The organism is Mesorhizobium sp. P3_B5 (genome assembly GCF_056402815.1).
The window spans coordinates 1-54,213 of sequence record NZ_JBFUGR010000017.1; the positions used below are offsets into that span (position 1 = coordinate 1).

The window sequence follows — 54,213 nt, forward strand, 5'->3', positions numbered from 1 at the left end:
GAAATGAAATGTTCCGCAAGCTGCTCGATCAGGGCCAGGCCGGCGACAACATCGGCGCGCTGCTGCGCGGCGTTGACCGTGAAGGTGTCGAGCGCGGCCAGGTTCTGGCCAAGCCCGGTACGGTCAAGCCGCACAAGAAGTTCGTGGCCGAAGCGTACATCCTGACCAAGGACGAAGGTGGCCGTCACACGCCGTTCTTCACCAACTACCGTCCGCAGTTCTATTTCCGAACGACGGACGTGACCGGCATCGTGTCGCTGCCGGAAGGCACCGAGATGGTGATGCCGGGCGACAACATCACGGTCGATGTCGAGCTGATCGTGCCGATCGCCATGGAAGAGAAGCTGCGCTTCGCCATCCGTGAAGGCGGCCGCACCGTCGGTGCCGGCATCGTCGTCACCATCAAAGAGTAACTTGGACTTAAACCGATCTGTCGCGGGCGCAGGATATGCCCGCGCCGCGCCAGAACAAGGAAGTGACGCATGAACGGACAGAATATCCGCATCCGCCTGAAGGCGTTTGATCACCGCGTGCTCGACGCCTCGACGAAGGAAATCGTGTCGACGGCCAAGCGCACCGGTGCCAACGTCCGCGGCCCCATTCCGCTGCCGACGCGGATCGAAAAGTTCACGGTCAACAGGTCGCCTCACGTCGACAAGAAGAGCCGCGAGCAGTTCGAGATGCGCACGCACAAGCGTCTGCTCGACATCGTCGATCCGACCCCGCAGACGGTCGATGCTTTGATGAAGCTCGATCTGGCCGCCGGTGTCGACGTCGAGATCAAGCTCTAAGGAACGAGAGCGAGCGAGGAAGGGGCGGTGCCCCTGGCCCGGAACTCTAAAGGAATTGAACCGATGCGTTCAGGTGTGATTGCAAAGAAGGTGGGAATGACCCGCATCTATAACGATGCCGGGGAACATGTTCCCGTCACCGTTCTCCAGATGGAGAACTGCCAGGTCGTGGCGCAGCGCACGCAGGAGAAGAACGGCTATACCGCCGTCCAGCTCGGCGTTGGCCTTGCCAAGGTGAAGAACACGTCGAAGGCGATGCGCGGCCATTTCGCGACCGCTTCCGTCGAGCCCAAGGCCAAGGTTGCCGAGTTCCGCGTCTCGGCCGACAACATGATCGATGTCGGCGCAGAGATCACCGTCGAGCATTACGTCGCCGGCCAGAAGGTCGATGTGACGGGCACGACGATCGGCAAGGGTTTTCAGGGCGTCATCAAGCGCCACCATATGGGTGGTGGCCGCGCGACGCACGGTAACTCGGTGTCTCACCGTACGCACGGTTCGACTGGCCAGCGCCAGGATCCGGGCAAGGTGTTCAAGGGCAAGCATATGGCTGGCCACATGGGCGACACCCGCGTCACCACGCAAAATGTCGAGATCGTTTCGACCGATGCCGATCGCGGCCTGATCCTGATCCGCGGTGCGGTTCCCGGTTCGAAGGGCGCCTGGATCCTGGTTCGCGACGCCGCCAAGGTGGCGCTGCCGGCCAATGCGCCGAAGCCTGCCGCAATCCGTGCTGTCGCCAAGAACGATGCCCCGGCCACAGAGGGAGCGGAATAATGGACATCAAGATCACAACGCTGGGCGGCAAGGACGCCGGCAAGGTGAAACTCTCCGAGGAGATTTTCGGCCTTGATCCGCGCGAAGACATCCTGCAGCGCGTCGTGCGCTGGCAGCTCGCCAAGAAGCAGCAGGGCACGCACAAGGCCAAGGGTCGCGCCGAAATCGCGCGCACCGGCGCCAAGATGTACAAGCAGAAGGGTACGGGCCGCGCCCGCCACCATTCGGCACGCGCTCCGCAGTTCCGCGGCGGCGGCAAGGCTCACGGCCCGGTCGTTCGCAGCCACGAGCACGATCTGCCGAAGAAGGTCCGTGCGCTCGGCCTCAAGCATGCTCTCTCGGCCAAGGCCAAGAGCGCGTCGATCATCATCATCGACGAGCTGAAGCTGACCGAGGCCAAGACGAAGGCGCTGATCGCGAATTTCGCGACGCTGGGCCTGACCAACGCTTTGCTGATCGGCGGCGCCGAGCTTGACAAGAACTTCAAGCTGGCAGCGACGAACATCCCGAACATCGACGTGCTGCCCATCCAGGGCATCAACGTCTACGACATTCTGCGCCGCGGCACGCTGGTCCTTTCGAAGGCCGCCGTCGAGGCTCTCGAGGAGCGCTTCAAATGACCGACCTTCGTCACTACGACGTGATCGTCTCGCCGGCGATCACCGAAAAGTCGACCATGGCCTCCGAGCAGAACCAGGTCGTCTTCAACGTCGCCAAGAAGGCGTCGAAGCCGGAAATCAAGGCCGCCGTCGAAGCGCTGTTCGGCGTCAAGGTGATGGCCGTGAACACGCTTGTCCGCAAGGGCAAGATCAAGCGCTTCCGTGGCACGGTTGGCCGCCAGAGCGACGTCAAGAAGGCGATTGTGACGCTGGCCGATGGCCAGTCGATCGACGTCGCGACGGGTCTCTGAGCAAGGCCGCGAGGACAGAAACATGGCACTGAAAAAATTCAACCCGGTAACGCCGAGCACCCGCCAGTTGGTCATCGTCGACCGCTCGGGCCTCTACAAGGGCAAGCCCGTCAAGGGCCTGACCGAAGGCCTGACCAAGTCGGGCGGCCGCAACAATTACGGTCGCATCACGGCTCGCTTCATCGGCGGCGGTCACAAGCGTTCGTACCGCATCATCGACTTCAAGCGCCGCAAGTTCGACGTCGTCGGCACGGTCGAGCGCATTGAATACGATCCGAACCGCACCGCTTTCATCGCGCTGATCAAGTATGACGATGGCGAGCTGTCCTACATCATCGCTCCGCAGCGTCTGGCTCCCGGCGACAAGATCATTGCCGGTGAATCGGTCGACGTGAAGCCGGGCAATGCGATGCCGCTGGCCTCGATGCCGGTCGGCACGATCGTCCACAACATCGAGCTGAAGCCCGGTAAGGGCGCTCAGGTCGCTCGTTCGGCCGGCGGCTACGGCCAGCTGGTCGGTCGCGACCAGGGCATGGCGATCCTTCGTCTCAACTCGGGCGAACAGCGTGTCGTGCACGGTTCGTGCATGGCCACTGTCGGTGCCGTGTCCAATCCGGACCACGGCAACATCAATGACGGCAAGGCCGGTCGCACCGTCTGGCGTGGCAAGCGCCCACACAATCGCGGCGTGACTATGAACCCGGTCGACCATCCGCACGGCGGCGGCGAAGGCCGCACTTCGGGTGGCCGCCATCCGGTTTCGCCCTGGGGCAAGCCGACCAAGGGCAAGAAGACGCGGTCCAACAAGGCGACCGACAAGTTCATCCTGCGCTCGCGCCATCAGCGCAAGAGCTAAGAAGAGGTAACGCCAAGTGACTCGTTCGATTTGGAAAGGCCCCTTCATTGACGGCTACCTTCTCAAGAAGGTGGACAAGGTTCGTGAAGGTGGTCGCAATGAGGTGATCAAGATGTGGAGCCGTCGCTCCACCATCCTGCCGCAGTTCGTCGGCTTCACCTTCGGTGTCTACAACGGCCAGAAGCATGTTCCCGTCTCGGTGAACGAGGACATGGTCGGTCACAAGTTCGGTGAATTCGCTCCGACCCGGACCTATTACGGTCACGGCGCGGATAAGAAGGCGAAGAGGAAATAATCATGGGCAAGGCCAAAGCTCCGCGCAGGCTTGCTGACAACGAAGCGCGCGCCGTATTGCGCACGATCCGTATCAGCCCGCAGAAGCTGAACCTCGTTGCCGCGCTGATCCGCGGCAAGAAGGTCGCGACAGCGCTTTCCGATCTCGAATTCTCGGCCAAGCGGATTTCCGGCACGGTCAAGAAGACGCTGGAATCGGCGATCGCCAACGCGGAAAACAACCACGACCTCGACGTCGATGCACTGATCGTGGCGGAAGCCTATGTCGGGAAGTCGATCGTCATGAAGCGGTTCCATGCCCGTGGCCGTGGTCGCGCCAGCCGTATCGAGAAGCCGTTCTCGCACCTCACGATCGTTGTTCGTGAAGTCGAAGAAAAAGGGGAGGCCGCATAATGGGCCAGAAAGTCAATCCGATCGGTCTGCGCCTCGGCATCAACCGCACCTGGGATTCGCGCTGGTTCGCGAACACCGGCGAGTACGGCAAGCTGCTGCATGAGGACATCAAGATCCGCAAGTATCTCGAGAAGGAGCTCAAGCAGGCTGCCATCTCGAAGGTCGTGATCGAGCGTCCGCACAAGAAGTGCCGCGTCACCATCCATGCCGCGCGCCCGGGTCTGATCATCGGCAAGAAGGGCGCCGACATCGAGAAGCTTCGCAAGAAGCTGATGGAGATGACGAAGTCCGAGACGCACCTCAACATCGTTGAAGTGCGCAAGCCGGAGATCGACGCGACGCTCGTCGCACAGTCGATCGCCCAGCAGCTCGAGCGCCGTATCGCGTTCCGTCGTGCCATGAAGCGTGCCGTTCAGTCGGCGATGCGTCTCGGTGCCGAAGGCATCCGCATCAACTGCGCCGGCCGTCTCGGCGGCGCCGAGATTGCGCGCATGGAATGGTACCGCGAAGGCCGCGTGCCGCTGCATACGCTGCGCGCCGATGTCGACTACGGCACGGCCGAGGCGCACACGGCTTACGGCATCTGCGGCGTCAAGGTCTGGGTGTTCAAGGGCGAAATCCTCGAGCACGACCCGATGGCTTCGGAACGTCGCGCGACCGAGGGCGATCATGCGCATGGCGGTGGTGGTGGTGAGCGCGAACGCGGTCGCCGTCGCGAAAACGCCTAAGACAGTTGAGAATTTGGAGTTAGAACGATGCTGCAGCCAAAGCGCACAAAGTTCCGCAAGCAGTTCAAGGGCCGCATCCACGGTACCGCCAAGGGCGGCACCAACCTGGATTTCGGTGGTTTCGGGCTGAAGGCGCTTGAGCCGAACCGCGTCACCGCGCGTGAGATCGAGGCGGCCCGCCGCGCGATCACTCGTGAGATGAAGCGTGCCGGTCGCGTGTGGATCCGTATTTTCCCGGATGTGCCGGTGACCTCGAAGCCGACCGAAGTCCGCATGGGCAAGGGCAAGGGCGCGGTCGATTACTGGGCAGCTCGCGTCAAGCCGGGCCGCATCATGTTCGAGATCGACGGCGTCAACGAAGAAACCGCCCGTGAGGCGCTGCGTCTCGGCGCGGCCAAGCTCTCGGTCAGGACGCGCTTCGTACAGCGCATCGCAGAATAAGGACGGGCTGATCATGAAAGCCGAAGACATCCGGACCAAGACCCAGGACCAGCTGACCGACGACCTGGCCAGCCTGAAGAAGGAGCAGTTCAACCTGCGCTTCCAGAAGGCCACCGGCCAGCTCGAGAAGACCGCGCGCGTGAGACAGGTCCGTAAGGACATTGCGCGTATCAAGACCATCGCTGCGGAAAAGTCCGCGGCTAAGAAGGCTTAAGGACGAAAACCATGCCAAAGCGCATTCTGCAGGGCACCGTCGTCAGCGACAAGAACGAGAAGACGGTTGTCGTCAAGGTCGAACGGCGCTTCACGCATCCCGTGATGAAGAAGACCGTGCGCATGACCAAGAAGTACAAGGCGCACGACGAGAACAACGCCCACAAGGTTGGCGATCAGGTGTTCATCCAGGAATCGAAGCCGATTTCCAAGGACAAGCGCTGGATCGTCGTATCTTCGGATCAGGCGTAAACAAACGAATTTTGGACAGACCGGGGAGGGGCTTTGAGCCCATCCCGTTAGAAGAGAAGAAGGCGGCCAGTCATGATTCAGATGCAAACAAACCTCGACGTCGCGGATAATTCCGGCGCCCGTCGTGTCATGTGCATCAAGGTGCTGGGCGGTTCGAAGCGGAAATACGCTTCCGTAGGCGACATCATCGTGGTGTCGATCAAGGAAGCCATTCCGCGCGGCCGCGTCAAGAAGGGCGATGTGATGAAGGCGGTCGTGGTTCGCACGGCCAAGGACATCCGCCGCCCGGACGGCAGCGTGATCCGTTTCGACAAGAACGCAGCCGTTCTCGTCGACAACAAGAAAGAGCCGATCGGCACGCGTATCTTCGGACCGGTTCCGCGCGAACTCCGCGCCAAGAACCACATGAAGATCATCTCGCTCGCGCCTGAAGTGCTGTAAGGAGCCGGACCAATGCAGAAGATTAGAAAAGGCGACAAGGTCGTCGTGTTGGCCGGCAAGGACAAGGGCCGTTCGGGCGAAGTCCTCTCGGTACAGCCGAAGGAAGACACCGCGCTGGTGCGCGGCGTCAACATGATCCGTCGTCACCAGAAGCAGTCCCAGTCCCAAGAGGGCGGGATCATCACCAAGGAAGCGCCGATCCAGCTGTCGAACATCGCGCTGGCCGACCCCAAGGATGGCAAGCCGACCCGCGTCGGCTTCATCTTCCAGAAGGACGGCAAGAAGGTGCGCGTCGCCAAGCGCTCGGGAGAAGTCATCAATGGCTAAGGCTCAAACCACGAAGCCCAAGGCTGAAAGCAAGCAGTCCAAGGCCCAGAACACGCCGCGTCTCAAGCAGGTCTACAACGAGACCATCCGCAAGGCGCTGCAGGAGCAGTTCGGCTACGAGAACGAGATGCAGGTTCCGCGCATCGACAAGATCGTGCTGAACATGGGCGTCGGCGAAGCGACCGGCGATTCGAAGAAGCCTTCGATCGCTGCCGAAGACCTGGCGATGATCGCCGGCCAGAAGGCCGTCGTCACCCGCGCTCGCAATTCGATCGCCGGCTTCAAGGTCCGCGAAAAGATGCCGATCGGCGCCAAGGTCACGCTGCGCAAGGAACGCATGTACGAGTTCCTCGACCGTCTCGTGAACATCGCGCTGCCGCGCGTCCGCGATTTTCGCGGACTGAACCCGAAGAGCTTCGATGGCCGTGGCAACTATGCCATGGGCATCAAGGAACACATCGTGTTTCCGGAGATCAACTACGACAAGGTTGATCAGATCTGGGGCATGGACGTCATCGTTTGTACGACTGCGAAGACGGACGACGAAGCCAGGGCATTGCTCAAGGCCTTCAACTTCCCCTTCCGCCAGTAACGGCAGCGAGAAAAGGAAAAATCTGAAATGGCAAAGACCAGCTCAGTCGAGAAGAACAACAGGCGCCGCAAGCTTGCCGACCAGTACGGTCCCAAGCGCGCTGCCCTCAAGGCGATCATCATGGATCAGTCCAAGCCGATGGAAGAGCGTTTTCGCGCTCAGCTGAAGCTTGCTGCCTTGCCGCGCAACTCGGCCAAGATCCGCATCCGCAACCGCTGCGAAGTTACCGGCCGTCCGCGCGCCTACTATCGCAAGCTCAAAGTATCGCGCATCGCGCTCCGTGATCTCGGCAATAACGGCCAGATTCCGGGCCTGGTCAAGTCGAGCTGGTAAGGAGGACATAACATGTCATTGAGCGATCCTCTCGGCGATATGCTGACCCGCATCCGCAACGCCTATGGCCGCAAGAAGTCGAGCGTTTCGACGCCGGCCTCGCGCCTGCGTACCCGCGTCCTCGACGTGCTGAAGGCTGAAGGCTATATCCGCGATTACAGCCAGACCGACTTCGACAACGGCAAGTCCGAGATCGAAATCGAGCTGAAGTATTTCGACGGTGCGCCGGTCGTGCGCGAAATCTCGCGTGTCTCGAAGCCGGGCCGCCGCGTTTACGTTTCGGCCAAGTCGATCCCGCACGTCGCCAACGGCCTCGGCATCGCCATCCTTTCGACACCGAAGGGCGTGATGGCCGACCACGAAGCGCGCGAACAGAATGTCGGCGGCGAGATCCTCTGCCAGATCTTCTGATCTGGCAGCTGACCGCAAAGTGGAATCCGGTCTTCGGATCGTTTCCGAAGACAGAGACCTGAAACAAGAGAAGTGACGAGGACAACAAAATGTCTCGTATTGGTAAGAAACCCGTTTCGCTGCCGCAGGGCGTGACCGCGACCGTCAACGGCCAGACCGTGACGGCGAAGGGCCCCAAGGGCGAGCTGAAGTTCGTGGTGAACGACGAAGTGCTGGTCAAGATGGAAGGCTCAGAGATCGCCGTCCAGCCGCGCGACCAGACCAAGACCGCCCGCTCCAAGTGGGGCATGTCGCGCACGCAGATCGTCAACATCCTGCAGGGCGTCAAGGACGGTTTCGAGAAGAAGCTCGAGATCACCGGCGTTGGCTATCGCGCAGCGCTTCAGGGCAAAAACCTGCAGCTGGCGCTCGGCTTCAGCCATGACGTCATCTACCAGACGCCGCAGGGCATCACGATCACTGTGCCGAAGCCGACCGAAATCACCGTGGCCGGCATCGACAAGCAGCAGGTCGGCCAGGTTGCCGCCGAGATCCGCGAATACCGCGGTCCCGAGCCTTACAAGGGCAAGGGCGTCCGTTACGCTGGCGAGAAGATCGTCCGCAAGGAAGGCAAGAAGAAGTAATTGTAACGCCGCGGGGAGCGGTCGCGGGAGGCGCTTTCGCCTACCGCATATGGCGGCCCCCGTTTTTTGAAGGCAGGGAAGACTATCATGGCTAACAAAGAATCCATCCAGCGCCGCGCGCAGCGCGTCCGCCGTCAGATCAAGAAGGTCGCCGGCGACCGTCCGCGTCTTTCGGTTCACCGCACGTCGAAGAACATCTACGTGCAGGTCATCGACGACGCCAAGGGCCACACCATCGTTGCCGCCTCGACGCTCGAGAAGGACCTCAAGGGTTCGCTCAAGACCGGCGCCGACACCGCGGCAGCCGCTGCGATCGGCAAGCTGATCGCCGAGCGCGCCGCGAAGGCCGGTGTCAAGGAAGTCGTTTTCGACCGCGGCGCCTACATCTATCACGGCCGCGTCAAGGCGCTGGCCGAGGCTGCCCGTGAAGGTGGCCTAAGCTTCTAATTTTCGCCCCCGGCGACCGTTTCCCGATTTATTCGGGGCGAGGCGCCGGATCTTATCATCAACCGTGCTTCCGGAAAAAAACAAGGAACAGGATATGGCACAGGAACGTAGGGATGGCGGCCGCGGCCGTGATCGCGAAGAGCGCGACGATGGCATGGTGGACAAGCTCGTCCACATCAACCGCGTCGCCAAGGTCGTCAAGGGCGGCCGTCGCTTTGGTTTTGCAGCACTCGTCGTCGTTGGCGACCAGAAGGGCCGCGTCGGCTTTGGTCACGGCAAGGCGCGCGAAGTGCCTGAGGCGATCCGCAAGGCAACTGAATCGGCCAAGCGCGACATGATTTTCGTGCCGCTGCGCTCGGGCCGCACGCTGCACCACGACGTCGAAGGACGCTGGGGCGCCGGACGCGTGCTGCTGCGCGCTGCCAAGCAGGGTACCGGCATCATCGCCGGCGGCCCGATGCGCGCTGTCTTCGAGACGCTCGGCATGCATGACGTGGTCGCCAAGTCGATGGGTTCGTCGAACCCGTACAACATGGTTCGCGCCACTTTCGACGCGCTGAAGAGCCAGATGCATCCCAAGGATGTGGCTGCTGCGCGCGGCATCAAGTACTCGACCCTTCAGGCCCGTCGCGGCACCGCCGTTGCGGCTGAAGAATAGTCGACGCTGACCAGGGATTTTGACCATGGCCAAGAAAGCAACCAAGACCGTCACCGTTGAGCAGATCGGTTCGCCGATCCGCCGGCCGAAGGAGCAGCGTGCAACGCTGGTCGGCCTCGGCCTCAACAAGATGCACAAGCAGCGCACGCTGGAGGACACTCCTTCCGTGCGCGGCATGATCGCTGCCGTCCAGCATCTCGTCCGCGTCGTGGACGAGGGCTGAACAGAAGCGCAGGAGAACCCAGATGAAACTCAACGATCTGCGTGACAAGGACGGCGCGACGCACTCCAAGAAGCGTCTCGGCCGCGGCATCGGTTCCGGCTCGGGCAAGACCGCCGGTCGCGGCGTCAAGGGCCAGAAGGCGCGCTCCGGCGTTGCCATCAACGGCTTCGAGGGTGGCCAGATGCCGCTCTACAGGCGTCTGCCGAAGCGTGGCTTCAACAACATCTTTGCGAAGAGCTTCACGGTCGTGTCGCTGGCTCGCATCCAGGTTGCGCTCGACGCCAAGAAGCTCGATGCCAAGGCGACCGTGACGGCTGAAGCGCTGGTCGCTGCCGGCGTTATCCGCCGCGTCAAGGACGGCGTGCGCATCCTCTCCGACGGCGAGATCAAGGCGAAGCTCGCCTTCGACGTTGCCGGCGCCTCCAAGGCCGCGATCGAGAAGATCGAAAAGGCTGGCGGTTCGGTGAAGCTGCCGGAAAAGGCAGCCGCCGAGTAACGACAATTTGAAGCGCGATCAGCAAGGATGTTTATCGTTTTTGCCTTCGATCGCACTTTGATCCAAGCAATATGGCGGCCGCGTCAACGCGGCCGCTTGCATGTTTACAGTCCGGAGCTTATCTCGTGAGCTTCGGTGACACGCGCCGCCTGAGCTGCGGGCATCGAGCGTGACCAAGCGGAGAATCAGGCATGGCTTCGGCTGCTGAACAACTAGCCTCGAATCTGAATTTCTCGGCCTTCGCCAAGGCGGAGGACCTGAAGAAGCGCATCTGGTTCACCATCGGCGCGCTGCTCGTCTATCGTCTCGGCACCTATATTCCGCTGCCCGGCATCAATCCCGACGCTTTTGCCCAGGCCTTCTCGTCGCAGAGCAAGGGCGTGCTTGGCATGTTCAACATGTTCGCCGGCGGCGCCGTGCAGCGCATGGCGATCTTTGCGCTCGGCATCATGCCCTACATCTCCGCCTCCATCATCATGCAGCTGATGACTTCGGTCATCCCGTCGCTGGAAGCGCTGAAGAAGGAAGGCGAGCAGGGCCGCAAGATCATCAACCAGTACACGCGCTACGGCACCGTGCTGCTGGCGCTGGTGCAGGCCTATGGCATTTCGGTCGGTCTGGAAGGCGGCAACGGCATCGTCAACGATCCCGGCGTGTTCTTCCGGATTTCGACCGTCGTGACGCTGGTTGGCGGCACCATGTTCCTGATGTGGCTGGGCGAGCAGATCACCGCGCGCGGCATCGGCAACGGCATTTCGCTGATCATCTTCTCCGGCATCGTCGCCGGCCTGCCGCGGGCTATCTCCGGCACGCTGGAGCTTGGTCGCACCGGCGCGCTGTCGACGGGCCTGATTCTCGCGATCATCGTGCTGGCGATCGTCGTTATCGCGCTCATCGTGTTCTTCGAGCGCGCCCAGCGCCGCCTGCTGATCCAGTATCCGAAGCGCCAGGTCGGCAACCGCATGTTCCAGGGCGATACCTCGCATCTGCCGCTGAAGCTCAACACCTCGGGCGTCATTCCGCCGATCTTCGCCTCGTCGCTGCTGTTGCTGCCGGCAACCGTCGCCGGCTTCTCGCAGACGACAAACATGCCGGCCTGGGCAAGCACCATCCTGGCTTCGCTCGGCCATGGCCAGCCGCTCTACATGGCGTTCTATGCGGCGATGATCGTGTTCTTCGCCTTCTTCTACACGGCAATCGTCTTCAACCCGAAGGACACGGCAGATCAGCTCAAGAAGCATTCCGGCTTCATCCCGGGCTACCGGCCGGGCGAGCGCACCGCGGACTACATCGATTACGTTCTCACCCGCATCACTGTCGTCGGCGCCGTCTATCTGGTGCTGGTGTGTCTGTTGCCCGAGTTCCTGATTTCAGCGACTGGCGTACCATTCTACCTTGGTGGCACTTCGCTTCTGATCGTGGTCAGTGTAACGCTCGATACGGTGGCGCAGATTCAGGGTCACCTGATCGCCCATCAGTATGAGGGCCTGATCAAGAAGTCGAAGCTGCGCGGGGGGAAGAAAGCCAGATGAGGTTGATATTGCTTGGGCCGCCGGGGGCGGGCAAGGGGACGCAAGCACAGAGACTGGTAGATAAACACGGCATACCCCAGCTTTCCACGGGTGACATGCTGCGTGCTGCCGTCCAGGCCGGCACGGAAGTCGGCAAGCGCGCCAAAGCGGTGATGGATGCCGGCGAACTGGTCTCCGACGCCATCGTCAACGCCATCGTGGCCGAGCGTATCGACCAGGCCGATTGCACAAACGGTTTCATCCTTGACGGCTACCCGCGCACCCTGGTGCAGGCGGATGCGGTTGAATCGATGCTCGCGGATCGTGGTCAGGCTCTCGACGTCGTCATCGAGCTTGTCGTCGATGACAAGGCGCTGGTTGGTCGTATCGTCAAGCGCGCCGAAGAGGCAAACGCCGCGGGCCAGCCCGTGCGCAAGGACGACAATCCGGTGGTGTTCGAAGAGCGCCTGCGCGAGTATTACAAGAAAACGTCGCCGTTGATCGGCTACTACTACGCCAAGGGCAAGCTCCAGGGCGTGGACGGCATGGCCGACATCGATGCGGTGACCGGGCAGATCGAAGCGGTGCTGACGGCGGCCACACACGGAAAATAAACGATTGCGCTTGACTGGAGCGGTTCGCTGGGGTATGGCGGCCCGTCTTCCTATCAGGCATGAGGCTTGCTTGTCCGCAAGGGCAAGGCAGCCGCTTTGAACTGGAAACTCCCGCATGGGCCGGCCTCCACCGGACGCGGGGCAACTCAGACAGCGCCGGGCCTGCCTTTTTTGAAGGTTGGCCGGCCCACATGGAGAAGAGAAGAATATGGCTCGTATAGCCGGCGTCAACATTCCGACCAACAAGCGCGTCGTCATTGCGCTTCAGTACATTCACGGCATTGGCAAGAAGTTCGCCCAGGAGATCGTCGACAAGGTCGGCATCCCGGCCGAGCGTCGCGTCAACCAGCTGACCGACGCGGAAGTGCTGCAGATCCGCGAGACCATCGACCGCGACTACCAGGTCGAGGGCGACCTGCGCCGCGAAGTGTCGATGAACATCAAGCGGCTCATGGACCTCGGCTGCTACCGCGGCCTGCGTCACCGCCGCTCGCTGCCGGTTCGCGGCCAGCGCACGCATACCAATGCGCGCACCCGCAAGGGCCCGGCCAAGTCGATCGCCGGCAAGAAGAAGTAAGTCAGCGAATAGCGAGTAGCCATTAGCGAGTAGGGGTCCTATTCGCTAATCCCTACTCACTACTCGCTTTCAAAGGTGGAGCCGCTGGCATTACGGCGGTGTAGAGATCAACTGAAAGGACTATCATGGCCAAGGAAGCCGCTCGTGTTCGCCGTCGCGAACGCAAGAACATCTCGTCGGGCGTTGCCCACGTCAATTCGACCTTCAACAACACGATGATCACCATCACCGACGCGCAGGGCAATTCGATTGCCTGGTCGTCGGCCGGTGCCCAGGGCTTCAAGGGTTCGCGCAAGTCGACCCCGTTCGCTGCCCAGATGGCTGCCGAAGACGTTGCCAAGAAGGCCCAGGAACACGGCATGCGCATGCTCGAAGTCGAGGTCTGCGGACCTGGCTCCGGTCGTGAATCGGCACTGCGCGCCCTGCAGGCGGCCGGCTTCACCATCACCTCGATCCGTGATGTGACGCCGATCCCGCACAATGGCTGCCGCCCGCGCAAGAAGCGCCGCGTCTAAAAAGAATTACCGAACGCCGCGCGAGCGCCCCATGGGCGCTCCTCCACGGCATTCCAGGTCGCCCGCCACGATTGGATGGTGGCGGGTCAACGGAAGGAAAGCACTATGATCCAGAAAAATTGGCAGGAACTGATCAAGCCAAACAAGATCGAATTCTCGTCGAAGAAGAAGACGCTGACCACGCTGGTCGCCGAGCCGCTCGAGCGCGGCTTTGGCCTGACGCTCGGCAACGCGCTGCGCCGCGTGCTCCTGTCTTCGCTGCGTGGCGCGGCTGTGACCGCCGTGCAGATCGACGGCGTCCTGCATGAATTCTCGTCCATCGCCGGCGTGCGCGAGGACGTGACCGACATCGTGCTCAACATCAAGGAAATCGCCATCCGCATGGAAGGCGACGGCCCCAAGCGCATGGTCGTGCGCAAGCAGGGACCGGGTGCGGTTCTCGCCGGCGACATCCAGACGGTTGGCGACGTCGAGATTCTCAATCCCGACCACGTTATCTGCACGCTGGACGAAGGCGCTGAAATCCGCATGGAATTCACCGTCGACACCGGCAAGGGCTACGTGCCGGCTGACCGCAACCGCGCCGAAGACGCGCCGATCGGCCTGATTCCGGTCGACAGCCTCTACTCCCCGGTCAAGAAGGTCTCCTACAAGGTCGAGAACACCCGCGAGGGCCAGGTTCTCGACTATGACAAGCTGACCATGACGATCGAGACCGATGGTTCGATCACCGGCGAAGACGCGGTGGCTTTCGCCGCCCGCATCCTGCAGGACCAGCTTGGTCTGTTCGTCAACTTCGACGAGCCGCAGAAGGAAGTCGCTGCCGAGGCCGTCACCGAGCTCGCCTTCAACCCGGCGCTGCTCAAGAAGGTCGACGAGCTTGAGCTTTCGGTGCGTTCGGCCAACTGCCTGAAGAACGACAACATCGTCTATATCGGCGACCTGATCCAGAAGACCGAAGCCGAGATGCTGCGCACCCCGAACTTCGGCCGCAAGTCGCTGAACGAGATCAAGGAAGTTCTCGCGGCGATGGGCCTGCACCTCGGCATGGAAGTGCCGGATTGGCCGCCGGAAAACATCGAAGACCTCGCCAAGCGTTACGAAGACCAATATTGAGCATGAATTCCAAGGATCGGCGGCGTGGGCCGCTCGATCCGACGGTCATGCGGAAAACCATCAGAGGCTTTGGCCTCTTGAGCAACTGAAGAAGGAAAAGAGCCATGCGCCACGGTTTCAAAGGCCGCCGCTTCGCCCGAAGCATTAGCCATCGCAAGTCGATGTTCGCCAACCTCGCCGTGTCGCTGCTCGAGCACGAGCAGATCGTCACCACCCTGCCGAAGGCGAAGGATTTGCGTCCGATCGTCGAGAAGCTGGTGACGCTCGGCAAGCGTGGCGACCTGCACGCCCGCCGCCAGGTCATTGCCCAGATCGGCAATGAAGGCGTCGTCAAGCGTCTGTTCGACACCATCGCGCCGCGCTACGCCAACCGCAACGGCGGCTACCTGCGCATCATGAAGGCGGGCTTCCGCCACGGTGATAATGCAGCCATGGCTGTCATCGAGTTCGTCGACCGCGACACCTCGGCCAAGGGCGCCGGCGACCGCGCTCGCATTGAGGCCGAAGGCGCCGACGAGGAAGCCGCAGCTGCATAAGCTCGTCTATCCCAAGTGTTTCAAAAAGGGGCCTGCGGGCCCCTTTTCCTATTCTGGAAGCAGCAATGGGCGGCCGTGCCGAATTCGCGGTCCAAACCGTAGAGTTTTAGCCAAAATAATCGGATTTCAGCGGCTTAGCCTTTTATTTTGCACAATCGTCGGGACAGATGGCGCCCGACTTGGAGGATTCGGAATGCGCTTCAAACGGTTGTCCCTTGTTCTGCTCTGCGCCGTGATGGCGCTGGTGCCGGCGGCGAGGCAGGCGTTGGCCGAAGACGCCGCCAAGACGGATCCGGGCCTCTCCGATGTGCTGACCGACCTGCTGCACGGCGTCGAGGGCGAAAATTCCACCTCCGGTCCCGACAAGCGCGTGCCGTTCGGCCGCGAAGAGGTGCAGCTGTCCTTCGCGCCGCTGGTCAAGCAGACGGCACCGGCGGTGGTCAATGTCTATGCCTCGCAGACGGCCAAAGTGACGTCGCCTTTCGAAGGCGATCCTTTCTTCGAGGAGTTCTTCGGCCGGGCGCAGCCACGCGCACAGTCCTCACTGGGCTCCGGCGTGCTGGTCGATCCCAGTGGTGTCATCGTCACCAACTACCACGTCATCAAGGACGCCGACGAGGTCAAGGTGGCGACCGCGGACGGACGCGAATTCACCTCGAAGGTCATGCTCAAGGACGAGACGCTCGATCTTGCCGTGCTCAAGATCAACTCGGACAAGCCGTTTCCGGTGATAGCCATCGGTGATTCCGACGCGCTCGAGGTTGGCGATCTATTGCTGGCCATCGGCAATCCGTTCGGCGTCGGCCAGACCACCACCAGCGGCATCGTTTCAGCACTTGCCCGCAGCCATATCGGCGTTTCGGATTCGGGCTACTTCATCCAGACAGACGCCGCCATCAATCCCGGCAATTCCGGCGGCGCGCTGATCAACATGGGCGGCCAGCTGGTCGGCATCAACACGGCGATCTATAGCCGCAGCGGCGGCTCGATCGGCATCGGCTTTGCCATTCCTTCCAACATGGTGCGCGCCTTCGCCGACGCGGCCAAGGCCGGGCTCGATTTCTTCGAGCGGCCCTATATCGGCGCGGAATTCGAGGCAGTGACGCCGCAGATCGCCGAATCGCTCGCCATGGAGAAGCCGACCGGCGCGCTGGTTTCTTCGGTTGAAGAGGCCGGGCCGGCGGCCAAGGCAGGGCTGAAGCCCGGCGACGTCGTGCTGCAGCTCAACGGCACGCCTGTCGAGAGCATCGAGGCGCTGGATTACCGGATGGCGACGCTGTCGATCGGCACCAAGGCCAGCTTCGCGGTGCTGAGCAAGGGCCAGCAGGCGACGATGGACATCGCGCTGGAGCGCGCGCCGGAAGGCGCCAAGGCCTCGGAAGTGACGCTGCATGGCCGCAGCCCGTTCTCCGGCGCCAAGGTCGCGGAATTGTCGCCCCGGCTTGCCCAGCGGCTTGGCCTGCGCACGGACCTCAAGGGCGTCACCGTGGTCGACATCAACCGCGATTCGCCCGCCGCCGATTTTGGCTTCCAGCCAGGCGACATCGTGCGTGAAGTGAACGGCACCACCGTCGACACGGCAGCAACGCTGGCGCAGCTCGCCCAGCAGGATACGCGCTGGTGGCGCTTTACCGTCGAGCGCGGCGGGCAGATACTGCGCCAGGTGTTGCGTTACTGAGTTCGATCTCCGGCATTTCCGAAGAGGTCGCGCTCCAACCAAAAGAACTGCATGGCCGATCTGTTCAGCGTCGATGAACCGGAAAAGGCGCCGCCCGGGCGGCCGCTGGCCGACCGGCTGCGCCCGAAAAACCTTGGCGAGGTCGTCGGCCAGGAGCATCTGACCGGACCCGACGGTGCGCTGACACGGTTGATCGGGTCTGGCTCGCTCGGCTCGATGATTTTCTGGGGCCCGCCCGGCACCGGCAAGACCACGGTCGCCCGGCTGCTTGCCGGTGAGACCAGCCTTGCTTTTGAGCAGATATCGGCGGTTTTTTCCGGCGTTGCCGACCTGAAGAAGGTGTTCGAGGCGGCAAAGCTGCGCCGCTCCAATGGCCGCCAGACGCTGCTGTTCGTCGACGAGATCCATCGCTTCAACCGCGCCCAGCAGGATTCTTTTCTCCCCGTCATGGAGGACGGGACCGTCGTGCTGGTTGGCGCGACAACGGAAAACCCGTCCTTTGAGCTGAACGCCGCTCTGCTGTCTCGGGCGCGGGTGCTGGTCTTCCATTCGCTTGGCGAGGAGAGCATCGCAAAGCTCCTGGCGCGGGCTGAAGAGACCGAGGGCAGGGCGCTGCCGCTCGACGACGAGGCGAGGGCGATGCTGGTCCGCATGAGCGACGGCGACGGCCGTGCATCGCTGACGCTGGCCGAGGAAGTCTGGCGCGCCGCCAAGCCCGGCGAGGTGTTCGGTGCCGAGGGGCTGCAGCGCATCGTCCAGCGCCGCGCGCCGATCTACGACAAGGGCCAGGATGGCCACTACAATCTGATCTCGGCGCTGCACAAATCGGTGCGCGGTTCCGACCCCGACGCAGCGCTTTACTACCTGGCACGCATGTTCGATGCCGGCGAGGATCCGCTCTATCTCGGCCGCCGGCTGGTGCGCATGGCGATGGAGGATATCGGCCTCGCCGATCCGCAGGCGCTGGTTATCGCCAACGCCGCCAAGGACGCCTATGACTATCTGGGTTCGCCCGAGGGCGAACTGGCCTTCGCCGAGGCCACCGTCTATCTCGCCACGGCGCCGAAATCCAACGCCGTCTACACTGCCTTCAAGGCAGCCACGCAGGCTGCCAAGGAATTCGGCTCGCTGCTGCCGCCGAAGCACATCCTCAACGCGCCGACCAAGCTGATGAAAGAGGAAGATTACGGCTCGGGCTACCGCTATGACCATGACGAGCCCGACGCGTTTTCCGGGCAGGACTACTTTCCGGAAAAGATGGGACGGCAGACCTTCTACGATCCGCCGGAGCGCGGTTTTGAGCGCGATATCAGGAAGCGGCTGGACTATTGGGCAAAGCTGCGCGCCGAGCGAGCAAGGTAGGCTGCTTAGCTAGGCCGGGTCGGCAAACGGGGTATCCGCATCGCTGACGTAGAACAGAACCATGCGTGCTACCTGCCGCGCGTCCAGATTCCGCCCAGTCATCTTGACCAGGGGTGGTTCGACAAAAATCTCGCCAGCCTTGACCGTAACCGCTTCTTGCCCATCCAGTTCCAAGGTGAACGCTCCCTCCAGCATGTAGACCGTCACCGGAAATCGATGTGAATGATAAGGTGTGCGATCACCGGGTTCGAGCGTTGCCAGAAGCACGCGGATTTCCTGGTCGCGTGCGGTGGGTAGTGCCGCCGTTACCTGGCGGTGCAGCACTCTCAGCTTGGCGGCGCCGGTTTCCTGCGCCGAAGTGGTTATGCCGACCGTCAGGCCGGAGATCGCCGAGCTGACGTCCATGATCTTGTGCATTGTCGTTCTCCATTTCACCAGACGGCCGAGTTTAATCTGGGCCCTGCGCGTGCGGCAGCGGCAAGGTTGCGGAGCGAGCGTGCAAGGATGCATAACAGGCGATGTTCGATTGGAGCGACCTTCGCTATTTTCTGGCCGTGGCGCGCCATGGCAGCACGCTTGCCGCATCAAGGGCGCTCGGCGTGAACCAGTCGACGGTGCATCGGCGTATTGCCGAACTCGAGCGGCGCATTGGCGGCACGCTTATGTTGCGCCACCCCAGCGGTTACCGATTGACAGAGTTCGGCGAGGTGCTGCTTCCAACGGCCGAGGCCGTGGAGGCGTCCGTCATTGCACTCGAACGCCGGATCCTTGCCTATCGCAGCGATCTGGCCGGAACCATTCGGCTGACGGTACCCGAACCGCTTGTTTCACGCATCATGGGTTCGCCGCTGCTCGACCTGTTTCATGCGCGCTATCCAGCGTTGCGCATCGAATTCGTGATGAGCGACCGCTATCTTGACCTGTCGAAGGGCGAGGCCGATATCGCGCTCAGGTCCGGCGAGGCCGACGACGAAACCCTGGTCGGCCGAAAGATCGCCGACTCCGTCTGGGCCGTCTATGGAAGCCGCAACTATGTCCAGCAGCACGGTGCGCCGCAACGCATCGAGGATATCGGCCGTCACGCGATCGTCGGATTTGATGGCATGTTGGCCAATCACCGGGCGGCAAAATGGCTCGCAACCATAGCGCCAGGCGCCAATGTCGCGGCGAGCAACAACAGCGTGCTCGGTGTCCTGCATGCCGTCAAGTCGGGTATCGGTATTGCTCCGTTGCCGACGACCATCGCCGATATGCATGAGGATCTGGTTCGTATCCTGCCGCCGGTGCCGGAACTTGCAAGGGGCTGGTACCTACTGACCCATCCACAGCTTCGGCAAACGCCACGCATCCGCGCTTTCTTCGATTTCGTCGTCGAGAAGCTGGACGTGGTCCGTCCAATCCTGATGGGCTGACGGACGAACTGGTCTGCCGGCGGTTAGCCGAGGCAGCACGATCAGCGTTGTGCGAGGAACCAAAAAATCTTATCAAGGCGCACGACCGGGCGGTGGTCGCTGCCAAGACCTCTGGCGAATCATTCGGAACAGGAATCGCGCCCGGCGCGAACAAAAAATGACAAAAACGCTTCGCAAATCCCTTCGCCAGCTGGTCATAGCGGTGCCGCTGCTGGCGCTCGGCTTCTACTTCATTCCGATCCTGACCACGATCTGGATCGTCTGTGGCCTGATCGACGTGCTGCGCAACGCCAACAAGGATTTGTCGCTGTTTCGCGGCTATTTCCTTGGCAACGGTATCTTCACCTGGCTGCTATCGCCCTTCAACCTTCTGGTCGACCTGCTTTGCTACAGGAACCCGGGCGTGTGGAAGCTGGAGCAGTTTCCTGAGGGCTACCAGCGCGAGGTCAACGAGGTTCTCGACGTCTTCAAGGCGCGCAAGGACGAGATCATTGCCGATATCGACGCCAATTTCGGCACCGGCCGGCGCGGCATGTATGTCTATCAATGGTACGGCAAGCACCGGATCGACAATGTCGCCGAGTTCAACAAGGATTTCAAATACATCAAGACGATTGCCGTATCGGTTTTCAGGGGACAGGAATCGACCTCCTGGCATTTCGGGCCGCTGCGGCTCAGCCTGCGCATTCTCTACAATCTGATCCCGGTGAAGGCCGAGGTTTTCGTCGAGTGCAACAACGTCAAGAACTACTGGCACGACAATCCACTGTACATTTTCGACGACACGCTGCTGCACCGCTCGGTCAACGAATATGATGGACGCCGTTATTGCGTGTTCATGGACATCATCCGGCCGTCGCCATTTCCGGGCCTGATCTCAGCCCTTCTGGCCATCGTTTCGGTCAGCGTCGAGCGCATCAATTCCATGTTCTACAAGAACTGGAAGATGATCGGCTCAAGCAAGGCGAAGAAGGTCGAGACGACCTGAACCTGACTGCAGGCGACATTGCTCTGAAGGCGAACAGCCTGCACTGCACATCTCGGTTGCCCTTGAACCATCGTCTTATAGCGGCATCGGCCACCGATCCCGTAGAACGTCGTCAAGCGAGCACGGCGCCGGGAGGTTAAAGCGCACCATGCTCCGGGAGGATGAGGTGAGCGGACAGCCGGCCCATCATGCCGATGTCGTGCAGGCAGCGATCGCCACCAGCGATGCCGCCCGCTCGGCATTGATCGCGTCCTGGAGGCGTTCCCTTACATTGCATGGGCTCGACCCAGCCGAGCGGAAGGCGCCGAGACGTCTGACCGAAAGCGAGCTCAGGCAGGCGCGGCAGCGCATGGAGCCACTGCTGCGCGCCGCGGATGCAAGCCTCGATCGGCTCTATCTGGCGGTTGGAGGCATCGGCTGCTGCGTGATGCTTGCCGATCGCGAAGGCATTCCGCTAGAGCGCCGGGGTGCTTCCGCGGATGACGATACGTTCGACGAATGGGGTCTTTGGACCGGCACGGTGTGGAGTGAGGACAGCGAAGGCACCAACGGGATCGGTACCTGCCTTGCCGATCAGCGCTCCCTCACCATTCACCGCGACCAGCACTTCTTCTCGCGCAACACGCTGCTGAGCTGCACGACGGCGCCGATCTACGATCACGAGGGCAATCTGGCGGCTGCGCTCGATGTGTCGTCCTGCCGGTCGGATTTGACCGAAGACTTCGTCAACCTGATCGCCATGGCGGTGGGTGAGGCCGCTCGCCGCATCGAGGCGGAGAATTTTCGCCTGGCTTTTTCAAGCGCCCGCATCCTGCTGGCGCCGGTGGGCGAGCGCAGCACCGGCGCGCTGATCGCCGTCGATGCCGACGATCTCGTGGTCGGTGCGACCCGCTCGGCGCGACAGGCTCTCGGCATCACGCAACAAACGCTGACCAGGGGATTGCCGGCCGCCGATGTCCTCGGCGACTGCGCGAAAGCCACCGAAGAGCTGGACGAGGCCGAGCGCGGCGTGGTCCAGCGTGCGCTCGCCCGCGCCGAAGGCAACGTCTCGGCCGCCGCACACAATCTCGGTATTTCCCGCGCCACGCTGCATCGAAAACTCGCGCGATTCGGCATTCGCCGCACGCATTGAGTTTTCAAACCCGAACCTGTCGCAGAACTGCGACAGTCGGCGCCAGCGACTGCCTGGCCGGGGCTGACAAGCCCGCCGCCATCCGCCAACTCTTCCTCATCACGTGCCGCATCCCGCGGCCGTTTCATGGGAGGAAGACAATGAACAAGGTTGAATTTTCTCGCACCGCCAAGATCCCCTTCGCCAAGCGCTACGACAACTTCATCGGCGGCAAATGGGTCGCGCCGAAATCCGGCAAGTACTTCGAGAACATCTCGCCGGTAAACGGCCAGCCGCTGGGCGAAATTGCCCGCTCCGACGCCAGCGATATCGAGGCTGCACTCGACGCTGCGCACAAGGCCAAGGATGCCTGGGGCAAGACAAGTGCCGCCGCCCGCGCGCTGATCCTCAACCGGATCGCCGATCGCATGGAGGACAATCTCGACCTCCTGGCGCTGGCCGAAACCTGGGACAATGGCAAGCCGATCCGCGAAACGACTGCTGCCGATCTGCCGCTCGCCATCGATCATTTCCGCTATTTCGCCGGGGCGGTGCGCGCCCAGGAGGGCGGCATTTCGGAAATCGACCACGACACCGTCGCCTACCACTTCCATGAGCCGCTCGGCGTCGTTGGCCTGATCATCCCGTGGAATTTCCCACTGCTGATGGCGGTGTGGAAGCTGGCTCCGGCGCTCGCCGCCGGCAACTGCGTCGTCTTGAAACCGGCCGAACAGACGCCGGCGACCATCATGCTGTGGGCGGACCTGGTCGGTGACCTGTTGCCGGATGGCGTGCTCAACATCGTCAACGGCTTCGGCCTCGAAGCCGGCAAGCCGCTCGCTTCGTCGAACCGTATCGCCAAGATCGCCTTCACCGGCGAGACCACGACCGGTCGCCTGATCTCGCAATATGCCAGCCAGAATCTCATCCCGGTGACGCTCGAACTCGGCGGCAAGTCGCCCAACATCTTCTTCCAGGACGTGACATCGGAGGACGATGATTTCTTCGACAAGGCGATCGAAGGTTTTGTGATGTTCGCGCTCAACCAGGGCGAGGTCTGCACTTGTCCCAGCCGGGCGCTGGTGCACGAGAAGATCTACGACAAGTTCATGGAGCGTGCGCTGAAGCGCGTCGAAGCGATCGTCCAGGGCGATCCGCTGGATCCGGCAACGATGATCGGTGCGCAGGCGTCGAGCGAACAGCTGGAGAAGATACTGAGCTACTTCGACATCGGCCGGAAAGAGGGGGCCGAGGTGCTGATCGGCGGCGAGCAGAACCATTTGCCCGGTGACCTTGCCGGCGGCTACTACGTCAAGCCGACGGTGTTCAAGGGCCACAACAAGATGCGTGTCTTCCAGGAGGAGATTTTTGGGCCGGTGGTTTCGGTGACGACCTTCAAGGACGACGACGAGGCCCTGTCGATCGCCAACGACACTCTCTACGGCCTCGGCGCCGGCATCTGGAGCCGTGACGCCAATCGCTGCTACCGCTTCGGCCGCGCCATCCAGGCCGGCCGCGTGTGGACCAACTGCTATCACGCCTATCCCGCGCATGCGGCATTTGGCGGCTACAAGCAGTCGGGCATCGGCCGCGAGACCCACAAGATGATGCTCGACCACTATCAGCAGACCAAGAACATGCTGGTCAGCTACAGCCCGAAGAAGCTCGGCTTCTTCTGATCGCCCGCAAAGGCGCACGATCAGGCGGTGCGGCCCACAGGCCGCGCCGCCGTACCGGCTTCCCGGGAGGATTTTTTGATGCTCGACAAGGTGTCCAAGGAAAAGGTTTCCGCAACGCCCGAAGCCGTGGCGTTTTTGGCCGAGATCATCGCCGATCACGGTCCGGTGCTGTTTCACCAGTCCGGTGGCTGTTGCGACGGCTCGTCGCCCATGTGCTATCCGCAAGGCGACTTCATCGTCGGCGACAATGACGTCATGCTGGGCGAGATCGGTGAGACGCCGGTCTATATCAGCGGCTCGCAATACGAAGTGTGGAAGCACACGGATCTCATCATCGACGTCGTGCCGGGCAGGGGTGGCATGTTCTCGCTCGACAATGGGCGCGAGAGACGGTTTTTGACGCGTTCCACGGTCTGTGTTGTCCCGGCAAACAATCGGGATTGACCGAACCGCCCTTGTGAGGGCAGTAAACTTCCATGTTCAATCTGCTTCTCGTTGTCGTCGGCGGTGGTATCGGCGCCGGCATTCGCCATCTCACCAACATGGGCGCACTGCGCCTTGCCGGGCCGAACTTCCCGTGGGGCACGATGGCGATCAATATTGTCGGCTCCTTTGCGATGGGCCTGTTCATCGCAGTGCTGGCGCGGCGCGGCGGATCGAATGAACTCAGGCTGTTCGTGGCCACCGGCATTCTTGGCGGCTTCACCACCTTCTCGGCCTTTTCGCTCGATTTCGCGACGCTGTGGGAGCGCGGCGCCACGCTGCCGGCATTCGGTTATGCCCTTGCCAGCGTCATTGGCGCCATTATCGCCCTGTTTCTGGGACTTTGGCTCGCAAGAACCGTTTCATAGTGCTATTGCCGCGCTAAAAGCAGGGCCGAGGCCCGCTCGGAAATGGATAAGCGAAAAAAACATGGCAGGCGTTGAACAGATCACGGTGGAGGCCGGCGAGGCGGGCATGCGGCTCGATCGCTGGTTCAAGACCCATTTCCCGGGCCTTGGCTTCGGCCATCTGCAGAAGCTCTTGCGCTCCGGCCAGATCCGCGTCGATGGCGGCCGGGTGAAGGCCGATACGCGTGTCGAGCCGGGCCAGATGGTTCGTGTGCCGCCGCTGGAAGTGGACAAGAAAGGCGAGAGCGCGCTCACCGGTCACTCGATCCGCAACCAGGGCGACGCCGATGTGCTCGCCAAGATGCTGATCCATGAGGATCCAAAAGTCTTCGTCTTCAACAAGCCGGCGGGTCTGGCCGTGCAGGGCGGCTCCGGCGTTACCCGCAATGTCGACGACATGCTGGAGGCCTGGCGCAACCAGAAGGGCGAGAAGCCGCGCCTGGTGCACCGGCTCGACCGCGACACGTCAGGCGTGCTGGTCGTCGCCCGCACAAGACTGGCCGCCATGAAGCTCGCCGAAGCGTTCCGCGCCCGCGAAACCAAGAAGACCTACTGGGCGCTGGTCAAGGGCGTGCCGCCGAAGCGCGAGGACAAGATCTCGACCTGGCTGATCAAGGAGCCGACGCCGGACGGCGACCGAGTGCGCGTCGCCAAGCATGGCGAAAAGGGCGCTGATCACGCCGTGTCCTACTACCGTGTCATCGAGCAGGCTGCCCAGACGATGACCTGGCTGGAGATGGAGCCCTACACCGGCCGTACTCACCAGCTTCGCGTCCATGCCGCCTATATCGGCTGCCCGATCATCGGTGACCCCAAATATTTCGAGGCCGACACCAATTGGGACTTTCCGGGCGGCATGCAGAACCGCCTGCACCTGCATGCGCGCCGCATCATCATCCCGCACCCGGACAAGGGTGTCATCGATGTCACCGCGCCGATGCCGCCGCATATGCGCCAGAGCTGGAACCTGATCGGCTTCGACGACGCCAGCGCATTGGACTAAACGGCGCTACAGCAACACAACAGGACGTCAGAATGCGCGATATCCTCAACGACCTCGAAGCGGGAAAACAGCTTTCCGATCCGGATCCGGTGCGCCGTGCCCAGATCCAGATGAAGACACATCTGCCGAAACGCTTCTACAAAGCCGTGTCGATCGCTCCGGTTGAGGATGGATTTGCCGTTCATCTCGACGGCAAGCCGGTGCGCACGCCGGGCAAGGCGCTGCTGGCACTGCCGACCGAAAAGGCGGCCGCTCTGGTCGCCGACGAGTTTGCCGCGCAAGGCGAAACCATCAACCCGGTGACGATGCCTGTGCTGCGGCTGGTCAATACGGCCATCGACGGCGTCGCCAGCGACCCGCAGGCGGTGCTGGAGGACATATTGCGCTTCGCCTCATCCGACCTTCTCTGCTACCGGGCCGACGCGCCGCAAGGGCTCGTCGACCGGCAGAACCAGCATTGGGACCCGCTGATCGACTGGGCGCGCGGCACGCTTGGCGCCCGCTTCAACCTCGCCGAGGGAATCATCCATGTCGAACAGCCGCGCGAGAGCATCGCCGTGCTCGGTATTCATCTTGCCCAGCGTGCCGAGCCGCTGCGGCTGGCCGCCATCCATGTCATGACCTCGCTGACAGGTTCGGCACTGCTGGCGCTGGCCGTCGATTTCGGCGAGCTCGACGGCGATGCGGCCTGGGCGGCCGGCCATGTCGACGAGGACTGGCAGATCGAGCAGTGGGGCCAGGATGCCGAGGCTATGGCGCGCCGCTCGGCCCGCAAGCGCGACATGATGGCCGCCGTGAGCCTTCTCGAAGCGCTCAAAGGCTGACACCAATTCTCCATCGATTTCGCACTGCACATTAGACCAAAGTCATAATCCCAAAGGCTCTCTGCCTTTCCCGGGTGCTTTCTGTCATTTCTTGCGCCGATGGCAGCACCTGAGTCCGCGCTCGGAGGAGAACGCGGACGAGGACGTGCAGCCTCGAAGAGGACGGGATCTCACGGGAGGACATATCAATGGCAATGGCATCGACCGCCGGCAGAGCAAGCGGCGGCATGACGCGGGAAGAGAAGAAAGTCATCTTCGCTTCCTCGCTCGGCACCGTTTTCGAATGGTACGATTTCTATCTCTACGGTTCGCTGGCCGCCTTCATCGGCGCCACTTTCTTCAGCCAGTATCCGGAAGCGACGCGCAACATCTTCGCGCTGCTGGCTTTCGCCGCAGGCTTCCTGGTGCGCCCGTTCGGCGCGCTGGTGTTCGGCCGTATCGGCGATCTCGTCGGCCGCAAATACACCTTTCTTGTCACCATCCTGATCATGGGCAGTTCGACGTTCCTGGTCGGCCTGCTTCCCGGTTCGGCGAGCTGGGGCATCGCGGCGCCCATCATCCTGGTTGGGCTTCGCATGCTGCAGGGCCTGGCTCTCGGCGGCGAATATGGCGGTGCGGCAACCTATGTCGCCGAGCACGCGCCCGACGACCGCCGTGGCTTCTACACCTCGTGGATTCAGACGACGGCAACGCTCGGACTGTTCCTGTCACTGCTGATCATCCTCGGCGTTCAGGCGATGTTGAGCAAGGAAGACTTCGCCGCCTGGGGCTGGCGCATTCCGTTCCTCGTCTCGGTTATCCTGCTCGGTATATCGGTCTGGATTCGGCTGACGCTGAGTGAATCGCCAACCTTCCAGCGCATGAAAGACGAGGGCAAGGGTTCCAAGGCTCCGCTGACGGAAGCCTTCGGGCAGTGGAAGAATGCCAAGATTGCCATCCTGGCCCTTCTTGGCCTGACCGCCGGCCAGGCCGTGGTCTGGTATTCCGGCCAGTTCTACGCACTGTTCTTCCTGCAGAACGTGCTCAAGGTCGACCTGCAGACGGTCAACATCCTGATTGCCATCGCCTTAGGGCTCGGTTCCATCTTCTTTGTCGTCTTCGGCTGGCTCTCCGACAAGATCGGCCGCAAGCCGATCATCATGGCGGGGCTGGCTCTGGCGATCTTCACCTACTTCCCACTGTTCAAGGCATTGACCTGGGCGGCCAATCCGACGCTGGCAGCCGCGCAGCAGAACACGCGTGCGACGGTTACCGTGGCGCCCGGCGACTGCAAGTTCCAGTTCAATCCGGTCGGCACGGCGAAGTTCACCACGTCGTGTGACATCGCCACGTCGTTCCTGGCCAAGAGCTCGGTGCCGTATGACATCGTCACCAGCGCGGCGCCTGGGACCGCGGCAACGGTGAAGGTCGGCAATGAGACGGTCGAATCCTACGACGCCATCGCCGCCGGCGATCAGGCCAAGGCCAAGGACGGCGCCTTCACCAAGGCGGTCAACATGGCACTCAAGGATGGCGGCTATCCGCTGAAGCGCGCCGCTTCAAAGGTCGCCGACCAGAAACTTGACGCCTTCGTCGCGGCCAATCCCGAACTGAAGCTTGATGCTGTCGCCATTCGCGCCGGCGAGAAGGCGACGGTTCCGGTCGCCCAGGCGGTCAAGGACAAGGTGCTGACGGCCGATGAAGCCGCTGGCGCCACCGACGTGACCGTCTACAGCATTCCAGCGTCCGGCGCGTTCGCCATGTTTGCCGACCCCGCGCAGGTCAACTGGACAAAGGTCGTCGGCATTCTGTTCATCCTGATCCTCTACGTGACCATGGTTTACGGACCGATCGCGGCGATCCTGGTCGAGATGTTCCCGACCCGCATCCGCTATACCGGCATGTCGCTGCCCTATCATATCGGCAATGGCTGGTTCGGCGGCCTGCTTCCGGCGACAGTCTTCGCCTTGAGTGCAGCCAAGGGCGACATCTACTATGGTCTCTGGTACCCGATCGTGATCGCGGCGATGACGCTGATCATCGGCATGATCTTCGTCAAAGATACGCTGGGAACCGACCTGCACGCCAAGCAGTAGCCGACAGCTCCAGAGACAAAGAAAAAGCCCGGCGCGAGCGATCGCGCCGGGCTTTCCGATTCATCAGAAGCGAAGGAAGAGTTCAGCTCTTCCGGTCGTGTTGCGCTTCCTCGATGGCGGCCTCGTGGTACCAGCCGCTGCCGAAATCCGAGAGATGATCGCGCATGGAGGCAAGCTCTGCCGCGAACTTAGCCTTTCCGCTTAAATTTGAGGCAGAAAGACGGGCTGCCACCGGGAACATCAGGATTTTGGCCGACGGACGGGCAGAAACGATTTCCATGGACGGGCTCCTTTCTTTTGCCGAAGCTTGTCGATTCAGCTTTCCAGCAAGATAGGTCCTGCAATCCGTTTAGGCAAGATGCCTAAAGAAAGATCAGTATTTGCCTGTTATTTAAGCATATTTAGCTGTTGATCGATCCCGACGCATTGCTTAGACGGCTTGGCCGCATCGCCGGGATGAATGGGCACTTTTGACGCACCCCGCGCAGCGGAAATGGCACATGACTTGCATTTTATCGACCGGCAGCCGGCCTGCCGGATGGCTCGGCATGCGCCGGCGCTATCCAGCTTCGGTGATCAAGCAACGAGAGGCTCTAGAATGACGAAATACAAGCTCGAGTACATTTGGCTCGATGGATATACCCCGGTCCCCAATCTGCGCGGCAAGACCCAGATCAAGGAATTCGCCGAATTCCCGACGCTCGAGCAGCTGCCTCTGTGGGGCTTCGACGGCTCCTCGACCCAGCAGGCCGAAGGCCACAGCTCCGATTGCGTGCTGAAGCCGGTCGCGGTGTATCCGGACCCGGCCCGCACCAATGGCGTGCTGGTGATGTGCGAAGTCATGATGCCCGATGGCGTCACGCCGCATGCGTCCAACAAGCGCGCCACCATCCTCGATGACGAGGGCGCCTGGTTCGGCTTCGAACAGGAATATTTCTTCTACAAGGACGGCCGCCCGCTCGGCTTCCCCGAGAGCGGCTACCCCGCGCCCCAGGGTCCGTACTACACCGGCGTCGGCTACTCGAATGTCGGCTCCGTCGCACGCCAGATCGTCGAGGAGCATCTCGATCAGTGCCTTGCGGCCGGCATCAACCACGAAGGCATCAACGCCGAAGTGGCCAAGGGCCAGTGGGAATTCCAGATTTTCGGCAAAGGCTCCAAGAAGGCCGCCGACCAGATGTGGATGGCCCGCTATCTGATGCAGCGCCTGACCGAGAAGTACGAAATCGACATCGAATACCACTGCAAGCCGCTCGGCGACACCGACTGGAACGGTTCGGGCATGCACGCCAACTTCTCGACCGCCTATATGCGCGAAGTCGGCGGCAAGGCCTATTTCGAAGCGCTCATGGCTGCCTTCGACAAGAACCTGATGGATCACATCGCCGTCTACGGCCCGGACAACGACAAGCGTCTGACCGGCAAGCACGAGACCGCGCCGTGGAACAAGTTCAGCTACGGCATCGCCGACCGCGGCGCCTCGATCCGCGTCCCGCACTCCTTCGTCAAGAACGACTACAAGGGCTATCTGGAAGACCGCCGTCCAAACTCGCAGGGTGACCCCTACCAGATCGCCTCGCAGATCCTGAAGACGATCGCCTCGGTGCCGGCCAGCGCGCAGGTTTCGGCGGCCGCGTAAGCATTCGACGCGGCGTAGATCTGAGTGTCTACGCCGTGGCCCGTTCTTCCCCTATCAGCGGCTGATCAAAGAAAAACCCCGGCGTCTCCGCCGGGGTTTTTCTTTGTCGCTTAGGCGGTCCGCTCAGACCGAATAGTACATGTCGTATTCGACCGGATGCGGGGTCATTTCGAAGCGCATCACTTCGGCCATCTTGAGCTCGATATAGCTGTCGATCTGGTCGTCGTCGAAGACGCCGCCGGCTTTCAGGAAGCCGCGGTCCTTGTCGAGGCTCTGCAGGGCTTCGCGCAGCGAGCCGCAGACGGTCGGGATCTTCTTCAGCTCCTTCGGCGGCAGGTCGTAGAGATCCTTGTCCATCGGCTGTCCCGGGTGGATCTTGTTCTTGATGCCGTCGAGGCCGGCCATCAGCATGGCTGCAAAGGCGAGGTAGGGGTTCGCGCCCGGATCGGGGAAGCGGACCTCGACGCGCTTGGCCTTCGGCGACGAGCCGAACGGAATACGGCAGGAGGCCGAGCGGTTGCGCGCGGAATAAGCCAGCAGCACCGGCGCTTCATAGCCTGGCACCAGGCGCTTGTAGGAGTTGGTCAGCGGGTTGGTGAAGGCGTTGATCGCCTTGGCGTGCTTGATGATGCCGCCGATGTAGAACAGGCAGCTCTCCGACAGGCCGGCATATTCGTTGCCGGCGAAGGTCGGCTTGCCATTCTTCCAGATCGACTGGTGGACGTGCATGCCCGAGCCGTTGTCGCCGAAGATCGGCTTCGGCATGAAGGTGGCCGTCTTGCCATAGGCATTGGCAACCTGGTGGACGACGTATTTGTAGATCAGCATCTTGTCGGCGTTGCGCACCAGCGTGTCGAACTTGATGCCGAGCTCGTGCTGAGCGGCGGCGACTTCGTGATGGTGCTTTTCGACCCGCACGCCCATTTCGGCGAGCACGGTCAGCATCTCCGAGCGCATGTCCTGGGCGCTGTCGATCGGCGGCACCGGGAAATAGCCGCCCTTGATGCGCGGGCGGTGGCCAAGGTTGCCGGTCTCGTAGTCGGTGTCGTCGTTGGACGGCAATTCGGTGGAGTCGAGCTTGAAGCCGGTGTTGTAGGGATCGGCCTTGTACTTGACGTCGTCGAAGACGAAGAACTCGGCTTCCGGGCCGACATAGATGGTGTCGCCGATGCCTTCAGCCTTCATGTAGGCCTCGGCCTTCTTGGCGGTGCCGCGCGGGTCGCGGTTGTAGGATTCGCCCGAAACCGGATCAAGGATGTCGCACAGGATGACCATGGTCGACTGCGCGAAGAACGGGTCCATGTGCACGGTATCAGGATCGGGCATCAGCACCATGTCGGACTCGTTGATCGCCTTCCAGCCGGCGATGGACGAGCCGTCGAACATCACGCCATCGGCGAACATGTCTTCCTCGACCTCGATGACATCCATCGTCACGTGCTGCAGCTTGCCCTTCGGATCGGTGAAGCGCAGATCGACGAACTTCACGTCGTTGTCCTTGATCTGCTTCATGATGTCTTTGGCTGTCGTCATGTCATTTCTTCCCTGTCTGATGACGTTTCGAGGAGTTATCGGAAATCAGATACCGAGATATCTGAAATCAGAAACCTCAGACGGCGTCCATCCCCGTTTCGCCAGTACGGATACGAACGACTTCCTCGATGTTGGAAACGAAGATCTTGCCGTCGCCGATGCGGCCGGTCTGGGCCGCCTTGCGGATGGCCTCGATCGCGCCTTCGACCGCGTCGTCGCCGAGCACGACTTCGATCTTCACCTTGGGCAGAAAGTCGACGACATATTCGGCGCCGCGATAGAGTTCGGTGTGGCCCTTCTGGCGACCGAAGCCCTTGGCCTCGGTCACGGTGATGCCCTGCAGTCCGGCCTCCTGAAGCGCTTCCTTCACTTCGTCGAGCTTGAACGGCTTGATGATCGCTTCGATCTTTTTCATGTAAAAAGTGGCCTCCACTGCCAGAAAGACGGGTTGTGCGCCCCGCTTGCGCCTCCATCAAGCACGAACTGTGCCAATTTCAGCTGAAACGAGGCGCTGTCACGCGATTTCAACGCCATACCACCCTGGGATGCACATTCACGTCATCCACTGCTTTGGATGCGGCACGGGTATTTAGAGCCTACACATTGCCGGTCCTTGCGTCCGCACAAAAATTGGGCAGACCGCGCATTTTGCGGGCAGTTGCGGACTGCCCTGAAAGGATTGGCGGCTAACTGTACTGTTGTTCTCGCCGTTTGCTTCGAACCGAAAACTGGACAATGCTCGCCTGGGATGAGGGGAGACTGACCGAGATGCGGATCGGCAATCCATGAGCAACGAACTTCTGTTTCCGGCCGAAATGGCCGAGGCCGACCGGTTGGCAATTGCCACTGGGCCGCTCGATGGCATCGGCCTGATGCGGCGCGCCGGCGAAGCGGTCGCTGCGGTGGTGCTGGCGCGCTATCCCCAGGCGAGCCGCGTGCACGTGCTGTGCGGCCCCGGCAACAATGGCGGCGATGGCTATGTCATTGCTCGCATCCTGGCAACCAGTGGCGTCGACACGGCCATCTGGGCATCCGGTGCGCCAAGGCCGGGAACAGATGCCGCGCTTGCCGCGGCCGAATGTCCGATCAAACCTCGGCCCCTGTCGGAATTTGCCGCCGAGGTCGGCTCGATCGTGGTCGACGCGCTTTACGGAGCAGGGTTGTCCAAACCGCTGTCCGGCGAGGACGCCAGGGCGGTTGAAGTTGCGACAGAGCTGGGCCTGCCTGTCGTCGCCGTCGATTTGCCTTCAGGTGTTTCCGGCGAAAGCGGTGACATTCTTGGCCGGGCATTCCGGGCTCAGGTCACGGTGACGTTTGCGCGAAGAAAGCCGGGCCATCTGCTGTTGCCGGGACGCGAACGCTGCGGCGAAATCGTGCTCGCCGACATCGGCATTGGCGACGGGGTCATCGCGCAGCTCAAGTCGCAGACTTTCGAGAACAGGCCGGCGGTGTGGTTGAAGGAATTCCCGGTTCCGGCCATCGATGCCCACAAATACAAGCGTGGCCATGTCGGCGTCTTTTCCGGTGGACCGAGCGCGACGGGCGCTGCACGATTGTCGGCGATGGCCGCCGCCAGAAGCGGGGCAGGGGCGGTGACGGTGCTGTCGCCAGCCAATGCCATGCAGGTCAACGCCATGCATCTGACCTCGATCATGTTGCGCGAGGCCGATGCTATCGAGGACGTGCACGACTTTCTTGGCGATCGCCGGTCGTCTAGCTTCGTGCTTGGCCCGGGCTTTGGTGTCGGCGACAAAGCGCGCGATTTCGCCCTCGCCGTGCTTGCCCGAACACGGCGGGACGGCGGTGTCGAAGGGCTGGTGCTCGATGCCGACGGCATCACGTCCTTCCGCAACGCGAGCTCTACACTGTTCGAGGCAGCCAGCAGGCTGGATGCGCCAGCACTGATCATGACGCCGCATGAGGGTGAGTTCGACCGACTGTTCCCTGACATCACTGACAACAAAAGCCTGTCAAAGCTCGCCAAGGCCCGCTCGGCAGCGGCGCGCGCCAATGCCACTGTCATTTACAAGGGCGCCGACACGGTGATCGCGGCGCCTGACGGTCGAGCCGCGATCAACAGCAACGGCGCGCCCTGGCTCGCCACCGCCGGATCGGGGGACGTGCTGGCGGGCATTATTGCCGGGCTCCTGGCGCAAGGCATGCCAGCGTTCGAAGCGGCCTGCGCGGCGGTGTGGATCCATGCCGAGGCCGGCAGTCGGTTCGGGCCAGGCTTGATCGCCGAGGATCTGACACTGGCGCTGCTGCCGGTGCTGCGCGAGCTTGTCGGCGGTCACGGTGGAGCTGTCGAATGAACCGCTGGCTCGCGCTGCTTGTCGCGCTCTTCGCTGCCGTCTTCATGGCGCATGCCGCTCGCGCCGAAGGCCCGGTGACCATCGTCGACGATCCCGCCGTTCTCACAGCACTGGACGCCAAGGGTTTTGGCTTCGCCGGCATTTTCGGCGTCGATGGCACCGGCGACCTGAAAACGCTCTACGACAAGGCGCCGGCCTATCATGCGATCACCGAAATGGTGGGCGCCGATATTGCCGCGCTGCGGGCTGAGATGAAGGCCGGCGGGCGGACGCTCTATGAGGTCACCGACGGCAATGTCGGCCGCATCATGGACATGCGCTGGCTGAAGACGGATGCCGCGCGCTTTCGTTTGGTCGGCGTCGTCAACCGGCTCGACCGGCGCGATTTCGCCGCGCTGAAGGGCGACAAGAGTTGCGGCGAGGTGCGTTTCATCTACCGCCTTGCCTACAGCTTCAAGAAAAGCGGCAAGGTTCTGGCCTCACGCCTGCCGTTCAATTTCAACGCCGTCTACAGTGTTGCACCCGATGCCGATGGCGGCTGCGTCGGCGTTGCCGGACGCTGGACACCGCAACTCGACGAAAACGTCGATGCCGGCTGGCTGGCCGGTGGTCCGCTGGAACCGGAGGAACTCACCTTCAAGCAGCTTGAGCTTAACGCGCAAGTGGTGCGCTTTCCCTCGGGACAGGAGACCGAGTTCGGCGGGCAGGCGGCCTATCTCCTGCGTATCTTCGGCATCGACGGCGAGACGGTCAGCGAGAAGCCGCTGGAAAACACGCCCGATGTGGCACGGCTTTCGGAAGATGCGGCGCTGAAGGCAAAGCTCGCCGCCTATGTCAGCGCCGATGTCGCGGCGGTCGATCTCGGCGTCTACGAAATCCCCGACGAATTTTTGGCGAAGAAGGTGATCTCTTGGTCGACCTTCGGCAGCGCCAGGCAGGCCAATCACCCGTTCACGCCGCTCTATCAGCCCGCGGATTTCGCCGGGCTCGACTATTCCACCTTGAAGCTGGTGCGCACACCGGAGGCATTGGTCGAGCGGCTGGACAATGGCGCCTGCCAAGGTTGCCATCAGGCCGGCTCCACCGCCGGCTTTCATTTCATCGGCCGCGACGACAAGACGACCTCGCCGCTCAACCGCATCGAGGTCGGCATCTCGCCGCATCTGCATGCTGAGATTCCGCGGCGCGAAGCCTGGCTGCGTGCCACGATCGACGGCAAGGAGCCGAACCGTTTTCGCCCACTGTCGTTTGCGCCACCGGCTGCATGGAAGGACGCCAGCGAGGTCGATTACGCGCCGGCCGGTATGGCGATGCCGTGCCTGATGCCGGAGGACGCAAAGCGCTTTGGCGCAACCTGGCAATGCGGCGGCGGCACCGTCTGCACGCCGCTGGCCACCGCGTCAGGCGTGCGGACCAAGCTGGCGCAATGCCTGCTGCCCAAGGACAGCAAGCAGATGTTTTCCGGCCATCCTTGCCTGACCGGCTCGATCGCCAGCAATGAGACGCAGCCTTTCAACGACCGCTACAAAATCACCGGTCAATTCGCGGCCTTCGCACCGGACGTTTCGCGCACCGCCTATACCTGCCGACCGCCGAAGATCGGCGTGCCGGCCGGCATCGCCTATCGCGGCTGCGACGACAAGGACCGCAGCTTCGCCGCCTTCAAGGCCGGCAAGCCGATGCCGAACGAGATTTGCGGGCTGGTCGGCGGCAAGAAGTTCGACACTTGCGTGGCGACCAACAATTTCGACCAGTGCCTCGGCGGTGCGGTCAATCGCGGCAACCGGCCGGCCTGCGATGCCGAGCATTTCTGCCGCGAGGATTATATGTGCCAGTCGCTGCCGCCCGACACGCCCGGCATTTCAAAAGTGAAAGGCATCGGCTTCTGTTCGCCAACCTATTTCATTTTTCAGATGCGCATCGACAACCACGCGACACCGTGGGGCAGTGTCCGCCCGACCATGGGGGCAGGGTTCGGGGCGGCGGAAGAGGAATGAGTGTTCGATAGCTACCGCTGATTGACCGCCTCACAATGGGATGTTGTCGTGCTTCTTCCAGGGGTTCTGCATGTCCTTGTTGCGCAGCATGCGCAGCGCCCGCGCGATGCGGCGGCGGGTCGAGTGCGGCATGATCACCTCGTCGACATAGCCGCGCTCGGCGGCGACGAAGGGCGACAGGAAGCGATCCTCGTAAGCCTTTGTATGGGCTGCGATCTTTTCGGCGTCGCCAATGTCCTTGCGGTAGATGATCTCGACCGCGCCCCTGGCGCCCATCACTGCGATCTGTGCTGTCGGCCAGGCGTAGTTCATGTCGCCGCGCAGGTGCTTTGAGGCCATCACGTCATAGGCGCCGCCATAGGCCTTTCTGGTGATGACCGTGATCTTCGGCACGGTCGCCTCGGCATAGGCAAACAAGAGCTTGGCGCCGTGCTTGATCAGGCCGCCATATTCCTGCGCGGTGCCGGGCAGGAAGCCGGGGACGTCGACGAAAGTGACGAGGGGAATCGAAAAACAGTCGCAGAAGCGTACGAAGCGTGCGGCCTTGCGGCTAGCGTCGGAATCGAGCACGCCGGCCAGCACCATTGGCTGGTTGGCGACGAAGCCGACGGTGCGGCCCTCGATGCGGCCAAAACCGGTGACGATGTTTTTGGCAAAGTTTTGCTGGATCTCGAAGAAGTCGCCTTCGTCGGCGACCTTCAGGATCAGCTCCTTGATGTCGTAGGGTTTGTTGGCGTTGTCGGGGATCAGCCGGTCGAGCGACAGGTCGTGATCGGTGACCGACTGGTAGCACTCGATCTCGGGCAGTTCAGACGTGTTGGAGGCTGGCAGCAGGTCGACCAGCCGGCGCATCTGCAGCAGCGCCTCGACATCGTTGTCATAGGCGCCGTCGGCGATCGAGGATTTGGTCGTGTGCACGGAAGCGCCGCCGAGGCTCTCGGCGGTCACCGTCTCGTTGGTGACGGTCTTCACCACATCCGGCCCGGTGACGAACATGTAGGAGGTGTCGCGGACCATGAAGATGAAGTCGGTCATGGCAGGTGAATAGACGTCACCGCCGGCGCAAGGGCCCATTATGAGCGAGATCTGCGGGATGACGCCGGACGCCAGAACATTGCGCTGAAAAATCTCGGCGTAGCCGCCAAGCGCCGCCACGCCTTCCTGGATGCGGGCGCCGCCGGCGTCGTAAAGGCCGATGATCGGCGCGCGGTTGCGCAGCGCCATCTCCTGCACCTTGATGACCTTTTCGGCGTGGGCCTCGGAGAGCGAGCCGCCGAACACGGTAAAGTCCTTGGCGAAGAGGTAGACCGGGCGGCCGTTGACCGTGCCCCAGCCGGTGACGACGCCATCGCCGGCGATCTTGGTCTTCTCCATGCCGAAATCGGTCGAGCGATGTTCGACATACATATCGAACTCCTCGAACGAGCCCTCGTCGAGAAACACTTCGATGCGTTCACGGGCGGTGAGCTTGCCCTTGCTGTGCTGGGCGTCGATGCGAGCCTGGCCGCCGCCCATCCGGGCGATCTCGCGGCGGCGCTCGAGTTCCTTCAGCACGTCCTTCATGGTCGGTCCCCCCAAACGGAAAGCTTGTGTTTTGTGGTAATGATGCCCGCAAGCGAGCGCAAGCGCCGCTTTCGCGGTCGATTTGCTGCGCTGCAGCATGACGCCCCTTGCATTCCGGGGCGAACTCAGCCATATGCAGCCCATAGGCGCTTGGGCCGGGAGATTCCGGCCTTCTCGACAAATGAGACTGGTTGCGTCTGTTTTCCCTCTTTCCGGTTGTTCGGCAAGGTGGCGGAAAAGCCCCGTGGCATGATGCCTGCGGGCACGACAGCGCAGCCGAGTGGACGTTAGCGTCCGCCCGCCTTGTCGTTTCATATCAATTTTTTCGACGGCAGGTTGCGCCCTGCCGCCATTGATGTTTGCGGCCAGGAGCCGCGTGAAAGAAGACTATTTTGACCAACGAAAACACTTTGGCCGGTAACACCGCTTTGACCGGCAACACTTCGGAACTCACCGGTTTCGCAGCACTTGGAATCACGGGCGCGCTGCTCAAGGCCACCCACGCCGCCGGCTTCACCGAACCGAAGCCGATCCAGACCCAGGCGATCCCGCCGCAGCTCGAAGGCCGCGACATTTTCGGTATCGCCCAGACCGGCTCCGGCAAGACCGCGGCGTTCGCGCTGCCGATCCTGTCGAAGATCATTGCGCTCGGCACCAAGCGCCGGCCGAAGACGGCGCGTGCGCTGATCCTGGCGCCGACCCGCGAACTCGCCGTACAGATCGAAGACATGATCAAGCTGCTCGCCAAGGGCGCGCATGTCTCGACCGCACTCGTGCTTGGCGGCGTCTCGCGCTTCAGCCAGGTGAAGAAGGTTGCGCCCGGCGTCGACATCCTGATCGCCACACCCGGCCGCCTGACCGACCTGGTGCGCGAAGGCGATCTCATTCTCTCCGACACCAAATGGCTGGTGCTGGACGAGGGCGACCGCATGCTCGACATGGGCTTCATCAATGACGTCAAGCGCATCGCCAAGGCGACCGCGCCGGACCGTCAGACGGTGCTGTTCTCGGCGACGATGCCGGCCGAAATCGCCGAACTGGCGAAAGGCCTGTTGAAGAACCCGATCCGCGTCGAAGTCGCCCCGCACAGCACTGCAGCGGCCGAGATCGTTCAGGGCGTTGTCTTTGCCCGCACCAAGCAGAAGCGCCAGGTGCTGTCGACAATGCTCGCCGACGAGGCAATGAAATCCGTCATCATCTTTTCGCGCACCAAGCATGGTGCCGACCGGGTGACCAAGGACCTCGAGCGCGACGGCTTCAAGGCCGCCGTCATCCATGGCAACAAGTCGCAGAACGCCCGCCAGAAGGCGCTCAACGATTTCCGCGAGGGTTCGGTGCGCATTCTGGTGGCAACCGATATCGCGGCGCGCGGCATCGACGTGCCCGGCATCAGCCATGTGGTGAATTTCGACCTGCCGGATGAGGCGGAAAGCTATGTCCACCGCATCGGCCGCACCGGCCGTAACGGCATGGACGGCATTGCGATCACGCTTTGCGATCCGTCGGAAAACAGCAAGCTGCGCCAGGTCGAGCGCATCATCCGCACCAAGCTGCCGATCGTTGCCGACCATCTCGGCAACCCCGATCCGCAGCGCAATCCGGCTGAAAAGAACGAGCGCTTCGAGCCGGCCAATGATCGCAACGACCGTAACGGCCGTCGCGACGGCAGGCGACCCGGTGGCCACAGCAACGGCAAGCCGCGCTTCGGCGACAAGCCGGCCTTTGCCGGTGAGCGCAAGCCGGAAGGCGCCAAGCCCTTCAAGGGCAACAACAAGCGCCGCTTCGGCGGCAAGCGGCCCGCGGCGCGGGCTGCGTAAGCAGAGCTAGTTGCGACCGGCCGAGCCTAAGGGCTTGGCTTCGCTGAAAAGAAAAAGGGCGACCGGAGCGATGCTTCGGTCGCCCTTTCGTTTCGCGGGACGCGCATCGTTTCGACGTGGCGGACAAGCTATTGCGTGATCGCCTCGACCCAAACGACGATCCGCTGCGCCAGGAACGCCGTGGTCGATGGCGACAGCGCGTCGCCGGCAATGACGTGGTCGTCGGGGTCGCCGTTGTCGTCGACCGGCACCAGTTCGTGCGCGCCGCCCCAGCGCCCGGCGATTTCTCGGGTACGGTCTTCGCGCACCACCTTGTCGGAATCCGAAAAAATGAACAAAGCCGGGATGGTCGCCTTCTCCACCGGCGCTCTATAGGCAAGTTCGGTCAGCGCCTGCATCGGCAAGGTCGCTTCGATCGGGTAGCGGTAGGTCCAGAATCTTTCGTGCAGCGCGTTGCGCGGCACGAAGGCGTGCTCCTTGCCGGCGACCAGCCTGGCGATCTGTTTCCCCCACGGCATAGTCAGAAGCTCGGCGCCCGACGCCTTGACGCCGAAGTTCGGCGAAATGAACGCGATCGCGGCAACGCCATCAGACGCGCCTGGCTGCGTTGCAGCCCACACCGCCAGCGAGCCGCCGGTCGAGGTGCAGATGACGATCACCTTGTCGCCGATCGCCCGGCCGATGGCGAGTGCCTCCTCATAGTCGTTGATCCAGGCGTTGACACTGCCTTGCGTCATCGCGGCACCGTCCTGTCCGTGACCGGTGAGGCGGGTGTAGAAAAGATTGGCGTCGAGTTGGTCGGCGACGTCATCGGGCAGCGGACGAACCTCGCCCTTCGACGCCGAAAAGCCGTGGATATAGACGATCGCCAGCGGCGTTTTGGCGTGAACCATCGGATTGGCCCAGATGATCTCTTTCTCGAGCCCGTCGCGAATTCCCGGCACGGCGGCCTCTTCGCGCGCCAGATACGCCTGCGGATCGTCGCCGATCCCCTTGGGATCGAAGCGGATCGTTGTGTCGACAGGGACGCGCGGGCCAAGCACGAAGGCCAAAGCGAGGACGACCAGCAGGCCCAGTACCGCAAGCACGATCCGTCGCCCCATCGCAGACTCCACGCAAGACTTGCCAACCTATGGCTGTGATTGCAAACAGACAATTGGCATCCCGCCGATGATGGGATCGCCAAATTTTACGAACGGCTCTATTCGCTCGGCGGCTTGCGGTCGTAATTGAGCGGTCGCGCCTGCCAGTGGGTCGCGGTGCTGATGAACCATCGGCAGAACGGCCTCGGCAGGATGCTGAGCAACTTCAGGCCCCAGCTCAGCCGGCGCGGAAACGTGACTTCGAAGCCGCCGGATCTGATGCCTTTGGCCATACGCCGCGAAGCACGGTTCACCGGCATCAGGCCGGGCATCGGCAGCATGTTCTTTTCCGTCAGCGGCGTGTCGATGAAGCCCGGATTCATCACCTGGATGCGGACATTCATCTTGTCGAAATCGTATTTCAGCGATTCGGCCAGGATGTTGATCGCTGCCTTGGTGCCGCCATAGGCGGCCGTGGTCGGCCAGCCGAAATAGGCGGTGACGGAACCGACCAAGACGACATGGCCGCGGGCGCGGACGCGCATGCGTTCGATGACCGGCACCAGGCCGTTGATGATGCCGAAATAATTGACGTCGAAAGACCGGTGGAAATCGCGGATGGCGAGGTCTTCGCCGGGGGTCGCGACATAATTTCCGGCGTTGAACACGGCTAGCACGATTGGGCCGAGATCTTTCTCGATCGCCGCGACCGTCCTGGCCATGCGCTTCTCGTCGGTGACGTCGCAGGGGTAGGCCGTGACGCGACCCGGCATCTGCGCCGTCTCGACAACAAGTGTGTCGATCGGGTCGTCATCAAGCGCCGTCACCGCGACGGCGTACCCTTGCGCCGCGAGATCCTTGGCCAGGGAACGGCCGATGCCGCTGCTGCCGCCGGTGATCCAGGCGACGCCGTGTTTCGGGTTGGCCCGATAGAGTGTCATGCTGCGCCCTGCGAAACTGTTGCTAGTGCTCTAGCGGCGAAGGAATTGAATGAAAAGAGCGCTTTTCTGCACATGGTTGAAATGAATGCCGGGGCGCAGCCGCCGTTTCAGAAAATTGCAGTGCCCGAAATGCGACTGTGCCAGTCGATTCTTGCCTTGAAACCGAAGCTTCGGGTTTCTAGGGTTCCGCCGCACGCTACATAAGGAATCCTTGATGCCCCGTTCTGTGATCGACGCGATCGGCAACACGCCCCTGATCCGCCTCAACAAGGCCTCGGAAGAGACCGGCTGCGAGATACTGGGCAAGGCCGAGTTCATGAACCCGGGCCAGTCGGTCAAGGACCGTGCCGGCCTGTTCATCATCCGCGATGCTGAACAGCGCGGGCTGCTGAAGCCGGGTGGCGTCATCGTCGAGGGAACCGCCGGGAATACCGGCATCGGCTTGACGCTGGTCGCCAAGGCGCTGGGATACCGCACCGTCATCGTCATTCCCGATACGCAGAGCCAGGAGAAGAAGGACACGATCAAACTGCTCGGCGCCGAGCTGATCGAAGTGCCCGCCGTGCCCTACAAGAACCCGAACAACTACGTGAAACTGTCGGGCCGCCTGGCCGAGCAGATGGCGCGGTCGGAGCCGAAGGGTGCGATCTGGGCCAACCAGTTCGACAATGTCGCCAATCGCGATGGCCATATCCGCACCACGGCGCAGGAGATCTGGAACCAGACTGGCGGCAAGGTCGATGGTTTCGTCTCGGCAGTCGGCTCCGGCGGTACGCTGGCCGGCGTCGCTTCCGGGCTCAAGGCCAAAAGCAAGAACGTCAAGATTGCGCTCGCCGATCCGCTGGGCGCGGCGCTCTACAGTTTTTACACCAGCGGCGATCTGAAATCCGAGGGCAGCTCGATTACCGAAGGCATCGGGCAGGGGCGGATCACCGCCAACCTCGAGGGCTTTACGCCCGATTTCTCCTTCCAGGTTCCGGATGAGGAGGCGCTGCCGATCGTGTTCGACCTGATCCAGGAGGAGGGCCTGTGCGTCGGCGGCTCGACCGGCATCAACATTGCCGGCGCGATCAGGCTGGCCCGTGAATTGGGTCCCGGCCACACCATCGTGACCATCCTTTGCGACTACGGCACGCGCTATCAGTCAAAACTGTTCAATCCAGAGTTCCTGCGCGAGAAGAACCTGCCGGTGCCGGGCTGGATGGACGAGCGCAGCACGATTTCGGTGCCGTTCGAGAAGGACGTGTGATGGCGCACAAGACCGAAGCGCTGTTTCGCGACGACGCCTATCTCAGGACGGCTGAGGCAATGGTCGTCGCCGTCAACGACCGCGGCGGCATTATTTTGGACCGTACAATCTTCTACGCCACGTCGGGTGGCCAGCCGGGTGACACCGGTACGCTGGAGCGCGCCGACGGCAGCCGCATCGCCATCGCCGCCACCATCACCGGCGAGACCAAGGACGAAATCATCCATGTGCCGGCGCCGGAGCAGACGGTTCCTGCCGTTGGCGAGCGGCTGAAACTCGTCATCGACTGGGAGCGGCGGCACCTCTTGATGCGCATGCATGCCGCCTGCCATTTGCTCACCGTCGTCTGCCCGTTCCCGATCACCGGCGCTTCGGTTTCCGAGGATGACAGCCGTGTCGACTTCGACGCTCCGGATGCCGGTTTCACCAAAGAGGATGTGACCGCAGGCCTGATGGAACTGGTGCGGGCCGATCATCCGATCTTTGTCGGGCTGATCACCGACGAAGAACTGGCAGCCAATCCCGGGCTGGTGAAATCCAAGAATGTCCGCCCGCCTGTCGGTACCGGCAAGATCCGCCTGGTCTGTATTGGCGAGAATGCTTCGATCGACAGCCAGCCTTGCGGCGGCACGCATGTGACAAGCACTGGCGAAGTCGGCGAGATCCATATCGGCAAGATCGAAAAGAAGGGCCGCGAGAACCGGCGCTTCCGCATACGCTTTGGACCGATGCCGGCGGGTTAAGGCAGGCTACAGCGGGCCTTTCGCAAACACCTCGTCTATAGTTCCACCCCAATGGAATCGGGATGGGGCTCTATCTTCTTGTTTGAGCATGATCTTTCCCGAAAACCGGATTCCGCTTTTCGGGATCATGCTCGATCAGGCAAGATGGCGGAAACTGGAAGGCGGTCGCGCCACCCACGCTTCGATCTGCTCTGTGACGAACTTGGCTGCCTGATGGTGGATGAAATGACCGGCGCCGGGCAACGCTATCAGTGAGCTCACGTTGTCGACCTCGCGGAACGTGCCGTCAAAGGCGCTGGCTGGAACATAGGGATCGTCGGTGCCGAACAGGACCAGGGTTGGCGCCTTTACGAGAGGCAGTTGCCCGATATCGGGCACTCTGCCAAGCGGTATGTTTGCCCTGTAGTAGCCCAGCATTGCTTCCGGATCGGATCGCCTGAGCGCGTCTATCAAGGCCTGCCTGTCCTGCGGATCGTTAACCCATGTGGCGAGTTCGTCTATGTTCAGCATCTGGGCCGCGCCGGGGACCTGGAAACGGCGTATGTACCCCGTGATCTCGGCATTGGCCGGATCGGCAATGGCACGCAGATGGTTGCGCGGGTGCGGCGTCGACAGCAGGATGAGATGGCGCACGACCTGCGGCACGCGTATGGCCAGCCACCACGCGATGATGCCGCCCCAGTCATGGCCGACAATCGCGGCCTGGGTCAGCTTTTCCGCTGCAAGAACGGCGAGCACGTCGTTGACCAGGTGTGTCAGCACATAGTTGCCGTGGCCCTGCGGCGCATCGCTTTGTCCGAAACCCCGCAGGTCCGGCGCGATCACGCGATAGCGGCCGCAAAGCGCTTGCATCTGCCGACGCCAGCCCATTCCGTGATCCGGGAAGCCGTGCAGAAAAACGATCGGCGGGCCAGAGCCCGCCGCCGTATAGTGCAATTTGACCCCGCCGTTGATCGCGATCCTGGCTTCGAACTCCGCCCCCAAGCTCACCGGATGCCGGCCGCCGCCGTCACATCTTGACTTCGAGGCGAAGGAACGGCCCGTGGAAGGTCTGGGTGCTGCTGTCCGCATTGATAAGCAGATTATGCCACTGCTCGATCTTGTACCCGGCCGTAAAGGTGGCGCCCTGGAGGGGCGTCCAGCTCAAGCCGGCAGAGGCGTCGACATTGGTGACCGTCTGGTTGGCGGACTCGCTCCCCAACGTGACAGAGCCATGTTCACCTGTTGTGAAGTCGTATCTGAATCCAGCGCCGTTTTCGCGGCGGCCCCACATGACGGAGCCGGAAACCGCGCCTGTCAGCCCCCAGCTTTCGCCCAGCGGGTAGTATGCCTCGGCGCCTACACGCGGGCCAATGCCCCAATATTCCGACGATCCAATCTTGTCGAAGGTACCGCCCTTGTCGGCCGGATCGTCCGGGGCGAAGCTTTCGGAAAGAACACCTCTTTCATCCGAATGCACCAGTCGCAGACCGCCAAAGAAGCGGATATCGGCAGACTGAACCTTGACGTGCTTGCCGACATCGAAATCGAACGCCTGGAAGCTGTAGTCGTCGCCGTAGCCTACCGTCAAAAACCCAGGATCGTTACCCGTTATCTGGCCACCCACGTCCCAGGAACGGTTCTTGCCCAGGTGAAACGCGCCTGCAAGGCGCCAGTCCATGTCCGAAGAAATCTGCTTGGTCAGCGCGATCGAACCTGAGAAGTCACCATTGCTGTTTCCAAGCTTGTCGGTGCCGCCGGTCTTGTCGTCCTGGTGGACGTTGTTTTGATAAAACGCTCCCTCGAAGGCGATCTTGACGCGTGAATCGATCACCGACGGGTCTGTGACCTTCGCATCCTCCGCGTGCGCGGCAACCACGCCTGCGGAAGTCACCGAAGCAGCGGATGCCGCGACAGTCGCCAACAATTTACCAGGTGCCCGAGCTCGCATACTTACCCCCGCCTAGAATCCTGCCCCAGATCCAACATTGCAGACATAACCTAACGGGACATTGCAGCAAGTCCGGCCAGCAACTTTGCGGCGTGGTGTTGCGGCCTTGCAACGGTGCCTCGGTAGCGCCGGTGGACAGATGTGGTAAGCGTCGCGCCAGGGCTGACCGAGCCTCGGCTGACAGGGGGTTTGGTGGACAATCCAGCGCAAATCGAAAGCGTGCTCAACAATCTTGTCTATGCGCTTTTCGCCCAGAGCGGGGAGGTGGGGCCGAATGGCAAGGTCCGAGATCTCGGCAATCTGACTGTCTTCGACAATCCGGAGGCCGTCGACGGCATCGTCAAGGCGCCGGAGCTCTTCCGAAAGAACTTCTCCCTGATCTCGGCCCTCGGGTTTAGCCGCTTCAACACCAACGACGAGGACTGGTCTGTCCGGCGCGCCATCACCCAAGATGTTTACCTGGCGGCCGCCAGGCCGGCGCAGCAACATCCCGTGGCGGAAATCTTTGCTGCCAGTCTTTCCGGCACCGACGCTACGCTACCTGCGATTCAGCAAGCCCTGTTCGCTGCGTCGATGACGATATTTTACCGGGCTTTCGGTCTTGTTCCCGACATGGCGGCTACACTCTTGCTGCTCGACAGGGTGCGCGATGTGTTGAGGCGTCTCCAATATTATTCCTGGGTGACCCCGACGACCGCCGAGCGCGCGAATGCTATCCAGGATGCCCGCGCGGTGATTGCCGATTTCGCATCGCTGCTGATGGCGGATTCCCGGGCGGCGGCCGAGATGGACCGCTTTAGAAGCGAGGCCCGCGACCTTGAAGGCTTTTCGCCAGTGGAGGAGTTCGTCATGAATTTCTTCGCCGGCGTCGAGACGACTGTAACGACCGTACTTTGGGTAATCGATCGGCTGGGGGCCAACCAGCAGGTGCAGGAGCGCATCCATGCCGAGGTTGCCGCGAACGCGGCCGAGACGCCCTATACCGACTGCTTCATCAACGAGACGATGCGCTATTTCCCTCCGATACCGTTTCTGACCCGCGAAGTCGGCGCCGACACGGCGCTCGACGGCCGCGACTTACGCGCCGGGCAGCTCATCATGGTGTCGATCATAGGCGTGCACCAGCATCCAGCCTTCTGGGAAAACCCACGCACCTTCGACGCCAGTAGGAAGGAATTCATCGAGAACAGCTTCGACCGACGGGCTTTTATTCCGTTTCTAACCGGGCCGCGCATGTGTGGTGGCGCGCGTCTTGGCCGGCTGGAAGTCAAAGAGGCTGTCCTCGCGGTAATCCGCCAGTTCGCGTTCAGCCGTGCCGATGATGTGATCCGGTTCGATTATGCGCTGGCACTGCGCCCGGCGGAGGGGAGTTCGGTCAGTGTTTCGCGTCGATGACGCGCAAGGTCAGGCATGTTCCTGCCAGAACCGCCGGATACAACCCCCGAATTGCCTTCCGATCATGGTCTTGAACTCGACATCATGCGCATAGCGCTTGCTTGTCGATATGGCTTTTGACTTCAGCGCGAAGCCCGGGAACCATGTGCTCATTGTGGCGGATGCGTTTTCCTGCTGGTCCGCGATAAAGTCCTCGTAGAAGACATGAGCCACCCTGCGGCGATCAACAGTATTCAGGTAATTTTTCCACCTGATTTCGCTATCGAAAATATACTGCGCGGTGTCTCGAACAACTTTCTCGCTCAAAATTGTCACCATGGAAATCCCAGGCAGCTTCTCCTGACTGTCGAACGGCTGGCCCGTGTGGAGCACCGAGAGCAGGCTGATGGTCTGATCTATTTTGTCTCTTCTTGAGAGGAAAACGTAGAACGAGCTGTGGTCGTCATCGCCGATTGAACTGCGTGCGAATGGCAGGTTCTCATAGAAGATCTTGGCGCTGAAAACGCCGTTCTCAGCCCTTTTCTCCAGGAGATGGCGGCCGTAGGCCGGCGCCCGTTGATTGAGTTTTTCAAGGTCCATTGTACCGTCGAGCGACCACCGTCTCATCAGCGGCAAGGCATACTGCCACTGAAAATACTCGGTGGGTATTCCCAGACCGAACTGCTGCAGTACCCGACAATAGGAATGCCCGGCGGTTCGCGGAGTCGTGCAAACCAGGATCTTGGCGGGATTTTCGACCAAGCTTTGGCGGTCGTAGGTCTCGGCGATGAACTTGCTGTATAAATCGTCGAATTGCATTTCCGGAATCATCCCCGCCACGACAGATCCAGTTTCAGACGGCAGACAGGAAACCCAGGATGAGCAGAGCCTGGTCCAGTGTCATCAGCGACGGCGGATTGCCCGCATCGATATTGTCGACAACTCCCAGATCTGGCCGTATCACCCGCACGCGGTCAATGGCCTGCCTGTCGATGAAATGGCTGTCACGGCCGTACATCAGCAGAATGTGGGCGTCGGTCTTTGCCGCGATCGGAAAAAGATCATATTCGCGTCCGGTCATGGCTCCGAAATTTCCAGTCGTGGCCGGATCGTAGGCCAACCGGAAACCATCCTGACTGGCCGCGATCCTGTTCTCGACATAGCGGTTAAATACCGCTTGCTCGACCGGACCCATGACGGCCCTGGTGGCGCTCAGATAATCCTTCGCCGCCGCGCGGGTCTCGAACGCAAGCGTACTTTCCTTCATGACTTCGTCTCTCATCGCGTCGACCTTCGGTCCGCCGAGCATTGGCACGTCGTTGAGAACGATCTTCGCGGCCTTGGAGCGCGTCATGTGCAGAAACAGAAGTAAGATCGTGCCGCCCCACGAAGTACCGATGAAGTGGTTCTCCGTACCAGCGAACTCACCGAGTGCACGCAGGCATTTGGAGTAGACGTTGATGTCGTATCCTGAACCCAGATAGGCGCTGCGCCCGCGTCCCAACAGGTCCGGGCAGATCACCATGAAGCCGTTACGGCACAGGAAAGCGGCAAGGTAGTCAAAGTCGGCCCCGTTGCCGGTGAAGCCGTGCAGGCAGAAGACTGTCGCACGCGGTGTGCCGGCAGGCCGCCAGATGCGCACGAACATTGCGGCATAGCGGTCATCCAGCCGGATGAGTATCTCTTGCGTCAGCGCCTCGGCGGATTCGACCGATTGCATCAGACGTCGCGCTTGCGGACAGCTCGCTTGACCGAGCCGCGGTTGTCGATGAAGTCGCGTTTCCAGAATACTGATTTGTCGAGGTTGATGAGTTTGGCTTTTTTGATCAGCGGCAGGATATGGGACGAGGATCGCGTCGCCAGCACCGTCACCGCTGTAGCATCGCCATCGGGGAAGGGATTAAGCGGCCCGCCATTTATCGCCCAGGCCTCGGCTATCTCGCGGCTGGTCTGGATCCAACCGACATAAGCGACGATGGCATCGTCGATCGAGCCGATCATGTGCGTCTGCTGATCCAGCTGGTAACGAAGCGTCTTCACCATCAGGCCGAACTCGTAGCCGTCGAAAGGCGGATAGTGCGCAACGAAGTTGCAGACAAGTCCGAGCGAAAGCGGATTGCTGGGAATACGGGAAAACAGAAGATTGCTCATGCCTAGATTGTTGACCCCGCCCACCCCAGATCATAACGATCAATCCGTACTCGCCACGAAACACGAAAACAATCGGTATCAACGGACTGCGGCGACTGACTGTGTCGCGTATCCAAACCGAATGTCGCGCGCTCGGAACGCATCCAGATTGTCAAGCCAAACAAGTTTTGCCGAGGGCGGAGCAGGAGAAAAAGAATGGCCGAAGACAGTCCCTTCACCGTCGACGCGGATTGGTTGCAGAAGCGTCTCGGCGAGCCGGGCCTGACGATCGTCGATGCATCCTGGTATTTGCCGGCGCAGAAGCGCGACGCGCGCGCCGAATATGAGGCGGCGCACATTCCTGGTGCACGGTTCCTCGATCAGGACGCGATCTCGGACCCGGATTCGCCGCTGCCGCACACGCTGCCGTCGCCGCAGCATTTCGCGCAATATGTCGGCGCGATGGGCATATCGGCCGACGACACCATCGTCATCTATGACGGTCCGGGTTTTTTCTCCGCGCCGCGAGGGTGGTGGATGTTCAGGGTGATGGGCGTCTTCCAGGTCTATATTCTGGATGGCGGTTTCGACCGCTGGAAAGCAGAAGGTCGGCCGGTGACGGCCGAGCCGACGAAAATGGCGCCAAACGTGTTTCATGCCGATTTCGATGCCGCACGTGTCGCCAGCCTTGCCGACATGCGCCGTATCGTCGAGACGAAAGAAAGCCAGATCGCCGACGCTCGCGGAGCGGGCCGCTTTACTGGCGCGGAGCCCGAGCCTCGCGCCGGCATCCGTTCCGGTCATATGCCGGGTGCGCGCAACGTGCCGGCGTCGGCGCTTTCCGAAAATGGCGAGTTTCTGTCCAAGGACCGGTTGCGCAAGGTGGTTGAGGACGCCGGCATCGACCTGTCGAAGCCTGTCGTCACCTCTTGCGGGTCAGGTATCACGGCCGCGGTGATCACTCTGGCGCTGGAAACGCTTGGCCATACGGACAACAGGCTCTACGACGGCTCATGGACGGAATGGGGCGGGCTCGGCGATACGCCCGTGGTGACGGGCAAGGAATGAATGTGATGGAAAACGGCGCGCTGGACGACATAGAGGTGACGGTGACGTTTCTCGAAATGCATGTGCCGCCGGCCTATTCGCCGCCGGTGCCCTATAACAGGCAGATCGCGCTGTTGAAGACCAAGGACATTCCGCTGCATTTCTATCGCTATCTGATGGATCGGGTGGGGCGCAAATGGCACTGGGTCAACGTGCTCAGGCTGGACGATGACGAGCTCGCGGCCGGCATCCATCGCGAGGACCGCGACATCAGGGTGCTTTATGTCGACGGTGCACCGGCCGGTTTCTTCGACCTCAAGCCGCATTTGCCGGAGGAAGTCGAGCTCGCCTATTTCGGCATGATGGAACACGCGACCGGGCAAGGCATTGGCCGCTGGTTCCTGGGCGCGGCGATCGCCGCCGCCTGGTCGCACGGGCCGAAGCGGGTGACGGTGCAAACCTGTACGCTGGATCATCCGGCAGCGTTGCCGCTCTACCAGAAACTCGGCTTTGCGCCGGTGGCGCAAAAGAAGGAAGTGGTGCATCCGCTGCCTTTCCTGGAGCGCTCGGCCAGCGTCATGCGACCTTGAAGGAAGGATCGGGACGATGGCGATACGGGTGGTGATGGCCGGCGCAACGGGCTGGGTGGGCAAGGCACTGGTGCCGGCGATCGCGGCGCAAGGCGACATGCTTTTGGCGGGCGCGGTTTCGCGTAGCGGCGCCGGGCAGGATGCCGGCATGCTGGTTGGTGTGCCAGTCAACGGTGTGATCGTTTCCGCTTCGCTGGCGCAAGCGCTGGAAGCGCCGTCCGACACGCTGGTCGACTACACCAAGCCGGATGTGGTGAAAGGTCATGCGCTGCTGGCCATCGAAAAGGGACGCCATGTGGTGATCGGCACGTCGGGACTGGGGGCTGCCGACTATGCCGAGATCGATGCCGCGGCGCGAGCCAATCGGGTTGGCGTGATCGCCGCCGGCAATTTCTCGATCACCGCCACGCTGATGAAGCGCTTTGCGCTGATGGCGGCGAAATACGTGCCGGATGTCGAGGTCATCGACTATGCCAGCGCCAGAAAGCCGGACGCACCGTCCGGCACCGCGCGCGAGCTGGCAGAGGCACTGGCCGAAATTCGCCAGGCATCGACCGCTCGGCCAATCGCCGAGGTCTCCGGTGTGCCGGGAACGCGCGGTGCTGCGGTCGGCGCGGGCGAGGGGGTGCAGGTGCATGCACTTCGGCTGCCTTCCTACATCCTGTCTTGCGAGGCGCTGTTTGGCCTGCCCGACGAGCGGCTGACCATCCGCCACGACGCCGGCTCATCGGCTGCTCCTTACGTGGCCGGCACGCTGCTTGCGATCAGGCGGGTGCAAGAGATCACCGGACTGGTGCGAGGGCTCGACGCGTTGATGGACTGATGCGCTTGGCAGGAATCGGGTGGGAAGCGCAGCAGTGGGAGCATAATTTCCGGTCAACGAACACCGGAGGTTTCGCCATGTCCATCCAGTTCAAAGCCTTGCCGACCGAAGATGTGAGGGCCTTCCAGCACGGTGCGGCCGATGCCTATGGCCGCACGCCAGAGCGGCAGATATCCGATGGTGATGGCGTGCCTTGCCGGCATTGCCTGAAGAACGTCGCTGCCGGCGCGCCCTATCTCGTTCTGGCCTACCGGCCGTTCCCGGCGTTGCAGCCCTATGCCGAGACCGGGCCGATCTTCCTGCATGCGCAGGAATGCGAACGCGCCGTCGAGGCTGACACGCTTCCCGAAATGCTCGAGAGCAGCGACTACATCGTGCGTGGCTATGGCAGTGATGACCGCATCGTCTATGGCAGCGGCGGCGTCATTCCGACAGATGCCATTGCGGCGCGGGCGGAAACCTTGTTCGAACGCGACGACATTGCCTATGTCCATGTCCGCTCGGCGCGCAACAATTGCTATCAGTGCCGTATCGAGCGTGGCTGAAGGCACGAAAAAAAATGCCCGCCGATAGACTGGCGGGCAGTTGGGAAAAAATAGTCGCGACAGAAGCTGCGGCCGAAGCCGCCGGCAAAGCCTGGTATTCGCCAGCGTTTGGGAGGCGGCTCGAGCCGACAGGGAACGGCACTTGTGTAGGCATGGTTCTTGAGCTCTGAATGTGAAGCACTTCACACAGAGCCTATTTGGTCATGGCGGCGAAGCGAAAGGCCGGTGAGGGCTGTCGTACTCCCGTCGCATAGAACCGCTAGAAGGTAGTCGTCGATCGATTGCCGACCGCGGATGAACCGGCGGCACATCTCGACATCGAGGAAGCGGGGCTTTGGCTCCGCTTTTTTGTTGCGCGCTTTTTGCGGTCAAGAAAAAGCCCGCCGGAACGAACCGGCGGGCGAGACGGGAGGAAGCTCTTGCTTGCGCGTCAGGCGGCCAGGACCGCCTTGGGTTCGACCAACTCGTAGCCGAGCGCTTCGGCGACTGCGCGGTTGGTGATCTTGCCCCTGTGGACGTTGAGACCGTTGCGCAGATGGTGATCGTCGATCATCGCCTTCAGGCCCTTGTCGGCGAGCTGCAGGCCGTAATGCAACGTCGCGTTGTTGAGCGCATGCGCGGAGGTGACCGGCACGGCGCCCGGCATGTTGGCGACGCAGTAGTGGATGACGCCGTCGACTTCGTAGGTCGGATCGGCATGCGTGGTGGCATGCGAGGTCTCAAAACAGCCACCCTGGTCGATGGCGACGTCGACCAGCACCGCGCCCTTCTTCATGCCGGACAGCATTTCGCGCGAAACGAGTTTCGGCGCGGCAGCACCCGGGATCAGCACGGCGCCGACGATGATGTCGGCCGAAAAGCACTCTTCCTCGAGCGCCTCGACGGTCGAATAGCGGGTGTGGACGCGGCCGGCGAAGAGGTCGTCGAGCTGGCGCAGGCGCGGGATCGAGCGGTCGATGATGGTGACGTCGGCGCCAAGGCCGGCCGCCATGCGGGCAGCATGCAGGCCGACGACGCCGCCGCCGAGCACGGTGACCTTGCCGGGCAACACGCCGGGCACGCCGCCGAGCAATACGCCGCGGCCGCCATTGGCCTTCTGCAGCGCGGTGGCGCCGGCCTGGATCGACAGGCGGCCGGCAACTTCCGACATCGGCGCCAGCAACGGCAGGCCGCCTCGGTCGTCAGTGACGGTCTCGTAGGCGATTGCCGTGACGCCGGAGGCCAGCAGGCCCTTGGTCTGCTCCGGATCCGGAGCGAGATGGAGATAGGTGTAGAGTATCTGGCCGTCACGCAGCTGCACCCATTCGTTTGGCTGCGGCTCCTTCACCTTGACGATCATGTCGGACTTGGCAAACACGTCTGCCGCCGTCTTGGCGATGGTGGCGCCGGCGGCGCGGTAGGCGTTGTCATCGGCGCCGATACCGGCACCGGCGCCAGTCTCGACCAGTACTTCATGGCCGTGTGCGACATATTCGCGGACCGAGCCTGGCGTCAGGCCAACGCGGTATTCGTGGTTCTTGATTTCCCGGGGGCAGCCGACGCGCATCTTTTTATCTCCTGATCCGGCCCTTTGGGCTCGTTCCCTGTTGTTTTCGTGCATGTCGTTGTCCCAAAACCGCTGCACACTTTTGGGCGACATGCATTGAGAGCAGTGAACCACGAATCGTTCCGAAAGTGCTTGCGAATGCGCTTGCGTGGGAGGGGTGTTTTCGATAATTGTTGCGCAAAATGGCCGAATGATCGCAGGAATCACGAAAAATGCCGCTCGACAGGATTGATATCGCCATTCTTGAGACTTTGCAGAAGGATGGCCGGATCCCCAATGCAGCCCTTGCCGAGAAGGTCGGCCTGTCGCAGTCGGCCTGTTCGCGGCGGCTGGACAATCTGGAGAAATCCGGAACCATCCGCGGCTATCACGCCCGGCTTTCCAATGCCGCCCTTGGGCACCAGATGACAGCGATCGTGCATATATCGCTGTCGGGGCAGTTCGAGAAGACGCTGTCGGATTTCGAGGCGGCAATCAAGCGTTGTCCCAACGTGCTGTCGTGCCATCTGATGTCGGGCGAATACGACTATATCCTGCGCATCGCGGCCAAGGACCTCGTCGACTATGAGCGCATCCACAAGGAGTGGCTGTCGGCGATGCCGCATGTGACGAAGATCAATTCGTCATTCGCCTTGCGTGAGATCGTCGATCGCACGGCGATGGGCATGAAGCCGGAAATGGCTTAGCGCCAAAGGCACACCCGGACGTCCTTCCCTAGATAACATGCGCCTTCGCGGCGAAGTGCCTCCCAACGTTCGTCACCGTGAGTTTCGGAAATGTCCGAGTTCGCATAGCCGCTCCAAACATCACCTTCCTTGTAGACAACCGCCCAGTAATCTTCGGACCTTTCACCAGCCCCACTATGCGTATCGGGATAGTCGATACCTGCAAAAACTTGCCGAGGCCCCTGGATATTAAAATCTCCGCCCGTCTCGATTTGATAGGAGCATTTTCCGGATATGCGGGTCTGACCGTCAACAACAAGCAGGCAGCGGCCCCATTTATAGCCGCTCGGCAAACGATGCCGTGGTTGCGCATGCGAAGGCGAAAAGCAAAACGCTATTGCAAGGGCAGCCGCTATAGTTCGTCCGATCATATTAACATCCGTTGTGAAGCAGCCGATCTAATGAGCGACCGGACACTGTTGGATCCGCCCACAGCGCATGTCGAAACGGCCCCCCGCAGCATGGTCCGCTCAAAGATTATTTATCGCCCAAGTCGGATTTTTGTCACGTGACATTTGCGCTTAGGCCTC

General features: G+C 61.9%; 65 protein-coding genes (1 of these 65 only partly in view). 51 read left to right on the forward strand and 14 right to left on the reverse strand.

Annotated elements, in window-relative coordinates; genetic code table 11:
• The 30 genes from AC1DVW_RS26640 to AC1DVW_RS26785 form a co-directional block, all read left to right on the forward strand.
• Positions 1-413: EF-Tu C-terminal domain-related protein (locus tag AC1DVW_RS26640; RefSeq protein WP_477327111.1), on the forward strand; the 413-nt coding region annotated here is incomplete at its 5' end.
• Positions 414-482: 69 nt separating this feature from the next.
• Complete coding sequence (gene rpsJ / locus AC1DVW_RS26645; protein ID WP_010909272.1) at positions 483-791, forward strand: 30S ribosomal protein S10; 309 nt, start codon at positions 483-485, stop codon at positions 789-791.
• 63 nt (positions 792-854) lie between these two features.
• Positions 855-1,568, forward strand: coding sequence for a 50S ribosomal protein L3 (rplC, locus tag AC1DVW_RS26650; protein WP_477246637.1), 714 nt, complete (start codon positions 855-857; stop codon positions 1,566-1,568).
• Complete coding sequence (rplD, locus tag AC1DVW_RS26655) at positions 1,568-2,188, forward strand: 50S ribosomal protein L4 (RefSeq protein WP_477246638.1); 621 nt, start codon at positions 1,568-1,570, stop codon at positions 2,186-2,188. Before rplC ends, rplD begins: the two co-directional genes overlap by 1 nt.
• Entirely contained in the window at positions 2,185-2,478 is a 294-nt protein-coding gene (locus tag AC1DVW_RS26660; RefSeq protein WP_023757976.1) for a 50S ribosomal protein L23, read from the forward strand. Before rplD ends, AC1DVW_RS26660 begins: the two co-directional genes overlap by 4 nt.
• Positions 2,479-2,500: 22 nt before the next feature.
• Positions 2,501-3,334 (forward strand): 50S ribosomal protein L2, encoded by an 834-nt coding sequence (rplB, locus tag AC1DVW_RS26665; RefSeq protein ID WP_477246642.1) that lies wholly within the window; start codon positions 2,501-2,503, stop codon positions 3,332-3,334.
• Between the two features lie 16 nt (positions 3,335-3,350).
• Positions 3,351-3,629: a 30S ribosomal protein S19 gene (gene rpsS, locus AC1DVW_RS26670; RefSeq protein WP_006205463.1), complete on the forward strand. Its 279-nt coding sequence runs from the start codon at positions 3,351-3,353 to the stop codon at positions 3,627-3,629.
• Between the two features lie 2 nt (positions 3,630-3,631).
• On the forward strand, positions 3,632-4,021 hold the full coding sequence (gene rplV, locus AC1DVW_RS26675) for a 50S ribosomal protein L22 (RefSeq protein WP_006205462.1): 390 nt from the start codon (positions 3,632-3,634) through the stop codon (positions 4,019-4,021).
• Complete coding sequence (rpsC, locus tag AC1DVW_RS26680) at positions 4,021-4,749, forward strand: 30S ribosomal protein S3 (protein WP_258601606.1); 729 nt, start codon at positions 4,021-4,023, stop codon at positions 4,747-4,749. Before rplV ends, rpsC begins: the two co-directional genes overlap by 1 nt.
• Positions 4,750-4,776: 27 nt before the next feature.
• Complete coding sequence (rplP, locus tag AC1DVW_RS26685; RefSeq protein ID WP_006205460.1) at positions 4,777-5,190, forward strand: 50S ribosomal protein L16; 414 nt, start codon at positions 4,777-4,779, stop codon at positions 5,188-5,190.
• Between the two features lie 13 nt (positions 5,191-5,203).
• Positions 5,204-5,404, forward strand: a complete 201-nt coding sequence (gene rpmC, locus AC1DVW_RS26690) for a 50S ribosomal protein L29 (protein WP_006205459.1) — start codon at positions 5,204-5,206, stop codon at positions 5,402-5,404.
• 11 nt (positions 5,405-5,415) lie between these two features.
• Positions 5,416-5,655, forward strand: coding sequence for a 30S ribosomal protein S17 (gene rpsQ / locus AC1DVW_RS26695; RefSeq protein ID WP_010909280.1), 240 nt, complete (start codon positions 5,416-5,418; stop codon positions 5,653-5,655).
• 72 nt (positions 5,656-5,727) lie between these two features.
• Positions 5,728-6,096 (forward strand): 50S ribosomal protein L14, encoded by a 369-nt coding sequence (rplN, locus tag AC1DVW_RS26700; protein WP_006205457.1) that lies wholly within the window; start codon positions 5,728-5,730, stop codon positions 6,094-6,096.
• 12 nt (positions 6,097-6,108) lie between these two features.
• Positions 6,109-6,423, forward strand: coding sequence for a 50S ribosomal protein L24 (gene rplX, locus AC1DVW_RS26705; RefSeq protein WP_013531428.1), 315 nt, complete (start codon positions 6,109-6,111; stop codon positions 6,421-6,423).
• A complete protein-coding gene (gene rplE / locus AC1DVW_RS26710) occupies positions 6,416-7,015 on the forward strand; it encodes a 50S ribosomal protein L5 (RefSeq protein WP_111548980.1) in 600 nt (199 codons plus the stop codon). The genes rplX and rplE overlap by 8 nt, the downstream gene beginning before the upstream one ends.
• Positions 7,016-7,042: 27 nt before the next feature.
• Positions 7,043-7,348 (forward strand): 30S ribosomal protein S14, encoded by a 306-nt coding sequence (gene rpsN, locus AC1DVW_RS26715; protein ID WP_010909282.1) that lies wholly within the window; start codon positions 7,043-7,045, stop codon positions 7,346-7,348.
• 12 nt (positions 7,349-7,360) lie between these two features.
• Positions 7,361-7,759 (forward strand): 30S ribosomal protein S8, encoded by a 399-nt coding sequence (rpsH, locus tag AC1DVW_RS26720; protein WP_477246647.1) that lies wholly within the window; start codon positions 7,361-7,363, stop codon positions 7,757-7,759.
• 89 nt (positions 7,760-7,848) lie between these two features.
• Positions 7,849-8,382: a 50S ribosomal protein L6 gene (gene rplF / locus AC1DVW_RS26725; protein WP_477246649.1), complete on the forward strand. Its 534-nt coding sequence runs from the start codon at positions 7,849-7,851 to the stop codon at positions 8,380-8,382.
• 87 nt (positions 8,383-8,469) lie between these two features.
• Positions 8,470-8,829, forward strand: a complete 360-nt coding sequence (gene rplR, locus AC1DVW_RS26730; protein WP_477246650.1) for a 50S ribosomal protein L18 — start codon at positions 8,470-8,472, stop codon at positions 8,827-8,829.
• Between the two features lie 94 nt (positions 8,830-8,923).
• The gene (rpsE, locus tag AC1DVW_RS26735) at positions 8,924-9,487 is read left to right on the forward strand and encodes a 30S ribosomal protein S5 (protein ID WP_006333394.1); all 564 of its coding nucleotides are present in this window, start codon (positions 8,924-8,926) and stop codon (positions 9,485-9,487) included.
• A gap of 25 nt (positions 9,488-9,512) precedes the next feature.
• Entirely contained in the window at positions 9,513-9,710 is a 198-nt protein-coding gene (gene rpmD / locus AC1DVW_RS26740) for a 50S ribosomal protein L30 (protein ID WP_023736690.1), read from the forward strand.
• A gap of 22 nt (positions 9,711-9,732) precedes the next feature.
• On the forward strand, positions 9,733-10,206 hold the full coding sequence (rplO, locus tag AC1DVW_RS26745; RefSeq protein ID WP_477246652.1) for a 50S ribosomal protein L15: 474 nt from the start codon (positions 9,733-9,735) through the stop codon (positions 10,204-10,206).
• Between the two features lie 191 nt (positions 10,207-10,397).
• The gene (secY, locus tag AC1DVW_RS26750) at positions 10,398-11,738 is read left to right on the forward strand and encodes a preprotein translocase subunit SecY (RefSeq protein WP_477246654.1); all 1,341 of its coding nucleotides are present in this window, start codon (positions 10,398-10,400) and stop codon (positions 11,736-11,738) included.
• Positions 11,735-12,331, forward strand: a complete 597-nt coding sequence (locus AC1DVW_RS26755) for an adenylate kinase (RefSeq protein WP_477246656.1) — start codon at positions 11,735-11,737, stop codon at positions 12,329-12,331. The genes secY and AC1DVW_RS26755 overlap by 4 nt, the downstream gene beginning before the upstream one ends.
• A 208-nt stretch (positions 12,332-12,539) precedes the next feature.
• A complete protein-coding gene (gene rpsM / locus AC1DVW_RS26760; protein ID WP_006205445.1) occupies positions 12,540-12,908 on the forward strand; it encodes a 30S ribosomal protein S13 in 369 nt (122 codons plus the stop codon).
• A gap of 125 nt (positions 12,909-13,033) precedes the next feature.
• Positions 13,034-13,423, forward strand: a complete 390-nt coding sequence (rpsK, locus tag AC1DVW_RS26765) for a 30S ribosomal protein S11 (RefSeq protein WP_006205444.1) — start codon at positions 13,034-13,036, stop codon at positions 13,421-13,423.
• Positions 13,424-13,528: 105 nt separating this feature from the next.
• The gene (locus AC1DVW_RS26770) at positions 13,529-14,539 is read left to right on the forward strand and encodes a DNA-directed RNA polymerase subunit alpha (RefSeq protein ID WP_013531438.1); all 1,011 of its coding nucleotides are present in this window, start codon (positions 13,529-13,531) and stop codon (positions 14,537-14,539) included.
• 104 nt (positions 14,540-14,643) lie between these two features.
• Positions 14,644-15,075, forward strand: coding sequence for a 50S ribosomal protein L17 (rplQ, locus tag AC1DVW_RS26775; protein WP_477275973.1), 432 nt, complete (start codon positions 14,644-14,646; stop codon positions 15,073-15,075).
• Between the two features lie 193 nt (positions 15,076-15,268).
• Positions 15,269-16,753 carry a DegQ family serine endoprotease gene (locus AC1DVW_RS26780; RefSeq protein WP_477327113.1) on the forward strand — a complete coding sequence of 495 codons (1,485 nt, stop codon included), beginning with the start codon at positions 15,269-15,271 and terminating at the stop codon, positions 16,751-16,753.
• 51 nt (positions 16,754-16,804) lie between these two features.
• Positions 16,805-18,115, forward strand: coding sequence for a replication-associated recombination protein A (locus AC1DVW_RS26785; RefSeq protein ID WP_477246659.1), 1,311 nt, complete (start codon positions 16,805-16,807; stop codon positions 18,113-18,115).
• 9 nt (positions 18,116-18,124) lie between these two features.
• Here AC1DVW_RS26785 and AC1DVW_RS26790 read toward each other — a convergent pair whose 3' ends face one another.
• The gene (locus AC1DVW_RS26790) at positions 18,125-18,532 is read right to left on the reverse strand and encodes a cupin domain-containing protein (RefSeq protein ID WP_477246661.1); all 408 of its coding nucleotides are present in this window, start codon (positions 18,530-18,532) and stop codon (positions 18,125-18,127) included.
• A gap of 101 nt (positions 18,533-18,633) precedes the next feature.
• On the opposite strand from AC1DVW_RS26790, the gene AC1DVW_RS26795 reads away from it, so the two are divergent.
• From AC1DVW_RS26795 to AC1DVW_RS26835, 9 genes are all read left to right on the forward strand, one after another.
• On the forward strand, positions 18,634-19,527 hold the full coding sequence (locus AC1DVW_RS26795) for a LysR family transcriptional regulator (RefSeq protein ID WP_477327115.1): 894 nt from the start codon (positions 18,634-18,636) through the stop codon (positions 19,525-19,527).
• Between the two features lie 157 nt (positions 19,528-19,684).
• A complete protein-coding gene (locus tag AC1DVW_RS26800) occupies positions 19,685-20,515 on the forward strand; it encodes an aspartyl/asparaginyl beta-hydroxylase domain-containing protein (protein WP_477327117.1) in 831 nt (276 codons plus the stop codon).
• Between the two features lie 148 nt (positions 20,516-20,663).
• Entirely contained in the window at positions 20,664-21,647 is a 984-nt protein-coding gene (locus tag AC1DVW_RS26805) for a helix-turn-helix domain-containing protein (RefSeq protein WP_477327119.1), read from the forward strand.
• A gap of 140 nt (positions 21,648-21,787) precedes the next feature.
• Positions 21,788-23,305 carry an aldehyde dehydrogenase gene (gene adh / locus AC1DVW_RS26810; protein ID WP_477327121.1) on the forward strand — a complete coding sequence of 506 codons (1,518 nt, stop codon included), beginning with the start codon at positions 21,788-21,790 and terminating at the stop codon, positions 23,303-23,305.
• Positions 23,306-23,383: 78 nt separating this feature from the next.
• Positions 23,384-23,749: a DUF779 domain-containing protein gene (locus AC1DVW_RS26815; protein ID WP_477275980.1), complete on the forward strand. Its 366-nt coding sequence runs from the start codon at positions 23,384-23,386 to the stop codon at positions 23,747-23,749.
• Between the two features lie 32 nt (positions 23,750-23,781).
• The gene (gene crcB, locus AC1DVW_RS26820) at positions 23,782-24,156 is read left to right on the forward strand and encodes a fluoride efflux transporter CrcB (protein WP_477246672.1); all 375 of its coding nucleotides are present in this window, start codon (positions 23,782-23,784) and stop codon (positions 24,154-24,156) included.
• A 61-nt stretch (positions 24,157-24,217) separates the two neighbouring features.
• A complete protein-coding gene (locus AC1DVW_RS26825) occupies positions 24,218-25,198 on the forward strand; it encodes an RluA family pseudouridine synthase (protein ID WP_477327123.1) in 981 nt (326 codons plus the stop codon).
• Between the two features lie 32 nt (positions 25,199-25,230).
• Positions 25,231-26,022, forward strand: a complete 792-nt coding sequence (locus AC1DVW_RS26830; protein ID WP_477327125.1) for an ATP12 family chaperone protein — start codon at positions 25,231-25,233, stop codon at positions 26,020-26,022.
• Between the two features lie 188 nt (positions 26,023-26,210).
• Positions 26,211-28,097 (forward strand): MFS transporter, encoded by a 1,887-nt coding sequence (locus AC1DVW_RS26835; RefSeq protein ID WP_477275984.1) that lies wholly within the window; start codon positions 26,211-26,213, stop codon positions 28,095-28,097.
• 82 nt (positions 28,098-28,179) lie between these two features.
• Here AC1DVW_RS26835 and AC1DVW_RS26840 read toward each other — a convergent pair whose 3' ends face one another.
• Complete coding sequence (locus AC1DVW_RS26840; protein WP_477327127.1) at positions 28,180-28,377, reverse strand: DUF2735 domain-containing protein; 198 nt, start codon at positions 28,375-28,377, stop codon at positions 28,180-28,182.
• Between the two features lie 318 nt (positions 28,378-28,695).
• On the opposite strand from AC1DVW_RS26840, the gene AC1DVW_RS26845 reads away from it, so the two are divergent.
• The gene (locus AC1DVW_RS26845; RefSeq protein WP_477246682.1) at positions 28,696-29,736 is read left to right on the forward strand and encodes a glutamine synthetase beta-grasp domain-containing protein; all 1,041 of its coding nucleotides are present in this window, start codon (positions 28,696-28,698) and stop codon (positions 29,734-29,736) included.
• Positions 29,737-29,859: 123 nt separating this feature from the next.
• On the opposite strand, the gene glnA is transcribed toward AC1DVW_RS26845, so the two are convergent.
• Together glnA and AC1DVW_RS26855 are read right to left on the reverse strand one after the other, a co-directional pair.
• Complete coding sequence (gene glnA / locus AC1DVW_RS26850) at positions 29,860-31,269, reverse strand: type I glutamate--ammonia ligase (RefSeq protein ID WP_258601625.1); 1,410 nt, start codon at positions 31,267-31,269, stop codon at positions 29,860-29,862.
• A gap of 76 nt (positions 31,270-31,345) precedes the next feature.
• The gene (locus AC1DVW_RS26855; RefSeq protein ID WP_006205430.1) at positions 31,346-31,684 is read right to left on the reverse strand and encodes a P-II family nitrogen regulator; all 339 of its coding nucleotides are present in this window, start codon (positions 31,682-31,684) and stop codon (positions 31,346-31,348) included.
• Between the two features lie 370 nt (positions 31,685-32,054).
• Here AC1DVW_RS26855 and AC1DVW_RS26860 point away from each other — a divergent pair, with 370 nt between their 5' ends.
• Both AC1DVW_RS26860 and AC1DVW_RS26865 read left to right on the forward strand, forming a co-directional pair.
• Complete coding sequence (locus AC1DVW_RS26860; RefSeq protein ID WP_477327129.1) at positions 32,055-33,581, forward strand: NAD(P)H-hydrate dehydratase; 1,527 nt, start codon at positions 32,055-32,057, stop codon at positions 33,579-33,581.
• Entirely contained in the window at positions 33,578-35,578 is a 2,001-nt protein-coding gene (locus tag AC1DVW_RS26865) for a hypothetical protein (RefSeq protein WP_477327131.1), read from the forward strand. The genes AC1DVW_RS26860 and AC1DVW_RS26865 overlap by 4 nt, the downstream gene beginning before the upstream one ends.
• 30 nt (positions 35,579-35,608) lie before the next feature.
• On the opposite strand, the gene AC1DVW_RS26870 is transcribed toward AC1DVW_RS26865, so the two are convergent.
• Positions 35,609-37,141, reverse strand: a complete 1,533-nt coding sequence (locus tag AC1DVW_RS26870; RefSeq protein WP_477275994.1) for an acyl-CoA carboxylase subunit beta — start codon at positions 37,139-37,141, stop codon at positions 35,609-35,611.
• Positions 37,142-37,533: 392 nt separating this feature from the next.
• On the opposite strand from AC1DVW_RS26870, the gene AC1DVW_RS26875 reads away from it, so the two are divergent.
• Positions 37,534-38,958: a DEAD/DEAH box helicase gene (locus tag AC1DVW_RS26875; protein WP_477275997.1), complete on the forward strand. Its 1,425-nt coding sequence runs from the start codon at positions 37,534-37,536 to the stop codon at positions 38,956-38,958.
• A gap of 128 nt (positions 38,959-39,086) precedes the next feature.
• Here AC1DVW_RS26875 and AC1DVW_RS26880 read toward each other — a convergent pair whose 3' ends face one another.
• Together AC1DVW_RS26880 and AC1DVW_RS26885 are read right to left on the reverse strand one after the other, a co-directional pair.
• Positions 39,087-40,061 carry an alpha/beta hydrolase gene (locus tag AC1DVW_RS26880; RefSeq protein WP_477327133.1) on the reverse strand — a complete coding sequence of 325 codons (975 nt, stop codon included), beginning with the start codon at positions 40,059-40,061 and terminating at the stop codon, positions 39,087-39,089.
• A 98-nt stretch (positions 40,062-40,159) separates the two neighbouring features.
• A complete protein-coding gene (locus tag AC1DVW_RS26885; RefSeq protein ID WP_477327135.1) occupies positions 40,160-40,981 on the reverse strand; it encodes an SDR family oxidoreductase in 822 nt (273 codons plus the stop codon).
• A gap of 214 nt (positions 40,982-41,195) precedes the next feature.
• On the opposite strand from AC1DVW_RS26885, the gene AC1DVW_RS26890 reads away from it, so the two are divergent.
• A complete protein-coding gene (locus AC1DVW_RS26890) occupies positions 41,196-42,230 on the forward strand; it encodes a cysteine synthase A (RefSeq protein WP_477327137.1) in 1,035 nt (344 codons plus the stop codon).
• Positions 42,230-42,973, forward strand: a complete 744-nt coding sequence (locus tag AC1DVW_RS26895; RefSeq protein WP_477327139.1) for an alanyl-tRNA editing protein — start codon at positions 42,230-42,232, stop codon at positions 42,971-42,973. Before AC1DVW_RS26890 ends, AC1DVW_RS26895 begins: the two co-directional genes overlap by 1 nt.
• Before the next feature lie 135 nt (positions 42,974-43,108).
• Here the strand turns inward: AC1DVW_RS26895 and AC1DVW_RS26900 are convergent, their stop codons facing one another.
• The gene (locus AC1DVW_RS26900) at positions 43,109-44,044 is read right to left on the reverse strand and encodes an alpha/beta fold hydrolase (protein WP_477246700.1); all 936 of its coding nucleotides are present in this window, start codon (positions 44,042-44,044) and stop codon (positions 43,109-43,111) included.
• Positions 43,983-44,876: an Lpg1974 family pore-forming outer membrane protein gene (locus AC1DVW_RS26905; protein WP_477276005.1), complete on the reverse strand. Its 894-nt coding sequence runs from the start codon at positions 44,874-44,876 to the stop codon at positions 43,983-43,985. The genes AC1DVW_RS26900 and AC1DVW_RS26905 overlap by 62 nt, the downstream gene beginning before the upstream one ends.
• A 219-nt stretch (positions 44,877-45,095) precedes the next feature.
• Between AC1DVW_RS26905 and AC1DVW_RS26910 the strand changes: the two genes are divergently transcribed.
• Positions 45,096-46,298: a cytochrome P450 gene (locus AC1DVW_RS26910; protein ID WP_477327141.1), complete on the forward strand. Its 1,203-nt coding sequence runs from the start codon at positions 45,096-45,098 to the stop codon at positions 46,296-46,298.
• Positions 46,299-46,307: 9 nt separating this feature from the next.
• Here the strand turns inward: AC1DVW_RS26910 and AC1DVW_RS26915 are convergent, their stop codons facing one another.
• From AC1DVW_RS26915 to AC1DVW_RS26925, 3 genes are read right to left on the reverse strand one after another with little or no spacing between them, the layout of a single operon-like run.
• Positions 46,308-47,108, reverse strand: coding sequence for a Stf0 family sulfotransferase (locus AC1DVW_RS26915; RefSeq protein ID WP_477327165.1), 801 nt, complete (start codon positions 47,106-47,108; stop codon positions 46,308-46,310).
• Positions 47,109-47,130: 22 nt separating this feature from the next.
• Entirely contained in the window at positions 47,131-47,997 is an 867-nt protein-coding gene (locus tag AC1DVW_RS26920) for an alpha/beta hydrolase (protein ID WP_477327143.1), read from the reverse strand.
• Positions 47,997-48,452 carry a hypothetical protein gene (locus AC1DVW_RS26925; RefSeq protein WP_477327145.1) on the reverse strand — a complete coding sequence of 152 codons (456 nt, stop codon included), beginning with the start codon at positions 48,450-48,452 and terminating at the stop codon, positions 47,997-47,999. Before AC1DVW_RS26925 ends, AC1DVW_RS26920 begins: the two co-directional genes overlap by 1 nt.
• A 171-nt stretch (positions 48,453-48,623) precedes the next feature.
• On the opposite strand from AC1DVW_RS26925, the gene sseA reads away from it, so the two are divergent.
• The 4 genes from sseA (at position 48,624) to AC1DVW_RS26945 (ending at position 51,412) form a co-directional block, all read left to right on the forward strand.
• On the forward strand, positions 48,624-49,475 hold the full coding sequence (sseA, locus tag AC1DVW_RS26930) for a 3-mercaptopyruvate sulfurtransferase (RefSeq protein ID WP_477327147.1): 852 nt from the start codon (positions 48,624-48,626) through the stop codon (positions 49,473-49,475).
• 5 nt (positions 49,476-49,480) lie between these two features.
• A complete protein-coding gene (locus AC1DVW_RS26935; RefSeq protein ID WP_477246712.1) occupies positions 49,481-50,044 on the forward strand; it encodes a GNAT family N-acetyltransferase in 564 nt (187 codons plus the stop codon).
• A 16-nt stretch (positions 50,045-50,060) separates the two neighbouring features.
• Positions 50,061-50,867, forward strand: a complete 807-nt coding sequence (gene dapB / locus AC1DVW_RS26940; RefSeq protein WP_477327149.1) for a 4-hydroxy-tetrahydrodipicolinate reductase — start codon at positions 50,061-50,063, stop codon at positions 50,865-50,867.
• A gap of 77 nt (positions 50,868-50,944) precedes the next feature.
• Entirely contained in the window at positions 50,945-51,412 is a 468-nt protein-coding gene (locus tag AC1DVW_RS26945; protein ID WP_477246715.1) for a DUF1203 domain-containing protein, read from the forward strand.
• Positions 51,413-51,842: 430 nt separating this feature from the next.
• On the opposite strand, the gene ald is transcribed toward AC1DVW_RS26945, so the two are convergent.
• Positions 51,843-52,958, reverse strand: a complete 1,116-nt coding sequence (ald, locus tag AC1DVW_RS26950) for an alanine dehydrogenase (protein WP_477276019.1) — start codon at positions 52,956-52,958, stop codon at positions 51,843-51,845.
• Positions 52,959-53,170: 212 nt separating this feature from the next.
• On the opposite strand from ald, the gene AC1DVW_RS26955 reads away from it, so the two are divergent.
• A complete protein-coding gene (locus tag AC1DVW_RS26955) occupies positions 53,171-53,644 on the forward strand; it encodes an Lrp/AsnC family transcriptional regulator (RefSeq protein ID WP_010909317.1) in 474 nt (157 codons plus the stop codon).
• Between the two features lie 560 nt (positions 53,645-54,204).
• Here AC1DVW_RS26955 and AC1DVW_RS26960 read toward each other — a convergent pair.
• A protein-coding gene (locus AC1DVW_RS26960; protein WP_477276021.1) for a 5-formyltetrahydrofolate cyclo-ligase crosses the window boundary here: on the reverse strand, positions 54,205-54,213 show its final stretch. 642 nt of this gene lie beyond the right edge of the window; only the last 9 of its 651 coding nucleotides appear in the window; its start codon lies off the right edge, out of view; it ends in the stop codon at positions 54,205-54,207.

Bases quoted from the DNA above. Each gene is read 5' to 3' on its own strand.
- rpsJ (WP_010909272.1), top strand. From the start codon at position 483: ATGAACGGACAGAATATCCGCATCCGCCTGAAGGCGTTTGATCACCGC.
- rplC (WP_477246637.1), top strand. From the start codon at position 855: ATGCGTTCAGGTGTGATTGCAAAGAAGGTGGGAATGACCCGCATCTAT.
- rplD (WP_477246638.1), top strand. From the start codon at position 1,568: ATGGACATCAAGATCACAACGCTGGGCGGCAAGGACGCCGGCAAGGTG.
- AC1DVW_RS26660 (WP_023757976.1), top strand. From the start codon at position 2,185: ATGACCGACCTTCGTCACTACGACGTGATCGTCTCGCCGGCGATCACC.
- rplB (WP_477246642.1), top strand. From the start codon at position 2,501: ATGGCACTGAAAAAATTCAACCCGGTAACGCCGAGCACCCGCCAGTTG.
- rplV (WP_006205462.1), top strand. From the start codon at position 3,632: ATGGGCAAGGCCAAAGCTCCGCGCAGGCTTGCTGACAACGAAGCGCGC.
- rpsC (WP_258601606.1), top strand. From the start codon at position 4,021: ATGGGCCAGAAAGTCAATCCGATCGGTCTGCGCCTCGGCATCAACCGC.
- rplP (WP_006205460.1), top strand. From the start codon at position 4,777: ATGCTGCAGCCAAAGCGCACAAAGTTCCGCAAGCAGTTCAAGGGCCGC.
- rpmC (WP_006205459.1), top strand. From the start codon at position 5,204: ATGAAAGCCGAAGACATCCGGACCAAGACCCAGGACCAGCTGACCGAC.
- rpsQ (WP_010909280.1), top strand. From the start codon at position 5,416: ATGCCAAAGCGCATTCTGCAGGGCACCGTCGTCAGCGACAAGAACGAG.
- rplN (WP_006205457.1), top strand. From the start codon at position 5,728: ATGATTCAGATGCAAACAAACCTCGACGTCGCGGATAATTCCGGCGCC.
- rplX (WP_013531428.1), top strand. From the start codon at position 6,109: ATGCAGAAGATTAGAAAAGGCGACAAGGTCGTCGTGTTGGCCGGCAAG.
- rplE (WP_111548980.1), top strand. From the start codon at position 6,416: ATGGCTAAGGCTCAAACCACGAAGCCCAAGGCTGAAAGCAAGCAGTCC.
- rpsN (WP_010909282.1), top strand. From the start codon at position 7,043: ATGGCAAAGACCAGCTCAGTCGAGAAGAACAACAGGCGCCGCAAGCTT.
- rpsH (WP_477246647.1), top strand. From the start codon at position 7,361: ATGTCATTGAGCGATCCTCTCGGCGATATGCTGACCCGCATCCGCAAC.
- rplF (WP_477246649.1), top strand. From the start codon at position 7,849: ATGTCTCGTATTGGTAAGAAACCCGTTTCGCTGCCGCAGGGCGTGACC.
- rplR (WP_477246650.1), top strand. From the start codon at position 8,470: ATGGCTAACAAAGAATCCATCCAGCGCCGCGCGCAGCGCGTCCGCCGT.
- rpsE (WP_006333394.1), top strand. From the start codon at position 8,924: ATGGCACAGGAACGTAGGGATGGCGGCCGCGGCCGTGATCGCGAAGAG.
- rpmD (WP_023736690.1), top strand. From the start codon at position 9,513: ATGGCCAAGAAAGCAACCAAGACCGTCACCGTTGAGCAGATCGGTTCG.
- rplO (WP_477246652.1), top strand. From the start codon at position 9,733: ATGAAACTCAACGATCTGCGTGACAAGGACGGCGCGACGCACTCCAAG.
- secY (WP_477246654.1), top strand. From the start codon at position 10,398: ATGGCTTCGGCTGCTGAACAACTAGCCTCGAATCTGAATTTCTCGGCC.
- AC1DVW_RS26755 (WP_477246656.1), top strand. From the start codon at position 11,735: ATGAGGTTGATATTGCTTGGGCCGCCGGGGGCGGGCAAGGGGACGCAA.
- rpsM (WP_006205445.1), top strand. From the start codon at position 12,540: ATGGCTCGTATAGCCGGCGTCAACATTCCGACCAACAAGCGCGTCGTC.
- rpsK (WP_006205444.1), top strand. From the start codon at position 13,034: ATGGCCAAGGAAGCCGCTCGTGTTCGCCGTCGCGAACGCAAGAACATC.
- AC1DVW_RS26770 (WP_013531438.1), top strand. From the start codon at position 13,529: ATGATCCAGAAAAATTGGCAGGAACTGATCAAGCCAAACAAGATCGAA.
- rplQ (WP_477275973.1), top strand. From the start codon at position 14,644: ATGCGCCACGGTTTCAAAGGCCGCCGCTTCGCCCGAAGCATTAGCCAT.
- AC1DVW_RS26780 (WP_477327113.1), top strand. From the start codon at position 15,269: ATGCGCTTCAAACGGTTGTCCCTTGTTCTGCTCTGCGCCGTGATGGCG.
- AC1DVW_RS26785 (WP_477246659.1), top strand. From the start codon at position 16,805: ATGGCCGATCTGTTCAGCGTCGATGAACCGGAAAAGGCGCCGCCCGGG.
- AC1DVW_RS26790 (WP_477246661.1), bottom strand. From the start codon at position 18,532: ATGCACAAGATCATGGACGTCAGCTCGGCGATCTCCGGCCTGACGGTC.
- AC1DVW_RS26795 (WP_477327115.1), top strand. From the start codon at position 18,634: ATGTTCGATTGGAGCGACCTTCGCTATTTTCTGGCCGTGGCGCGCCAT.
- AC1DVW_RS26800 (WP_477327117.1), top strand. From the start codon at position 19,685: ATGACAAAAACGCTTCGCAAATCCCTTCGCCAGCTGGTCATAGCGGTG.
- AC1DVW_RS26805 (WP_477327119.1), top strand. From the start codon at position 20,664: ATGCTCCGGGAGGATGAGGTGAGCGGACAGCCGGCCCATCATGCCGAT.
- adh (WP_477327121.1), top strand. From the start codon at position 21,788: ATGAACAAGGTTGAATTTTCTCGCACCGCCAAGATCCCCTTCGCCAAG.
- AC1DVW_RS26815 (WP_477275980.1), top strand. From the start codon at position 23,384: ATGCTCGACAAGGTGTCCAAGGAAAAGGTTTCCGCAACGCCCGAAGCC.
- crcB (WP_477246672.1), top strand. From the start codon at position 23,782: ATGTTCAATCTGCTTCTCGTTGTCGTCGGCGGTGGTATCGGCGCCGGC.
- AC1DVW_RS26825 (WP_477327123.1), top strand. From the start codon at position 24,218: ATGGCAGGCGTTGAACAGATCACGGTGGAGGCCGGCGAGGCGGGCATG.
- AC1DVW_RS26830 (WP_477327125.1), top strand. From the start codon at position 25,231: ATGCGCGATATCCTCAACGACCTCGAAGCGGGAAAACAGCTTTCCGAT.
- AC1DVW_RS26835 (WP_477275984.1), top strand. From the start codon at position 26,211: ATGGCAATGGCATCGACCGCCGGCAGAGCAAGCGGCGGCATGACGCGG.
- AC1DVW_RS26840 (WP_477327127.1), bottom strand. From the start codon at position 28,377: ATGGAAATCGTTTCTGCCCGTCCGTCGGCCAAAATCCTGATGTTCCCG.
- AC1DVW_RS26845 (WP_477246682.1), top strand. From the start codon at position 28,696: ATGACGAAATACAAGCTCGAGTACATTTGGCTCGATGGATATACCCCG.
- glnA (WP_258601625.1), bottom strand. From the start codon at position 31,269: ATGACGACAGCCAAAGACATCATGAAGCAGATCAAGGACAACGACGTG.
- AC1DVW_RS26855 (WP_006205430.1), bottom strand. From the start codon at position 31,684: ATGAAAAAGATCGAAGCGATCATCAAGCCGTTCAAGCTCGACGAAGTG.
- AC1DVW_RS26860 (WP_477327129.1), top strand. From the start codon at position 32,055: ATGAGCAACGAACTTCTGTTTCCGGCCGAAATGGCCGAGGCCGACCGG.
- AC1DVW_RS26865 (WP_477327131.1), top strand. From the start codon at position 33,578: ATGAACCGCTGGCTCGCGCTGCTTGTCGCGCTCTTCGCTGCCGTCTTC.
- AC1DVW_RS26870 (WP_477275994.1), bottom strand. From the start codon at position 37,141: ATGAAGGACGTGCTGAAGGAACTCGAGCGCCGCCGCGAGATCGCCCGG.
- AC1DVW_RS26880 (WP_477327133.1), bottom strand. From the start codon at position 40,061: ATGGGGCGACGGATCGTGCTTGCGGTACTGGGCCTGCTGGTCGTCCTC.
- AC1DVW_RS26885 (WP_477327135.1), bottom strand. From the start codon at position 40,981: ATGACACTCTATCGGGCCAACCCGAAACACGGCGTCGCCTGGATCACC.
- AC1DVW_RS26890 (WP_477327137.1), top strand. From the start codon at position 41,196: ATGCCCCGTTCTGTGATCGACGCGATCGGCAACACGCCCCTGATCCGC.
- AC1DVW_RS26895 (WP_477327139.1), top strand. From the start codon at position 42,230: ATGGCGCACAAGACCGAAGCGCTGTTTCGCGACGACGCCTATCTCAGG.
- AC1DVW_RS26900 (WP_477246700.1), bottom strand. From the start codon at position 44,044: ATGCGGACAGCAGCACCCAGACCTTCCACGGGCCGTTCCTTCGCCTCG.
- AC1DVW_RS26915 (WP_477327165.1), bottom strand. From the start codon at position 47,108: ATGATTCCGGAAATGCAATTCGACGATTTATACAGCAAGTTCATCGCC.
- AC1DVW_RS26920 (WP_477327143.1), bottom strand. From the start codon at position 47,997: ATGCAATCGGTCGAATCCGCCGAGGCGCTGACGCAAGAGATACTCATC.
- sseA (WP_477327147.1), top strand. From the start codon at position 48,624: ATGGCCGAAGACAGTCCCTTCACCGTCGACGCGGATTGGTTGCAGAAG.
- AC1DVW_RS26935 (WP_477246712.1), top strand. From the start codon at position 49,481: ATGGAAAACGGCGCGCTGGACGACATAGAGGTGACGGTGACGTTTCTC.
- dapB (WP_477327149.1), top strand. From the start codon at position 50,061: ATGGCGATACGGGTGGTGATGGCCGGCGCAACGGGCTGGGTGGGCAAG.
- AC1DVW_RS26945 (WP_477246715.1), top strand. From the start codon at position 50,945: ATGTCCATCCAGTTCAAAGCCTTGCCGACCGAAGATGTGAGGGCCTTC.
- ald (WP_477276019.1), bottom strand. From the start codon at position 52,958: ATGCGCGTCGGCTGCCCCCGGGAAATCAAGAACCACGAATACCGCGTT.
- AC1DVW_RS26955 (WP_010909317.1), top strand. From the start codon at position 53,171: ATGCCGCTCGACAGGATTGATATCGCCATTCTTGAGACTTTGCAGAAG.